The organism is Burkholderia sola (assembly GCF_905400185.1).
GTDB lineage: Bacteria > Pseudomonadota > Gammaproteobacteria > Burkholderiales > Burkholderiaceae > Burkholderia > Burkholderia sola.
This window is the reverse complement of record NZ_FR989675.1, coordinates 3,303,223-3,359,696: the sequence shown is the minus strand read 5'-3', so window position 1 is coordinate 3,359,696 and position 56,474 is coordinate 3,303,223. Positions and strand designations below refer to the sequence as shown.

The window sequence follows — 56,474 nt, the reverse complement described above, 5'->3', positions numbered from 1 at the left end:
AATACCTGATCGTCGACCTGTCCGGCGAGCTGCGCGAACGGCAGCGCGACACGATCGAAGCCGCGGTGCCGGCGCTGACCGCGAAGGTGCGCTGGCTCGACGCGCTGCCCGAGCGGTTCGACGGGGTCGTGGTCGGCAACGAGGTGCTCGATGCGATGCCGGTGCGCCTCTTCGCGAAGGTGGACGGCGCGTGGCGCGAGCGCGGCGTCGCGCTCGACGCGCGGCACGCGTTCGTGTTCGCCGACCGGCCGGTCGGCGCCGCCGGCCTGCCGGCGGTGCTCGCGACGCTCGACGTCGGCGACGGCTACGTGACCGAAACGCACGAGGCCGCGCTCGCGTTCACGCGCACCGTCTGCACGATGCTTGCGCGCGGTGCGGTGCTGCTGGTCGACTACGGTTTTCCCGCGCACGAGTACTACCACCCGCAGCGCGACCGCGGCACGCTGATGTGCCACTACCGTCACCACGCGCACGACGACCCGTTCGTGTACCCGGGCCTGCAGGACATTACCGCGCACGTCGAATTCACCGGCATCTACGACGCGGGCGTCGCGACCGGCGCCGATCTGCTCGGCTACACGTCGCAGGCGCGCTTCCTGTTGAACGCAGGCGTCACCGACGCGCTGGCCGCGATCGATCCGTCCGACGTCCGTGCGTTCCTGCCGGCCGCGAACGCGGTGCAGAAGCTGATCTCGGAAGCCGAGATGGGCGAGTTGTTCAAGGTGATCGCGTTTTCGCGCGGGATCGACGGCACGCTCGACGCGTTCGCGCGCGGCGACCGCTCGCACGCGCTTTGATTGGAACCCGACATGCTCCGCTGGCTATTGACGACGTTCGTCGCGGTGATGATCCTGACGCGCTGCTGGCCGTGGCTCGGCAAGCTCGGGATCGGGCGGATGCCGGGCGACGTCACGCTGACGCTCGGCGGGCGGCGCTACCCGTTCCCGTTCATGTCGACGCTGGTGCTGACGATGCTGGTATCGATGGTGGCGCGGCTGCTCTGAGCCGCGCCGAAAAAGGGGCGCGTCACAGCTCGATCTCGCCGAGGATCCGGTGCGCGAGCGCCTTCGCCTCGTCGAACGCTTCTTCCTCGCTGGGGCTCGTCGAGTGGACGTCGTAGCGCATGTTCTCGGTGTCGTCCCCGTCGTCGCGCGCGAGGATCACGTAACCCTGGAACTGCCCGTTGCCCGCATGCTGGGTATGCGCCTTGGCCGTGTAGATGCCTTTCGTGAACGTGTTCGTGTCCATCGTGCTCTCCCGCAAAAAGGACGCTTCATCGTAGCACTGCGGCGCAGCATGGTGAACGCGGTTTATTGGTGACCGATCAGCGACCGGTCACCTGCCTGCGCGTCCCTTCAACGCCTGTTCAACCTTCGAGCAGCGCGACGACCTCGTCGAGCGTCGGCGCGTGCGCGCCGGTGTGCCGGCACGCGGCGGCGCCGGCCGCGAGCGCGAACGCGAGATGCTCGCGCCAGCCGCGCTGCGGCGCGGCCATCAGGCTGAACAGCAGGCCGCCGATCGACGCGTCGCCCGCGCCGACGGTATCGGCCACCTCGACGCGCGGCGGGCTGGCCTCGTGCACGTCGCCGTCCGCGTAGAGCGTCGCCGCCTGCGCGCCGCGCGTGACGAGCACGGCCGCCCGCGGGTTCAGCGCGCGCACCGCCGCGATCGCGTCGGGGCCGTCGCCGCCGAAGAGGTGCCGCAGGTCTTCGTCGGACACCTTGATCAGGTCGGCGAGCGCGGCCATCTTCTCCAGCGTCGGCCGGAACGCGGCCGTCATCAGGTTCCGGTAGTTCGGATCGAAGCTGATCTTCACGCCGCGTGCGTGCAGGTCGGCTGCGAGTGCGGCCAGCGTGCCCGCGAGCGGTTCGCGCACGAGGCTGATGCAGCCGAAATGCGCCCATTGCACGTGCTCGGTCCAGCCGGCCGGCAGCCGCGCCGGATCGAACGCGAGATCGGCGCTCGCTTCGCCGATGAAGAAGTATGCGGGCGGCCGCGTCTCGTGGACGATCGCGAGCAGCGGCGGCCGCGCGACGCGCTGCAGGAAGCGCAGGTCGAGCCCGGCCGCTTCGCTCGTGCGCCACAGCACGTCGGAGAAGCAGTCTTCGCCGATCGACCCGGCGAGCGCGCTCGGTATGCCGAGCCGCGCGACCGCGCGCGCGACGTTCCAGCCGGCGCCGCCCGGCACCGACGTCCACTGCGCGTCGCCCGCGCGCACCATGTCGGTCAGGATGTCGCCCGCCGACACGAAAGCCGGAAACGTGGCGCCGTTCATTGCGTCGGCTCGCTGCGTTGCCGGCGCGCGAGGGTCGCGAGCACGTCGTAGCAGGCGCCCATCGTGTGATAGTCGGTCTTGCCGGCCGGACTCTTCTCGTCGCTGTACTTGCGGTTGTCGCAGGTGAGGATCCGGTACCACGCGCCGTAGCGGTGATCGACGAAATGCGCCCAGCTGTAGCGCCAGATCTCGTCGTACCAGTCCCAGAAGCGCTCGCTGCCGGTGCGCGCGCCGAGCATCGCGGCCGCCGCGAAGGTTTCCGCCTGCACCCAGAAATACTTGTTGTGGTCGCAGATCGTGAAGTCGGGGCCGAAGCCGTAGCAGAGGCCGCCGTGATCGGTGTCCCACGCGTGCGTGAGCGCCGCGTCGAACAGCTCGGCCGCGCGCGGCGCGAGCCAGTCGAGCGGACGGTGCCGCTCGAGGATCAGCAGCAGCTTCGCCCATTCGGTCTGGTGCCCGGGCTGGAAGCCCCACGGACGGAAGATGTTCGAGCTGTCTTCCTTGTTGTAGTCCCAGTCGATCGACCAGTCCGCATGGTAGTGCTCCCACACGAGCCCGCCCGACAGCGCGGCCTGGCGCTGCGTGATGTGGGATGCGACCTTTTCCGCGCGATCGAGGTACGTCAGGTGGCCGGTCGCCTCGTACGCGGCGAGCAGCGCTTCCGTCATATGCATGTTCGCGTTCTGGCCGCGATACGTCGACACGTTCCAGTTCGGCGTCGCGTCGTCAGCGTACAGGCCCGCGGCCGCATCCCAGAAGCGGTGCTCGGCGAGCTCGTAGGTCGACGCGATCAGCGCCCGCGCTTCGTCGATGCCGGCCATCGTCGCGTGCGCGGCCGCGAGCAGCACGAACGCGAGCCCGTAGCAGTGGCGCGTGCCGTCGAGCGTCGCGTGCTTCGCGCCGTCGCGCCAGTCGAGTTCCCAGTCGTAGCCCTGCAGCGCGTCGTCCCAGTGCGCGTCGCGCAGGAAACGCAGCCCGTGGCGCGCGTAGTCGAGATGCCGCGGATCGCCGAAATGGCGGTACGCCATCGCGTAGTTGAAGACGAACCGGCAGGTGCTGACGAGGTGGCGCGACGTGCGGTTGTAGACGCTGCCGTCGTCGCGGAAGTAATGGTAGAAGCCGCCCGTCGGGTCGAATGCGTTCGTCGCGTAGAAGCGCAGCGTGTCTTCGATGTGCGACAGCAGGAACGACGGGTCGCGAAAGCTCGCGACGAACGGTGCCGCTTGCGCGTGGCTGGCCGGCGCGGCGGCGCGGGAGTGGACCGGGGGCATGTTCATGATTCTTGGACCGTGGCGGTATCGAATGCCGGGGAGCCGGCGGGCTGGCTGCTGGCCCGCACGATCAGCTCGACGGGCAGGGAGATCTCGGTGCGCTCGGGCGATTCCGCGAGCAGCAGTTCGACGCCGCGGCGGCCGAGCGCTTCCTTGTCGACCGCGAGCGTCGTGAGCGGCGGGTTCGCGTGCGCGGCGGCCGGGATGTCGTCGAAGCCGACGATCGCGATGTCGTCCGGAATCCGCAGGCCGCGCGCGATGCACACGCGCTGCGCGGCCAGCGCGGCCGCGTCGTTGTACGCGAACACGGCGTCGGGGCGCGGGCCGGGCGCGTCGAGCAGTTGCTCCATCGCACGCGAGGCACCCGTGTCGGGGTCGAGCCCCGCGTCGATCGTCACTTCGTACGCGGGATCGAACAGCCGCCCGGCTTCGAAGAACGCGCGCCGGTAGCCGATCGCACGCTGCGCGATGCTGTAGTGCGCGGCCGAGCCGCCGATGAAGGCGATCCGCGAGCGGCCGGTGGCGAGCAGGTGGCGCATCGCGAGCGCCGCGCCCGTCGCGTTGTCGATGTTGACCGAGCGTAAGCCGGGCGCCCACAGGTCGATCAGCACGAGCGGCCGGCCGGTGGCGGCGAGCGCCTCGATCGTCTCGGGCTCGATGAAGCCGGCGACCGCGATCGCGTCGGGCGCATGCGGGCGCATCTGGCGCAGCACGTCGTCGTTCGGGCCGACCGTGAGCAACGTCGGCACGATGCCGCGCTCGCGGCACGCGTCCTCGACGCCGTGCAGCACATGCGAGAAGAACGGGCTCGCGGGAAAGCGGTTGTGCTGGCGGTGCAGCAGGAAGGTGAGCCGGCGGATGCGCGGCCGCAGCTGGGCGGGATCGTAGCCGAGCTGTCGCGCGATCTCGACGATGCGCGCGCGCGTGGCTTCGGACAGGCCGGGCTGGTTTTTCAGCGCGCGGGAGACGGTGCCGATCGAGACCTCAGCCGCCCGCGCCACGTCGCGAATGGTCGTACCCATCGTTCGGGGTCCGGTTTGTTTAGGGTGGAAGCGATTGTATAGTAAAAAATCTCGCGGAATTCGGGCCGGATAACCGGGGAATACCCGCAAATAACGGGTTTTTAGGCGCTAATCTGCGAAAACATCGTTACTAAAAATACTAAACAAAACGAGAAAAAGGCAAGGTGGGTGTGCGGGCGTGGGTCGGCGCCGACGGCGCGCCGAAAAGGGGTAGCCGGGGGCAGCCGGGGGCCGCCGGGGGCCCCCGGACTACGGGCCGAGGCGAGCGTCACGGCGCGCCGCGCCGTGGCAGCAGCCTGCGACCAACGGCGCGGTTGCGCAACAGCTGAACCTTGCGCCGGCCGGGCATCGGCGCCGCCGCACGTTGCGCGAGCGTTTCCCGTGCGCCCGCGACGCCTGCCCGCCGTTCAGCCCGCCCCGATCGCCACGGCCGGCGGTTCGCCGCGATCGCGCAGCGCGGCGCGGCCGGCATCGAGATCGACGACCGCGAGCCCGTCCGGCTGCTGCTTCGCCCGCCGCTTCGCGAGCGCCGCGACCGACGCGATCTCGTCGCTGCCGTAGCGCTTTGCGCCGTGCGCGCCGGCCGGCACGCCGACCGCGCCGATCGCCATCGTCACGAACCCGAAGAACGCCGGATTGCCGTGGCGGTCCTCGCCGCGCAGCCCGCCCGCCTGGCGGTCGGCCTGCGTATAGAAGAGCTGCGCGCCGTCGTTGAAGCGCGCGATCGCGTCGGCGGCGCGCTCGCGCCAGTCGTCGCGCTGGAACAGCACGAGGAAATCGTCGCCGCCGACGTGGCCCAGAAAGTCGCGCTGCGGATCGCACACGCCGGCCAGCACCGTCGCGGCGAACTTCAGCACTTCGTCGCCCTGCCAGTAGCCGTACTGGTCGTTGAACGGCTTGAACTGGTTCAGGTCGACGTAGCACGCGTGAAAGCCGGCGTCGCGCTGGAGCAGGCGGTCGATGTGCGCGCTGATCGGGATGTTGCCGGGCAGGAACGTCAGCGGATTCGCGTAGCGCGCGGCCTCGATGCGCATCTCGGTCACCGTGCGCACGAGGCTCTCGCCGGTGCCGAGGCCGACATAGCGGCCGTGTTCGGTGATCACGAAGCCGTCCGCGAGATAGCGCTGGTCGTGACGCGCGAGCAGCGTCGCGAGCTGCTCGAACGTGGTTGCGTTGTCGATCATCAGCGGCGCATCGTTCGCGAACTGCAGGCACGGCTTTTTCCCGAACACCTCGCGGTGATACGGCAGCGCGAAACGGTCGATGAAGCCGCGGCGATTGACGAGCGCGACGGGCCGCCCGCGCTCGACGAGCGCGACCGCGTGCAGGTCGGGCATCCGGTTGAACAGGTCGAGCACGTCGTTGCTGGTCGCGTCGCGCGGCAGCGCCGGCGCGGGCACGAGCATCTTCCCGGCGATCGTGCCGGCCGGCCGCACCGCGCGCGTCACGCCGGGAAACACCGCGATGTGCGGCGCGCGGATCGCGTCGCGCGCGGCCGGCGCGACCACCCGCGACGGCTGCGCGTGCGGCCGGCCGAGCAGGAAGCCCTGCACGCAGCAGATGCCCATGTCGCGCACGACGATCAGGTCGCATTCGTTCTCGATGCCTTCCGCGATCAGCTTCGCGCCGCTCGCCTGCGCGAAGTGCTGCATCGCCTTCACGGCCTCGAACTTGAGCGGGTCGCGCGCGATGTCGTGGATGAAGAAGCGGTCGATCTTCACGACGTCCGGGTGCAGGCGCAGCCACAGGTTCATGCTCGCGTTCGCGGTGCCGTAGTCGTCGAGCGCGAACTGGATGCCGGCGTCGCGCAGCGTCGCGACCGCCGGCCCGATGTCCGCGAGATCGGGAATCGCGTTCTGCTCGGTGAGCTCGATCACGATGCGTTCGGCGCCGATCCGCGCGCGGCCGAGGAACTGGCGTGCGCGCTCGCGTTCGCTGGCGAGCGTGAGGATCGTGCCCGCGCTGAAATTGAGGAACAGCTTGCCGTCGCAGCCGAGCGCCGCGAACGCGTCGAGGCAGGTGAGCGCGGCGGCCCGTTCGAGCGCGATGGTTTCGCCTTCGCGCGCGGCCTGCGCGAACAGCGCGGCGGGCGGCTCGAGGTCGGTGCCGCGCGGGCCGCGGATCAGCCCTTCGTAACCGACGACCGTTCCCGATCCGAGGTCGACGATCGGCTGGAACACGGCGGCGAGCGCGCGCTCCGCGATCAGGCGCGTGGTGCGGGGGGCGGCGGAATCGGAGGAGGGCGCGGGCATGGGCGAGGGCAGCCGAATCGACGGGACGATCGGCTTAACGGCACCGCTCGCGGAGAATTGAATGAAGATTTCGTGACACGACGGGCGTTGCCGGTGCATCGAGCCGGACGCGCATCGGGGTGGGGGGCTGGAACGGGAAGCGGAAGGCGGAAGGCGGAAGGCGGCCAGCGACAGCCATCGCCCCCCGCGCGCGTCAGCGCTTGCCCGCGCTCAGCGCGCCGGACCTGGCTGCCGTGTCGCCTTCGTCGTGCTCGCCGCTCGTGTCGCGCGCGCCCCAGCGCTGCGCGAGCGCCGCGCACGCCATCAGCTGGATCTGGTGGAACAGCATCAGCGGCAGCACGATCGCGCCGACCGCGTTCGCCGAGAAGATCACCTTCGCCATCGGCACGCCGGCCGCGAGGCTCTTCTTCGATCCGCAGAAGATGATCGTGATCCGGTCGGCGCGGTTGAAGCCGAGCCGCTTGCTGACGAACGCGGTCAGCAGCAGCGCGATCGCGAGCAGCACGAGGTTGACGACCAGCAGGCCGCCGAGCGCGCGCGGCGGAATCTGGTGCCACAGCCCCTCGTTGACGGCCTCGCTGAACGCGACGTAGACGACCAGCAGGATCGAGCCCTGGTCGACGAAGCGCAGCACGCCGCGATTGCGGTCGATCCAGCCGCCGATCGCGGGCCGCAGCAACTGGCCGGCGATGAACGGTACGAGCAGCTGCATCACGATGCTGCCGACCGTGCTCCACGGCGACGCGGTCGCGGCCGACTGCGACGTGATCATCAGCCCGACGAGCGCCGGCGTGACGAAGATCCCGAGCAGGCTCGACGCCGATGCCGCGCACACGGCGGCCGGCACGTTGCCCTTCGCGATCGACGTGAACGCGATCGACGACTGGACCGTCGACGGCAGCGTGCACAGGAACAGCACGCCCGCATACAGCGTCGGCGTGACGAGCGGCTGCAGCACCGGTTTCAGCGCGAAGCCGAGCAGCGGGAACAGCGCGAACGTGCTGAGCAGCACGACCGCGTGCAGCCGCCAGTGGGTCGCGCCGGCGATCACGGCTTCGCGCGACAGTTTCGCGCCGTGCAGGAAAAACAGCAGGCCGACGGCGATGTTGGTTGCCCAGTTGAACGCATGGGCGGCCGGGCCGCGGCAGGGCAGCAGGCTCGCGAGCACGACGGTGCCGACGAGCGCGAGCGTGAAGTTGTCGGGGAGAAAACGGGGACGGGCCATCGGGAACTCGATTCGGAAACGGCGAAGCGCGCGTCGCGCGCGCGGATCGCGTTATTGTCCCGGTTGGCGATTCACCAAACAAATTCATTGTGCGAATCGATTGATGAATCGATTGCATGCAATGAGGGCCGCCGCGTCGACCCGGCCACGCGCGAAACCGCAGAAGAATGTTCTGCCGCGATCGCGTGCCGAAGCGAAAAAACCTAGCAGTAACATGGTGTTACACCGATGCCGGCGACATAACACTTTTTGGCTCGACACACTTTCCGCCCGCTCATAAATTACTGCTGAAAGCCTTGGGTCGGCCGAAAGGAACCGACGGCGGGCGTCGATGGGCACGGAACGATGACGGAACGGGTGAAACGGAAGATCGGACGATGGGTGGCAGGCGTGCTCGGCGCGCTGCTGATGCCGCTCGCGCTGGCCCAGCCGCCCCATGGCGGTCACGGGTTCGGTGGCCACGGCTTCGGCGGCGGCGACATGCGCGCGTACGCTCGGCCGGCGGGCGGCCCCGGCGGCGGTCCGGTCTGGCGTCGCGTTGCGCCGCCCGCCGGCGTGCGTCCCGGCGGCGTGAGCGGCGCCGGCTCCCGCTGGGGGCTGCGCCCGACGCCGTCCTACGGCCATTACGCCGCGCAAAGCCCGTATCGGCCGATCAGCGCCGAGGTCCGCCAGATGCCGCGCCCGCCGGGCGGCGGCAACGTCCCGCTGCGGGCCGGCTCGATCCGCGCCGACGTCGCCCGCTACAACGAGGAGCGCGGCGGTCGCCCGATGCCGCCGCCCCGCTCGCAGGAAGAGCCTGCGCACTCGCCTTCTTTCTCCCCGTTCTACCGAAACTGAGCGCCCCCGCGCACGTCCCCTTGCCGGCTGATGCGAATTTGCCACAGTCGCGCGCAGATTTCCGCTGATTTTCCCGCCGCATTGCGCTATCTTTCGCGCCCGGTACGCGCATGCCGCGCCGCCGCCCGCCGGTGCGACCGCATTCGCGCCGGGCCGCCGCCGTGCATCCGGCCATGGATACATCCCGCGAAGTTAATGCCGGCGCTATACCCGCAATAAGTGTGCGCAATTTTGACCGGACGAATGATCCGTAAAGATGGCTGCGCCCCATACGACGCAAGCACTCGGCTCCAAACAACAACGCTCGCGCCACTTATCGACTATCCGACAAAACCTGGAGATCCCATGAAAGCATTCGCCCGTCGCGCGTCGCGCACGTCCGTCAAGCTGATCGCCGCAGCCGCCTGCGTGGCGGCCGCCGCACCCGTCCATGCGCAGTCGAGCGTCTCGCTCTACGGGCAGGTTGACGAATGGGTCGGCGCCACCAAGTTCCCGGGCGGCGATCGTGCGTGGAACGTGTCGGGCGGCGGGATGTCGACGTCGTACTGGGGCCTGCACGGCGCCGAGGATCTCGGCGACGGCTACAAGGCGATCTTCACGCTGGAGAGCTTCTTCCGCGCGCAGAACGGCCAGTACGGCCGCTTCCAGGGCGACACGTTCTTCGCGCGCAACGCGTACGTCGGCATCAGCTCGCCGTACGGCACGGTGACGGCAGGCCGCCTGACGACGCATCTGTTCCTGTCGACGATCCTGTTCAACCCGTTCTACGACTCGTACACCTTCTCGCCGATGGTGTACCACGTGTTCCTCGGCCTCGGCACGTTCCCGACCTATCCGAGCGACCAGGGCGCCGTCGGCGATTCGGGCTGGAACAACGCGGTGGGATACACGTCGCCTTCGTTCGGTGGGCTGAATTTCGGCGCGATGTACGCACTTGGCAACCAGGCCGGCGACAACCGCTCGAAGAAGTGGAGCGCGCAGTTCAACTACGCGAACGGCCCGTTCGCGGCGACCGCCGTGTATCAGTACGTGAACTTCAACAACGGCCCGCAGGACCTGAGCGCGCTCGTGACCGGCATGAAGAGCCAGGGCATCGCGCTGGTCGGCGCGACCTACGACCTGAAGCTCGTGAAGCTGTTCGGCCAGTACATGTATACGAAGAACGACCAGGTCGCGGGCAGCTGGCACGTGAACACCGCGCAGGGCGGCGTGTCGGTGCCGATCGGCGTGGGCAACGCGATGGCGTCGTATGCATACTCGCGCGACGCGGGCGGCCTCGACCAGACGCGCCAGACCTGGGCCGTCGGCTACGACTATCCGCTGTCCAAGCGCACCGACGTCTACGCGGCCTACATGAACGACCACATCAGCGGCCTGTCGACCGGCAACACGTTCGGCGCAGGCATTCGCGCGAAATTCTGACGCACGCGCGCGACCGGTGCGCCGGCCGCGCGCGCGAATTGCGCGTGCCGGCTGCATGTTTTCCCGTCCGTCCTTTCCGGCCCGAAGCGGCGCCGCCACCCGCGGCGCCGTTTTGCCTTTCTTGACCTTTATGTCTGCCCGCCTTTGTTACCCTATCTCGTAATTGGTTGACTCCCCGGGATTGCGAGCTAGTTCGATGGATACCCTCGTCAGCATGAATGTGTTTCGCTACGTCGTCGAAGTGGGCAGCTTCGTCGGCGCGGCGGAGCGCATGCAGATGTCGGCGGCGATGGCGAGCAAGCACGTGATGCACCTCGAGCAGCAGCTCGGCGCGCGGTTGCTGCATCGCACGACACGACGCGTCGCGCCGACCGAGGCGGGACGCGAATACTATGAGCGCCTCGTGCAGGCGCTGTCCGAACTCGACGAAGCCGGCCAGGCCGTCGGCGCCGCGAGCGTGGTGCCGCAAGGCAGGCTGCGCGTGACGTCGCTGTCCGCGTTCGGGCTGCGGCACGTGATGCAGGCCGTCACCGATTATGCGGGCCGGTTCCCCGACGTGACCGTCGACATGACGCTGTCCGATCGCGTGGTCGACCTGATCGAGGAAGGCTATGACGTCGCGGTGCGCGCGGCGCCGAACGGATTGAAATCGTCGTCGCTGGTCGCACGCCAGATCGCGACCGCGCACATCCTGCTGGTCGCGTCGCCCGAGTATCTCGACAAGCGCGGCACGCCGCAGACGATCGCCGATCTCGCGAACCACAACTACCTGCGGCGCGATTCGAATTCGACGATGCTCGATTCGCTGGTGATCGACGCGGCCGCCGCGTCGCGCGTGAGCCTGAACGGCAACCTGATCGTGAACCATCTCGAAGGGCTGCGCGCGGCCGTGCTCGCCGGCGCGGGCATCGCGCTGCTCGGCACCGAAGTGGTCGGCGACGACATCGAATCGGGCCGGCTCGTGCCGGTGCTGCTCGATTCGGTGCCGCCGCACGAGGCACCGATCTATGCGGTGTACGCGAGCCGTCGCCACGTGTCCGCGAAGGTGCGCTCTTTCGTCGATTTCCTGGCCGCGCGTTTCGAAGGGCAGTCGTTGTGCCCGTCGATCGAATCGCACCTGCGCGTGCTGCCGATCACGCGGATGAAGCGCGCGGTCTGAGCCGCGTCGTCCGCCGCGGCGGGGCAATGAAAAAGCGCGAACCGGTTGCCGGTTCGCGCTTTTCGTTTGGCTCGACGACGCTCGCGTCGAGGGCGGCCGCGACGGCCGCCGCATCCGTCAGCGCGGGATGCCGAGCCGCGCCTTCGCGTCGTCGTACTCGCGCTTGAGCCGCTCGACGAGCGCACCCACGCTCGGCAGGTCGTCCATCAGGCCGACGCCCTGGCCGGCGCCCCAGATGTCCTTCCACGCCTTCGTCTTGTCGCTGCCGAAATTCATCTTGGTCTTGTCCGATTCCGGCAGCGCGTCCGGATCGAGGCCGGCCTTCTCGATGCTCTCGCGGATGTAGTTGCCGTGCACGCCCGTGAAGAGGTTCGTGTAGATGATGTCCGACGATTTCGCGTTCAGGATCGCGTGCTTGTAGTCGTCGATCGCGTGCGCTTCCTGCGTCGCGATGAAACGCGTGCCCATGTACGCGAAGTCCGCGCCCATCGCCTGCGCGGCGAGGATCGAGCCGCCGTTCGCGATCGAGCCGGACAGCACGATCGGGCCGTCGAAGATCTTGCGGACTTCGCCGACCAGCGCGAACGGCGACGTCGTGCCCGCGTGGCCGCCGGCGCCGGCCGCGACGAGGATCAGCCCGTCGACGCCCGCTTCGAGCGCCTTCTGCGCGTGGCGCAGGTTGATCACGTCGTGCAGCACGATGCCGCCGTAGCCGTGCACCGCGTCGACGATCTCGCGCGCCGGCGCGCGCAGGCTCGTGATGAAGATCGGCACCTTGTGCTCGACGCACACGCGCACGTCGTGCTCGAGCCGCGCGTTCGACTGGTGGACGATCTGGTTGACCGCGATCGGGCCGATCACCGCATCGGGATGTTTCGCCTTGTGGTCGGCGAGTTCCGCCTGGATCTGCGTGAGCCACTCGTCCAGTCGTTCGGCCGGACGCGCATTGAGCGCGGGGAACGAACCGACGATGCCCGCCTTGCATTGCGCTAGCACGAGTTCGGGGTAGCTGACGATGAACATCGGCGACGCGATGACGGGCAGCGTCAGGTTTTGCAGGACGGTGGGCAATGCCATGTGATGTCTCCAGTCTCCGGGGGCGTTGCGGTCGGACGATGATTCGAGTGTAGCGGCGGAACGCGTTCGTTCATATTAATACGAACGGTCGTGCGATTCTACGCGAGCTTAACAAACTCCGCGGTGTGCCGGCAATCGAGTGAGTGTTCTCTTTCTACGCTTTCGCGTGCTTACGCCGCTGTGAAGATGCGCCGGCGCTCATAAAATAGCCGCCATAACAAACCAACGAGAAACAAACCATGTCGTTTGAGGCGTTTGCACCGTTTCGCGTGACGGTGCAGGACACCGACATTTTCGGTGTCAAAGGAGGCGCGGGTCCGCCGCTGTTGTTGCTGCACGGCCATCCGCAGACCCACATGATCTGGCATCGCGTCGCCGCGACGCTCGCGAATCACTTCACGGTGATCGCCACCGACCTGCGCGGCTACGGCGCATCGGGCCGGCCGCCGAGCGACGCGCGGCACGCGCCGTATTCGAAACGCGCGATGGCGGCGGACCAGGTCGCCGTGATGCGGCATTTCGGCTTCGCGCAGTTCCACGTGTGCGCGCACGATCGCGGCGCGCGGGTCGCGCACCGGCTCGCGCTCGATCACGCGGAGGCCGTCGAGCGGATGATGCTGCTCGACATCGCGCCGACGCTCGCGATGTACGAGAAAACCGATCGCGCGTTCGCGACCGCGTATTTCCACTGGTTCTTCCTGATCCAGCCCGAGCCGCTGCCCGAGACGCTGATCGGCGCGCACACCGATGCGTACGTCGAGCGCGTGATGGGCAACCGGTCGGCCGGGCTGGCGCCATTCGCGCCCGAGGCGCTCGACGCGTACCGGGCGGCGCTCGCGCAGCCGGGCGCCGTGCATGCGATGTGCGAGGACTATCGCGCATCGGCGACGATCGATCTCGAGCACGATCGTGCGGACCTCGAACGCGGCAACAAGATCGCGTGCCCGCTGCGCGTGCTGTGGGGCGAGCACGGCGTCGTCGGCCGCTGCTTCGATCCGCTCGACGAGTGGCGTCGCGTCGCGCGCGACGTCAGCGGCCGCGCGCTCGACTGCGGGCACTACATTCCGGAAGAGGCGCCCGTCGCGCTGATCGACGAACTGCTCGCGTTCTTCGACGCGCGGGACGCGGCCGCGTGACGGGCTGGGCGGCGCGCGCCGCCGGCGGCCCGATGGTGCGCGCCGCGGCTCAGCGGTGCGCGTGGTCGTCCTCGACGAGCGGCGGCAGGCGGCGCGGCACGGGCGTCGATTTCACGATCGCGGTGCTCGTCTCCGCGCGCTCCGTCACCTTCGACAGGATGTCGTCGAGGTGCTCGATCGTGCGCAGGTAGAGCCGGCAGATGAAGCAGTCGTCGCCGGTCACCTTGTCGCATTCGACGAATTCGGGAATCCGCCGCAGCAATTCCTCGACCAGATGCAGTTGGCCCGGCAGCGGCTTCACGCGGACGATCGCCTGCAGCGTGTAGCCGAGCGCACGCGGGTCGAGCTCGACGGTGAACGCGGCGATCACGCCTTGCGCTTCCAGCCGGCGCACGCGGTCGGCCGTCGCGGGCGCCGACAGCCCGATCTGCCGCGCGAGTTCGCTGGTCGCGATGCGGGCGTCGTCGGCCAGCGCGGCGACGATTGCACGGTCGGTCGCGTCGAGCGACGCGACGGCGGGCGGGGAAAGGCGTTTCGGCATGATCGCTTTGCTTTCGAAGGTCAATCGGCTGATTCGCTTCAGTTTAGCCGTGGTTTCAGCGAAAGCAAGTTTCTAGAATCGAACTCATCCAAGCTCTTCAACGGAGTTCCTGATGGCCTCGAATGAAATTCGCCGCGGCGCCGCCGAGATGATCGTCGCGATGCTGATGTCCGGCACGATCGGCTGGCTCGTGATGTCGTCGCAGCAGCCGCTGACCAATGTCGTGTTCTTCCGCTGCGTGTTCGGCACGGCGACGCTCGCGATCGTCTGTGCGGCGTTCGGCTTCCTGCGCCGCTCGCTGTTCTCGCCGCGGATGCTCGTGCTCACGACGCTCGGCAGTCTCGCGATCGTCGCGAACTGGCTGCTGCTGTTCGCCGCGTATTCGCGCGCGTCGATCTCGATGGCGACCGCCGTCTACAACACGCAGCCGTTCATGCTCGTCGCGCTCGGCGCCATCGTGTTCCGCGAGCGGATCACCGCGTCGACGCTCGCGTGGCTCGCGCTCGCATTCGCCGGGCTCGTGTTCGTGGTGCGCGTCGAACCGGCCGTGCTCGCGGTGCCCGGCGAATACCTGGAAGGGGTCGCGCTGTCGCTCGGCGCGGCGTTCCTGTACGCGATCTCGTCGATCATCACGAAGCACCTGAAGGGCACGCCGCCGCATCTGCTCGCGCTGCTGCAGGTCGGCCTCGGCATCCTGCTGCTCGCGCCGTTCGCGCACTTCGACACGTTGCCGGCGACGGCCGGGCAATGGGCCGACCTGATCGTGCTCGGCATCGTCAACACGGGGCTGATGTACGTGCTGCTGTACGGCGCGGTCCAGAAGCTGCCGACCGCGATGACGGGCGCGCTGTCGTTCGTCTATCCGGTCGTCGCGATCGCCGTCGATCGCATCGCGTTCGGGCAGACGCTCGCGTGGACGCAGGTATTCGGCGCGCTCTTGATCCTGCTCGCGGCGGCCGGCGTGAACCTCGGCTGGCGCATCGTGCCGGCCCGTCGCACCGCGGTCGGCAACTGAAACGGTCAGAGGATTCGGCGCGGCGGCGCGCTCACGCCGCCGCGCGTCGAATGCGCGTGTCGCGAGTGAGGCGTGCCTGCGGAATGACGTCGCGCGGACGCCGTGCGCGTGCGCGAAAAGCGCTGTAAGAAGTTGTAGGGAAACACCCGATGCGATGCGCCCGCGTCGCTCGTATGATGCGGGCTGTGACGTTGATCACGTTCACAGGATTCCGATCTCGATGCCGTTCGCCCGTGAGGCTGAACGGCTTTTTTTTATGTCTCGCTGCCCGCGATCAGCCGCCGCCGCGCGTCGAGCCGCGCAAGCAGCGCGCGCCGCGCGTCGTCGTCCGACTCACGCCATCCCTTGATCTCGCCGCGCGTGCGCAGGCAGCCCGCGCACCAGTCGGTGCGCGGATCGATCCGGCAGACGTCGGTGCACGGCGACGCGACCGTGGCGACCGGCATCGTCACGTCGCTCATGCGGGCTCCCGCAACGCGACGTCCGCGACCGGCGCGCCCGTCAGCGACACGAGTTCGTGCGGCGACAGGTTGAACACCGCGTGCGGATGGCCGGCGGCGGCCCACAGGCTGTCGAGCGCGAGCAGGTCGGCGTCGATCAGCGTGACGGGTTCGACCAGATGGCCGATCGGGCAGACGCCGCCGATCGCATAGCCGGTGTTGTCGCGCACGAACTTCGCGTCCGCGCGGCCGACCGGGCCGACCTGCGCGGCGACCTTCTTTTCATCGACGCGGTTCACGCCGCTCGCGACGACCAGCACGGGCGCGCCGTCGGCCTGCCGGCGAAACAGGATCGACTTCGCGATCTGCGCGACCGAGCAGCCGAGCCCGGCCGCGGCCTCGGCCGACGTCTTGCCGGTTTCGGCGAGCATCACGATGCCTTTCGCATGGCCGCGCTCGCGCAGCAGCAGCGCGACGCGTCGCGCGGAATCGGGGAGGGAATCGAATGAAGCGGGTGTCGTCATGGGGAGGCGTCCGTGGGAGGGCGTGATCAGACGCAGTTCGCGGCGTCGGCCGCGCCCTGCGCCCTGGCAAGCAGTGCACGACCGGCGCGCGACACGTTCGCGCGGCCGATCGCGTTCGAGATGAAGTCGCCGGCCGCGACGACCTGCGCGAGATCGATGCCGGTCTCGATGCCGAGGCCTTGCATCAGGTACAGCACGTCCTCGGTCGCGACGTTGCCGGTCGCGCCCTTCGCGTACGGGCAGCCGCCGAGGCCCGCGACCGACGCATGGAAGATCTCGATCCCTTCGAACAGCGCCGCGTAGATGTTCGCGAGCGCCTGGCCGTAGGTGTCGTGGAAATGGCCCGACAGCCGTTCACGCGGGAACACGCGCGTGACCGCGGAGAGCACCTCCCGCGTGCGCTTCGGCGTGCCGACGCCGATCGTGTCGGCGATGTCGATCTCGTCGCAGCCGAGCGCGGCGAAGCGTTCGACGACGTCGACGACCGACGCGACCGGCACCTCGCCTTGATACGGGCAGCCGAGCGAGCACGACACGCTGCCGCGCAGTCGCAGACCCGCGTCCTTCGCGGCCTTCGCGACGGGCTCGAAGCGCGCGATGCTCTCGGCGATGCTGCAGTTGATGTTCCGCTGCGAGAACGCTTCGCTCGCCGCGCCGAAGATCACGACCTCGTCGGCGCGCGCGGCGACCGCGTTCTCGAAACCCTTCAGGTTCGGCGTGAGCACCGAGTACACGGTGCCCGCGCGGCGCTCGATGCCGGCCATCACGTCGGCGCCGTCGGCCATCTGCGGCACCCATTTCGGCGACACGAACGATGCGGCCTCGACGTTGCGGAAGCCGGCGCGCGACAGCCGGTCGACGAGTGCGATCTTCACGTCGGTCGGCACGAAGGTCTTCTCGTTCTGCAGGCCGTCGCGCGGGCCGACTTCGACGATCTTGACGGCGGTGGGGAACGTCATGGTTGTCTCCGGTTTCGTGTAGGGCGGAATTCAGTAGCCGCGTGCGTAGTCGACGATCCCGCTGACGGGCGCGCCGCGCTCGAACGCGCGGATCTTGCCGGCGATCTGCTCGACGGCTTCCGCGCGCAGCGTCTCGGCCGAGCTGTGCGGCGTGATCGTGATGCGCGGCGCGCGCCAGAACGGATGGTCGTCAGGCAGCGGCTCGTGCTGGAACACGTCGAGCGTGGCCGCGGCGACCTGGCCGCTCGCGAGCGCGTCGAGCAGGTCGGCTTCGACGAGATGCGCGCCGCGCGCGACGTTGACGACGTACGCGCCGCGCGCGAGCCGCGCGAACGCGCGCGCCGACAGGATGCCGTCGGTGTCGCGCGTGCTCGGCAGCAGGTTGACGAGCACCTTCGCGCCGTCGATGCACGCGTCGAACGCGCCGTCGCCGGCGAAGGTCGCGATGCCGTCGAGCTGCTTCGCACTGCGGCTGTAGCCGCGCACCGGCAGGCCGAGCGCGGCGAGCGCGCGGGCGACCTCGGCGCCGAGCACGCCGAGGCCGAGGACCGCGACGGTGAAGCTCGCGCGCGCATGCGGTTCGAGCGGCTGCCAGCGGCGTTCGCGCTGTTGCAGGTCGTATTCGTCGAAGCGGCGCAGGTAGCGCAGCACCGCGTGCGTCACGTATTCGACCATCTGCTGCGCCATGCCCGAATCCTCGAGCCGCACCAGCGGCACGTGTGCGGGCAGCGTGCCCGGATGCGCGCGGTCGAGCGCGAGCAGCGCATCGACGCCCGCGCCGAGGTTGAAGATCGCGCGCAGGCCGTCGCGCGGCGCGAAGAACTCGCGCGGTGCGCGCCACACGAGCGCGTAGTCGGCGGCGGCCGTATCGCCCGGCTGCCACGCGCGCAGTTCGGCTTCCGGCAGCGCCCGCGCGATCTCGTCGCGCCATGCGCCGGCTTCCTGATGCGGTGAATGGAACAGGATCTTCATTGCGTGACGGCGCGCGCGCCGGCGAGGCGCGTCACGGGAACGGCGAGCGAAGCCGGGCGCGGCGCGCCGGCGGACGTAGCGGACATTGGACGACTCCTGACGAACGGCCCGGCGCGTCGGCGCGGGGACCGGTTCCGTGTGACGCTGACGGGAAGCCCACATTCTACGGTTTCGCCGCACATTGCGCCGTCGGTGCGGGCCATGCGGCCCATGCGGCTGGCTTGGGCCGCCGTCGCGCAGTCGCCGGGCCGCCGCCGGTCACCGCGCCGCGCAAAAGCAAAGCACAAAATATTGGTTCGGCTGCCGCGTACGCGACGCCACAATCGAACCTCGTCTTCAAGCAAGCGAGGGCAATCATGCGCGCATGCAGCAAATCGGCGTGGCCGCCGCGGCTCGTCACCGTCCCGGGCCTGCACGGCAGCGAAGGCGCCCACTGGCAGACCTGGCTCGAGCGGCAGTTCCCGCGCGCGTTGCGGGTCGAGCAGCACGACTGGGATGCGCCCGATCTCGCGGGGTGGGCGCAAGCGGTGCGCGCGCTGCTCGATCGCGAGCGCGGCCCGTTCGTGCTCGCCGCGCACAGCTTCGGCTGCCTTGCGACCGCGCATGCGCTCGCGCAGTGGCCGCACGTCGGCGATGTCGCGGGCGTGCTGTTCGTCGCGCCGGCGAGCCCGAAGAAATTCACGTTTGCCGGGCCGTTCGACGCACGCCGGCTCGCGGTGCCGTCGATCGTGATCGGCAGCGAGACCGATCCGTGGATGCCGCTCGGCGATGCGCGCACGCTCGCGCAGCGCCTGGGTAGCGCGTTCGTGAACCTCGGCGATGCCGGGCACATCAACACGGCGGCCGGCTACGGGCCGTGGCCGCGCGCGAAATACTTCATCGACACGCTGGTGCATTGCGCGGCGCCGCTGCGTTTTCGCGACGCGGACGACGGCTTCGAGGCCGCGCTCGTCGATCGCGCGCTCGCGCACGCGGTCTGACGGGCCGGTTGCGCGGCGCATGCCGCGCGGTGGCTGTCGCGGTAGGGCGGGCCGTCGCGCTTGCAATGCGCAGGCGGGCCTCATGGCCCTGACGGCCGCGGCCGGGTCCGAATCGCTCGGCCGGCCGTACCCGACGTGGCCCGCGAAGCGGCGCGACACCGTGCCGTTCGCGCCGTCGCCGACCGTTACGTCATGTCAGTGGCGGCTCGACGCGCGCGCCCACTGCGCTGCCTGAACAGTACCGACTCCTATCACGTGGCAGCGGGATCAGCCCGGCGACGACGCGGCGGCGCTTGAAGCGGCTGCGTTCCCAGTGGGCGTCGCATCGTCGTCGTCATCGGGCGGGTAATGCACGACGGGCGGCGCGAGCGGCGCGGCCTCGGATGCGACGGTATTCGCGGTCGCGTCGCTGTTGAACGCGCTGGCGGCGCCGCTCGATGCGCCGGCCTGCGGCACGGTGTCGGTCGCGTGGGCGTCGTGCGGTGCGTCGTCGCTGCACGCGGCGACGAACACGGCGGTACACAGAACGACGGCGACGGAAACGCGACGCATGACTTCTCTCCTGGCAGGCTGATCGGGAAACGTTTTCGAGTATGCGGGCGCGATGCGACGTTTCGGTGAATCGTTTGCGATTCCGGCGCGATCGCGAAATGGTTTCGTCCGGCTGACCGAATGCCGTCGCGGCGATCCACCGGCACGCATGGCGGAATTTTCCAGCAGAGGCGGATGCTGCGCGCATTTACACGGCGCGCCACGCCGCGACCCGGCCACGGCGACGCGGGCGCCATGCGCGGCATCGCAAACGCGATCGGCAACTTGCGACCGATGCGCGGCCGGCCGCGCCCAAAAATCGGGCGTTATTGCCGCTTCGTCAGCGAACGGCCAGCCGCGCGCCAGCGTGGCGTCATGGAAGCGTTCTCACCGCCAACTCGGTCCGTCTGCCGCCCGGTGCGCGCCGCGCACGATGGCCGGCGCTGCACCTGTATGCGGCCCCCCCGCAGTTTCGCGGCACCCGAATTGCTCGTTGCCGATGCGCGTGCCGACCGCGCTGCCATCCGGGCACGCGGCGCACACCCGCGTCCATCAACCACGGAGCGAGCAGAAGCCATGTCCAGCGATCGATCCGATTCTCCGTCCGCCGAACCGGCGCGCGACGCTGCCCCGTCGCCGCTCGGGCCCGGCCGTTCAGCGCCGCTGCCGTTGCCGCACGATACGCCGTCCAGCGCCGCGCGGCGCCGTTTCCTGCAATCCGCGGCGGCTGCCGCGACCGTCAGCGCCGCATCGCACGTTCATCCGCAGTCGCCGCACGCGGCGTCCACGCCGGCCGCGCCCCGCCGCGATACGGTGCCGGCGCGGCCCGTGCATCTCGACATCAACGGGCGCGCATACACGCTGCAGCTCGAACCGCGCGTCACGCTGCTCGACGCACTGCGCGAATACGCGGGCCTCACGGGTACGAAGAAGGGCTGCGATCGCGGGCAGTGCGGCGCGTGCACGGTGCTCGTCGACGGCCGGCGCATCAACGCGTGCCTGACGCTCGCGGTGATGCACCAGGGCGAGCGGATCACGACCGTCGAAGGGCTGGCGCGCGGCGGCGTGTTGAGCCCGGTGCAGCGTGCGTTCGTCGAATGCGATGCGTTCCAGTGCGGCTACTGCACGTCCGGCCAGCTCTGCTCGGCGACCGCGCTGCTCGACGAGTTCGCGGCGGGGGCCGGGAGCGCCGCCACGGATGACGTGCGGCGCCGTCCCGCGCAGCTGTCGGACGACGAGATCCGCGAGCGCATGAGCGGCAACCTGTGCCGCTGCGGCGCGTACCCGAACATCGTCGCCGCCGTGCGCGCCGCGCATGCGGCGCACGGCTAGGCGGGGAGGGCACCGCAATGGAAGCAATCTCCTACGAACGCGCGACCGACGTCGCCGGCGCCGTGCGCGCGGCGCAGCGGCCCGGCGCGGCCTTCATCGGCGGCGGCACGAACCTGCTGGACCTGATGAAGGGCGGCGTCGCGCGGCCCGTCACGCTCATCGACATCACGCGGATCGCGGGCCTCGATACGGTCGATGCGCTGCCCGGCGGCGGCGTGCGCATCGGTGCGCTCGTGCGCAACAGCGATGCGGCCGATCATCCGCGCGTGCGCGCCGACTATCCGCTGCTGTCGCAGGCGCTGCTCGCTGGCGCGTCCGCGCAATTGCGCAACATGGCGACCGTCGGCGGCAACCTGATGCAGCGCACGCGCTGCCCGTATTTCTACGACCCCGCGTTCGCGCAATGCAACAAGCGCGAGCCGGGCAGCGGCTGCGCGGCGATCGGCGGCCACAACCGGATGCACGCGATCCTCGGTGCGAGCCCGCAGTGCGTGGCGGTGAACCCGTCGGACATGAGCGTCGCGCTCGCCGCGCTCGATGCGGTCGTGCAGGTGAGCGGCCCGCGCGGTGCACGGCAGATTCCGATCGCCTCGTTTCACCGCTTGCCGGGCGATCGTCCCGATCTCGACACGACGCTCGAACCGGGCGAGCTGATCACCGCGGTGGACTTGCCGCCGCCGCGCTTTGCCGACCATGCGCACTATCTGAAGGTGCGCGATCGCGCGAGCTACGCGTTCGCGCTGGTGTCGGTCGCGGCCGCCCTGCGGATGGAGGGCCCGCGCGTCGCCGACGCGCGAATCGCGCTCGGCGGCGTCGCGCACAAGCCGTTGCGTGCAACGGAAGCGGAAGCGCATCTCGTTGGCCGCACGCCGACCGACGCGACGCTGCGCGAGGCGGCCGCGCTGGCATTGCGCGATGCGCGTCCGCTCGACGGCAATGGCTTCAAGGTCGCGCTCGCGCAGCGGGCGATCGTCCGTGCGGTCGAAACGGCAGCCGCCATGACGGGAGGTGCCGCATGAACACGATGACGGGACAGCCGCTCGACCGTGTCGACGGTGTACTGAAGGTGACGGGCGGCGCGCACTACGCGGCCGAATTCTCCGATACGCGGCTCGCGCACGCGGTGCTCGTCACGAGCACGATCGCATCCGGCAGGATCGAGTCGATCGATGCGGCGCGCGCCCGCGCGATGCCGGGCGTGCTGATCGTGATCACGCACGAGAACGCGATGCGGCTGCCCAACGGCGGCCGGCCGCCGCTGTCGCCGCCGGCCGGGCGCCGCCTCACGTTGCTGCAGGACGACACGGTGCGCTACAGCAACGAACCCGTCGCGGTCGTCGTCGCCGAAACGCTCGAGCAGGCGACCGACGCCGCCCATGCCGTGCAGGTGCGCTATCGCGCGACCGATGCCGTCGCGGATTTCGCGCACGCGAAGCGCGGCGCGCGCATGCCGCCGAAGCAGCAGGGCCGCGCGATGGATACGCAGCGCGGGGACGTCGATGCAGGCCTGCGCGAAGGCGCGGTGCACATCGACGCGACCTATACGACGCCGATGCAGCACCACAACCCGATCGAGCCGCACGCGACGATGGCGCGCTGGGACGGCCCGACGCTCACGCTGCACGATGCGACGCAGGGCGTGTCGGGCGCGAGCACGGCGGTGGCCGCCGTGTTCGGCATCGCACCGGAACACGTGCGCGTGATTTCGCCGTTTCTCGGCGGCGGCTTCGGCTGCAAGGGCTCGTCGTGGTCGCACGTGTCGTTGTGCGGGATGGCCGCGAAGCAGGTCGGGCGCCCGGTTCGCCTCGCATTGACGCGGCCGCAGATGTTCGGCTCGGTCGGCGGGCGGCCGTTCACCGAACAGCGCATCGTGCTGGCCGCTCGCCAGGACGGCACGTTGACGGCGATGCGCCACGACACGATCGCCACCACGTCGACGTTCGAGGACTGGATGGAAATGTGCGGGATGCCGTCGCGGATCATGTACGCGGTGCCGAACCACGCGACCACGCACCGGATCGTGCCGCTGAACGTCGGCACGCCGACGTTCATGCGCGCGCCCGGCGAGGCGTCGGGCTCGTTCGCGCTCGAATCGGCGATGGACGAGCTCGCGTGGCAACTCGGCATGGACCCGGTCGCGCTGCGGCTCGCGAATTACGCGGAAGTCGATCCGCAGGACGGCAAGCCGTGGTCGAGCAACAAGCTGCGCGAATGCTACGAGGTCGGCGCGCGGCGCTTCGGCTGGTCGCGCCGCACCGGCGCGCCGCGCACGCTGCGCGACGGCGACACGCTGATCGGCCTCGGGATGGCGGCCGCCACGTATCCGGCGAACCGCAGCGAAGCGTCGGCGCGGGCGCGCATCCTGCCGGACGGCACGGCCGAGGTCGCGTCGGGCACGCAGGACATCGGCACCGGCACCTATACGGTGATGACGCAAGTCGCGGCCGACGCGCTCGGTTTCGCGCCGCAGAACGTGCGCTTCGCGCTCGGCGACTCGAGCCTGCCGCGCGCGCCGGTATCGGGCGGCTCGCAGTCGGCGGCGAGCGTGGCGCCCGCCGTGCGCGAGGCCGCGCTGCAGGCGCGCGCGAAGCTGATCGCGCTGGCGATCGCCGATCCGGGTTCGCCGCTGCACGGCGCCGCGGCCGATGACGTGACGGTCGACAACGGCTGGGTCGTGCATCGCGGCGAGCCGTCGCGGCGCGATCCGGCCGCGGCGGTGATCGCGCGTGCGGGCGGCCGGCCGATCGACGCGCAGGCGACGACGAAGCCGGGCGACGAGAAGTCGCGTTATGCATCCCATTCGTTCGGCGCGGTGTTTGCCGAAGTGCGCGTCGATGCCGAACTCGGCACGATTCGCGTACCGCGCATCGTCGGCGTCTACAGCGTCGGCCGCCTGCTCAACGCGAAAACGGCACGCAGCCAGCTGATCGGCGGGATGGTGTGGGGGCTCGGCACCGCGCTCGAGGAGGGTTCGCATCTCGACGTGCGGTACGGCCGCTTCACGAACGCGAATCTCGCCGAATATCACGTGCCCGTGAACGCGGACATCGGCGAGCTCGACGTGAGTTTCGTCGACGAAAACGACACGCATTTCAATCCGCTCGGCATTCGCGGCATCGGCGAGATCGGCATCACCGGCGTGCCGGCCGCGATCGCCAATGCGGTCTATCACGCGACCGGCGTGCGGGTGCGCGATCTGCCGATCACGCTCGACAAGGTGGCGATGCCGATGCGCGCGTGAGCGTCGCCGTCGGCGTCAGCGCCGCGGCGTCCTGCGCCGCACTTCGCCGCGCAGCCAGTCGAGCCACGTGCGGATCACCGCTTCCTGAGGATGGCCGGGGCGCCACACGACGTAGTGCGCGTACACGTCGGCGATGCGCACCGTCGACACGCGCACGAGCGTGCCGTCAGCGAGTTCGGGCTCGATCAGCGAGCGGCGCGCGAGGGCGACGCCGCGGCCTTGCAGCGCGGCGTCGATCAGCGCGTTCGCATCGGTGAAGCGCGGTGCGCGCGCAGATTCGGTGAGGTCGAGCCGCGCGGCCTGGAACCACGGTTCCCACGGCTGCGCGGGATGGCGCAGCAGCGTCGCGCGCACGAGGTCGGCCGGCGTGCGCGGGGCGACGCCGTCGCGATTGCGGTACGCGGGGCTCGCGACCGGAAAGATCGTCTCGTTCATCAGCTTCTCGGCGACGACGCCGGGCCACGTGCCGGGCCCGTAGCGCAGCGCGACGTCGATGCGGTCGCGCTTGCGCAGCGGCGCGAGCGCGACGTTCGGATGCAGCACGATCGCGATGTGCGGGTGTGCCGCCGAGAAGCGCGGCAGGCGCGGCGCGAGCCAGCGCTCGGCGACGCTCGGCAGCACGCTCACGTTCAGCGTCACGTCGCAGGTGCGCGGGCGGCTGCGCACCGTCAGCGCGGGTTCGAACGCGCGTTCGAGCACGCTCAGGCCCTGGCGCACCTGCAATGCGAGCGCGTGCGCGGCATGCGTCGGCGTCGCGCCGTTGCGTTCGCGCGTGAACAGCGGATAGCCGAGCTGCGCCTCGAGCGCGCGGATGTGCTGGCTGACCGCGCCTTGCGTGAGCGCGAGCTCGTCGGCCGCGCGCGTGAAGCTCTGCAGCCGCACGGCGGCTTCGAACGCGCGCAGCGTCTGCAGCGGAGGGAGGTGGATGCGTCGCATGCGGGTATTAGTAACACTAATGTCCGAGCACGACAATTCATCGTTTGTCGCGCATCGGCATGCGTTCCTACACTCGGTTCCGTCTTCCACAGCCCGTCACGCCAAGCCGCCATGAACGCCTATCGTCTCTATCTTTCGCCGGGCGCCTGCTCGCTCGCCGCCCACATCGCGCTGGAGGAAACCGGCGCGCCGTTCGACGTCGAAATCGTCTCGGTGAAGGAGCGGCAGAACCTCGACGCGCGCTATCTCGCGATCAACCCGAAGGCGCGCGTACCCGTGCTCGCGATTCCGGGCGAGCCGCGCGTGCTGACCGAAACGCCGGCGATCCTCACGTATCTCGCACGCCGCTATCCAGACGCGCAATTGCTGCCGCTCGTCGATCCGCTGCGCGAGGCGCGGTGCCACGAATGGCTCGCCTGGCTGGTCGGCTGGGTGCACGGCGTCGGCTACGGCGCGCTGTGGCGGCCCGGTCGCTTCATCGACGATCCGGCGCTGCACGGCGCGGTCAGCGCGCACGGACGCAGCACGATCGACGCCGCGAACGCGTCGATCGAAGCTCTGCTGGCCGACGGCCGCACGTGGGCCGAGCCGGGTGCGCATTCGATCGTCGATCCGTTCCTGCTCGTGCTGTATCGCTGGGGCGTCGCGATCGGGCTCGACATGACGCGGCATCCCGCATGGACCGTGCATGCACAGCGCGAGGCCGAACGGCCGGCCGCGCGGCGTGCGCTGGCGCGCGAGGCGGTTTGACACGGCGGCGCGCGGGCAGCCGGCGGCGCGGCCGTTCCGTGCGGCGGTTCGTTCGGACCGCGAAGTTCGGACGTGTCCAATTGTCATGTCGCGCTCAATTCTATTGAATGAGAAGCATTCTCATCAATGGAATGGAGTGAACATGAGCCGTTGTATCCAGTCGAGCGCGACGCCGCCGCGCCGCGCGACCGCATCCGTCGCGTTCGCGATGATGACCTGTGCGGCCGCGCCGGCCTGCGCGGAGGAAGGCGAGCCGCGCCGCGCGCCGCATCTGGACCCGATCGTCGTGCACGGCGCGCGCGACGCCGGGTCGCGCGTCGACCGGTCGGGTTCCGCCAAATATGCGACGCCGCTGCTCGACGTGCCGCAGACGATCACCGTCGTCCCGCGCGCGGTGCTCGACGAACAGCAGGCGCTGAGCTTGCGCGAGGCGCTGTCGAACGTCGCGGGCATCACGTTCAACGCCGGCGAGGGCGGCGGCGGGTCGGGCGATATGTTCAATATCCGTGGTTTCGGCGCGAACGCGAACCTGCAGCTCGACGGGCTGCGCGACAGCGCGCAGAACAATCGCAGCGACCTGTTCAACGTCGAGGCGGTCGAGGTGATCAAGGGGCCGAATTCGGTGTTCGGCGGCGCGGGCACGACGGGCGGCTCGGTGAACCTGGTCAGCAAGACACCGAAGGCCGGCGCGTTCACCGAGGCCGGCACGATGCTCGGCACGTCGGACTACCGCCGCGTGACGCTCGATGCGAACCGGCCGCTGGCCGGCACCGACGGCCGCGCGGCGTTCCGCCTGAATGCGATGGCGCACGTCAACGACGTGCCCGGCCGCGACGACATCCGCAAGCGGCGCTGGGGCATCGCGCCGTCGCTCGCGTTCGGTCTCGGCACGCCGACCCGCGTCACGCTCGGCTATTTCCACCAGTACGACAACAACCTGCCCGACTACGGGCTGCCGGCGCACAACGGCCAGGTGCTGGCCGGCGTGTCGCGCGACCGCTATTTCGGCTGGCGCAATCTCGACCGCGAACGCATCACGTCGGATACGTTCACCGTGAAGGCCGAACACGACGTGTCGTCCGGCCTGAAGGTGCAGAACCTGAGCCGCTATGCGCACCTGAATCGCGACACGGTGATTTCGGCGTCGCACGTGAACCTGCAGGGCCTGCCGCCGGGGCGCTACAAGCCGGCCGGGCCGCAGGGCTATGGCCGCGATGCGTCGACCGCGATGTGGGCGAACCAGACGAACGTCACCAGCGCGTTCTCGACGTTCGGCATCGGGCATACGCTGGTCACGGGCTTCGAGATCTCGCGCGAGACGTACGGCCGCACGACCTATTCGTACGGGCTCAACCGCTTCTACCCGGCCGACGGCTTCGCGCTCGCCGCGCCGCCCGGCGTGTGGCGCGGCCCGGCGCAGCGCCAGGACAGCGCGCGCAACGACACAGCGCTGGTCGTGAAGGCGCTGTACGCGTTCGACACGATCTCGGTGGGCCGCTACTGGGACATCGACGTCGGGCTGCGGCACGACTGGATCGACGGCCGGTCGGAAGGCACCGCGGCCGGCAAGCCCACCGAGCGCGCGGATACGGCCGATCGGCATCTGAGCACGCGCGCGGGGCTCGTGTTCAAGCCGACCGACAACGGTCGCGCGTATTTCGCGTACGGGACGTCGTTCAACCCGTCCGCCGAATTCCTCGTGACCACCGGCTCCGGCGTGAGCGCGGCGACCGGCGCGCTCGCGCCCGAGAAAAACGAGAGCTTCGAACTCGGTGCGAAATGGGAGGGGCTCGCGGGCATCGCGCTGAACGGCGCGCTGTTCCAGACCGAAAAGAAGAACGCGCGCGAACGAATGGCCGACGGCAGCTATGCGCTCGTGGGCCGGCAACGCGTGCGCGGCGTCGAGCTCGGCGCCGCCGGCAAGGTGACGCCGCGCTGGGACGTGTTCGCGAACTACACGTACCTCGCGAGCGTGACGCTCAGCTCGCCGTCGTCGCCGCGGCGCGACGGGCAGGCGCTCGGCAACACGCCGCGGCACGCGTTCAACGTGTGGACGACCTATCGGTTGCCGGCGGGCTGGACGCTCGGCTACGGTTCGCACTTCGTCGGCCGGCGCAACGTGACGTCGCAGGGCGACGGCAAGCTCGGCGCGTACTGGGTGCACAACCTGATGGCGAGCTACGACGTGAGCCGCCGGCTGCGCATCCAGCTGAACGTCGTCAATCTGTTCGATCGCGCGTACGTCGAACGCGTGCGGCAGGTGTCGGGCAGCGAATCGCGGTCATCGGCGGTCGAGTTCGGCGACGGCCGTTCGGCGATGCTGTCGGCCGTGTACAAGTTCTGACCGCACCGCGCGCCGTCGGCCGCCGCGCGCGCCCGTCAGCGCGCGAACAGCGGGTAGGTCGCGGCGGCGATCAACGCCGCGGCGAGCCACACCACGCTCCAAGAAGTCGCGGCGAGCAGCGGCGGAATCGCGAGCGGCGTCGCGAACAGGCCGAGGTAGACGACCGTGTTGGCCATCCCGAGCGCGGTGCCCGCGTGGTTCGCACCCGCGAGCGTCGCGAGCTCGGTGTACGCGACGCCGTGCCATGCCGACACGCACACGCCGGCGAACACGAGAATCGCGACGATCGCGGCGAGCGGCACATGCGGGCTGCCGGCCGTCGCGGCCGCGAGCAACGTGAACGACCCGGCCGCGACGAACACGGAACCGCGCAGGTACGCGCGCCGGTTGCCGTGCCGGTCGGTATGGCGGCCGCTCCAGACGCGCATCACCATCGCGCCGAGCTGCAGTGCGACCATCGCCGTGCTGATACCGGCGAGGCCGAGCCGGCCGAAGTCGTGCAAGAACACCGTCGCGAACGTGAGCACCGCGAACTGCGGCGCGCACAGCAGGCCGATGCCGAGCACGATGCGCCACACCGGGCCGCTCGCGAGCGGGTTGCGCGCGTGGCCGGCGGGCTGCGGCTGTGGCACGGCGAGCGGCGTGGCTAGGGACGTGGCGACGTGCGCCGGGGCTGGCGCGGCGGGCGGCTCGTGCAGCCAGCGCCAGGTGAGCGCCGCCGATCCCGCGCACAGCAGCATCAGCGCACCGAACACCGCGGCGAAGCCGGCATGCGACGCGAGCGACGGCAGCAGCGCCGCACCGAGGCCGCCGCCGAGCGGCACGGCCGTCTGGCGGATACTCATCGCGAGCCCGCGTTCGCGCTCGCCGAACCAGCGCATCACCGCGCGCCCGCTCGACCCGTTCACGCTGCCGCCGAGCAGCCCGACGCAGCCCATGGCCGCGACGACCCGCATCAGCGGCGGCACCGCGTGCGCGGTCGGGGCGATCGTGCACATCATCAGCGCGAGCATCGCGGCCGTCGCGACGAGCCCGGTCAGCAGCACGCGGCGATCGCCGAAGCGGTCGGCGGCGATGCCCCACGGCAGCTCGGACAGCGCGACGCCGAAGCCGAGCGCGCCAAGCACGAGGCCGAGTGCGCCGTTGTCGAGGTGGTAGGCCGAGCGCATCCAGACGGCCGTGGTCGGAATGCCGGCCGCGGCAGCCGAAAAGCTCAGGTTCGCGGCGACGCCGGCGCCCAGCACGCGCCAGCGATGGGCCGGCCCGCGCACGTCGCGGGCAGTCGAAGAGGGGGAAGCGATGCACGAGGTATCCATGACGGAGGCCCGATTCGAAGTTGACGTCCACAGTCTGGCGGCCTACATTCATCCTGAAAATCGGAAAGTTTTTGATGAATCGTTCGATAAATCAGGATGATTGAGATGCCCGAACACGACATTGCGCGCGACGGCGGCGAGCCGCTCGCGGGCGCCGACGCGGCGCTGGCGCGGCCCAACTTCGACGTCGCGGCGTTGCGCAGCCTCGTCGCGGGCGTGGATCTCGGCAGTTTCGCGAAGGCGGCCGACCGCGTCGCGCGCTCGTCGTCGGCGGTGAGTGCGCAGATCCGCAAGCTCGAGGAGCAGGCCGGCACGCCGCTGTTCGTGAAAGCCGGGCGCGGGCTCGCGCTGACCGACGCCGGCGACGCGATGCTGCGCTACGCGCGGCGGATGATCGAGCTGAACGACGAGGCGGCCGCGGCCGTGCGCGGCGTGAAGCTCGACGGCTGGGTACGGGTGGGGCTGCAGGAGGATTTCGGCGAGGCGATCCTGCCGGACGTGCTCGGGCGGTTCGCGCGCGCGCATCCGAAGGTGAAGATCGAGGCGCGCGTGGCGCGCAATGCCGACCTGCTCGACCGGCTCGATGCGAACCAGCTCGATCTGGCGCTCGTGTGGGGCGATCCGGCGTCGGCGGCGCTCGTGTCGCGGGCGGGGATCGACGGCGAAGCGATCGCGCACGTGCCGATGCAATGGATCGGCGCGGTGGCGGGCGGGGGTGTCGGGATGCCGGATGGCGGCGGGGATGCGGGTGGGGAGGGCGGTGTCGGCGAAGCGGGCGGTCGTGCGGTGCGGGGGACGGACGAGCCGTTGCCGCTCGTCGTGTTCGACCGGCCGTGCCGGTTCTTCGGCGCGGCGACCGATGCGCTCGACCGCACCGGCGTGCCGTGGCGCGTCGCGTTCACGACGCCGAGCCTGGCCGGGCTATGGGCGGCCGCGGCGGCCGGCCTCGGGCTGACGGTGCGCTCGCATTACGGGCTGCCCGCGTCGGTGCGCGTGCTGGATGCCGCGTCGTGCGGGCTGCCGGCGCTGCCGAGCTTGCCGCTGATCCTGCTGCGACGCACGTCGGCGGCGACGCCGACGGTCGAGCGGCTCGCGCGGATCGTGACGCAGGCGGTGCGGGGAGCGACGGAGCAGGCGCTTGCCGCGTGATTCCTATGCCGCGGCGGCGTCCGGCTCGATCGCCTCGAGCCCCGCACAGAGCTTCTCCAACCGCGCCCGCAACGCGTCGCTCGCCGGCACGAACGGCAGCCGCAACCCGTCCTCGCACCATCCTTGCGCGGCGAGCACGGCCTTCACCGGCGCCGGGTTCGGTTCCGCGAACAGCGCCGCGACGAGCGGCTGCAGCGCGACCGACAGGCGCCGCGCGTCGGCGAGCCGCCCGTCGCGCAGCCACGCGTGAATCCGCACATGCCATTCGGGCAGCACGTGCGCGCTGCTCGCGATCGCGCCGTGCGCGCCCGCGCACATCGCCGCGAAGTTCTGGTTGTCGTCGCCGGACAGGATCGCGAGCGGCGTGTCGTGTACCAGCCGGCTCATCCGGTCGAGCGTGCCGCCGCATTCCTTGATGCCCGCGACGCGCGGATCGCGGGCGAGCGCCTGCAGCGTGTCCAGTTCGACGTTCACGCCGGTGCGGTACGGGATGTTGTAGACGAGCACCGGCAGGTCGGCCGCGTCGACGATCGCTTCGACATGGCGGCGGATGCCGTCCTGCGTCGGCCGCACGTAGACGGGTGGCGTGACGAGCAGCCCGTCGGGCCGCAACGCCGCGAGTTCGCGCGCGCGGGCGGCCGCGAAATGCGTCGCGCTCGCGGTCAGCCCGACGACGATCGGCAGCCCGGGCGCCGCGTCGCGCAGCGTCGCGAACACCGCGTCCTGTTCGCGCGCGTCGAGCAGCACGCCTTCACCGGTCGTCGCACCCGCGACGAAGCCCGCGATGCCTGCGGCCGCATAGTGGCGCGCGAGTCGCGCGAGCGCGGCATGGTCGACTTCGCCGTGGTGGAACGGCGTGATGATCGGCAGCCAGATACCTTCGAAACGTGTGTTCATGCAAAGCCTCATGGTGGAAACGGAGTGGGAAGGAACCGTTCCGCCGGCGGAGTGCCGGAGCGAGGCGTGCGAGCAAGGAGAAAGAAACGACCTGCGGGCATCCCGTCCGGCATTCGCCTGACGGGACGCGACGTCCCCGTCAGTCGAGGAGTCGTTTTTTCAGTTTCAGCCCGGCCGCGCGCGCACCTGCCGCGACGGCGGCGAGGATCGAGGGCGAGCGCAGGAAAGCGGACATGGATGAACCGTGAGTGGGCTGAGCGGCGATCTTAACACCGGGGCGGCGGCGCGCGCGAGCCCCGGCCGTCGTTTAGCATGTTTCGAGATTTGCTTTCCACGACTGATTGGAAGGCGCGCCGCGGCCGGCCGCTAGAATGCCCGCTTACGTTTCGATGACAGCGCGTACGCGGGCGGTCACGCACATTCACCACCACTGGAAACGGGGCATATCACGATGGCAAGCATCAAGGGGATCGGTCGCTGGCTGCACACGGGCGCGGCGGCGGCGCTGGTCGTGGCGGCGACGGCCGCGCACGCGGACACGTCGATCCTGAACGTGTCGTACGACGTGACGCGCGAGCTGTACAAGGACATCAACGCGAGCTTTGCCGCGGCCTACAAGCAGAAGACCGGCGAGACGGTCACGATCAAGCAGTCGCACGGCGCGTCGAGCGCGCAGGCGCTGTCGGTACTGCAGGGGCTGCAGGCCGACGTCGTGACGATGAACCAGCCGAACGACATCGACCTGCTCGCCGAGCGCGGCCAGCTGCTGCCGAAGGACTGGCGCGCGCGTTTCCCGGACAACAGCTCGCCGTACTCGACGACGATGGTGTTCCTCGTGCGCAAGGGCAACCCGAAGGCGATCAAGGACTGGAGCGATCTCGCGAAGCCGGGCGTGCAGGTGATCATCGCGAACCCGAAGACGTCGGGCAACGGCCGCTATGCGTATCTCGCCGCGTGGGGCTTCCAGAAGCAGAAGGGCGCGACCGACCCGCAGGCGCTCGACTTCGAGAAGGCGATCTTCCGCAACGTGCCGGTGCTCGATTCGGGCGGCCGCGGCGCGACGACGACGTTCACGCAGCGCGGCATCGGCGACGTGCTCGTCACGTTCGAGAACGAAGTCGCGCTGATGGACACGGGCGCATCGGGCGCGCAGTTCGACGCCGTGTATCCGTCGGCGAGCATCCTCGCGGAGCCGCCCGTCGCGGTCGTCGACAAGGTGGTCGACAAGAAAGGCACGCGCAAGGTCGCGCAGGCGTATCTCGACTACCTGTACACGCCGGAAGCGCAGGAGATCATCGCGCAGCACCATCTGCGCCCGCGCGACGCGGCCGTGCTGAAGAAGCATGCGGCCGAGTTCAAGGCGCTGAAGACGTTCAGCGTCGAGCAGGTCTTCGGCAGCTGGGCGAACGCGCAGAAGACCCATTTCGCCGACGGCGGCACGTTCGACCAGGTGATCGTCGACCGGAAGTGATCGCGGCGCGCGCCACGCGCGACCCCGCATGACGATTTAGCCGGCCGCTCGTGCGGCCGGCTTTTTTTGCGGCTGCGCGGCGGCTTCCGGTTCCGAAGCGGCCTGCATTCCCGGCCACCGCCGCGCGTGCTACGCTCATCGCCTTCCTGCAACCGGCGCCGCGCGATGAACGTCGATTCGTCTTCCCCAGCCTCCCGCGGCCGTGGCCGCAAGATCTGGTCGGGCACCCGCCCGGTGATCGCGTACGGGATGCCGCCGCTCGGCTGGCGCGACTTCTATCACCGCGCGCTGACGGTGAGCTGGCCCGTGTTCTTCCTGTCGCTCGCGGTGCTGTTCCTGCTGCTCAACAGCGGCTTCGCGATGCTCTATCTGCTCGGCCATGAGCCGATCGCGAACCAGGCGCCGCCCGGCTTCGGCGGTGCATTCTTCTTCAGCGTCGAGACGCTCGCGACCGTCGGCTACGGCGACATGCATCCGCAGACGGTCTATGCGCACCTCGTCGCGACGTTCGAGATCTTCGTCGGGATGTCGAGCATCGCGCTGGCCACGGGGCTCGTGTTCGCGCGGTTTTCGCGGCCGCAGGCGAAGATCCTGTTCGCGCGCAACGCGATCGTGCGGCCGCTGAACGGCCGGATGACGCTGATGGTGCGCGCCGCGAATGCCCGCCAGAACGTGATTGCCGAGGCGCAGGCGAAACTGCGGCTGATGCGCGTCGAAGGCACGCACGAGGGCTACGCGCTGCGCAAGATTCACGACCTGCCGCTCGTGCGCAACGAGCATCCGATCTTCCTGCTCGGCTGGAACCTGATGCACGTGATCGACGAGTCGAGCGCGCTGTTCGGCGAGACGCCCGAATCGCTCGCCGCGCGCGACGCGCAATTGCTGATCACGATCGAGGGTTCGGACGAGACCACCGCGCAGGTCATGCAGGCGCGTCATGCGTGGGCGCATGGCGAGATCCGCTGGCGCCACCGCTATGTCGACCTGATGCACGACGAGGACGGCATCACGCACATCGATTACACGCATTTTCATGAAGTCGTGCCGATCGACGACGACACCGACGAACGCGGTTCGCCGGGCGTGGTGATCGACGCGGACACGTCGGCGCCGGGGCCCGTCGGGCAGGCGTGATCGAGGGCGGCGGGTGCGGCCCCGCTGCGCGTCACGCGTGCAGCAGGCGCGCCGCTTCGCGCTGTTCGATCGCGACCGCGCGGCGGAACGCGTCGCGATCCTCGGCGCGCGCGACGTAGTCGCCGAGCACGCCTTCGTGCGGCAGCAGATGCGCGTCGAACGCGATCTTCAGCGTGCTCGCGAGCAGCAGGTCGGCGGCGGTGAAGCGTTCGCCGACGAGCCAGCGGCTATGGGCGAGCGCTTGCGCGAGGGCGCGCTGCACGCGCGCGATGTTGCCCCAGCCGAACGCGACGGGGTTGCCCGACGCGCCGGTGAATTTCTCGGCCATCGCCGGTTCGAGGCAGGTCGGCGTGAAGAACATCCACTGGAGGAACCGGCCGCGCAGCGGATCGTCGGGCGCGACACCGAGCCCGGCAGCCGAGCAGCGGTCGGCGAGATAGAGCAGCACGGCGCCCGATTCGGCGAACGGCGCGCTGCCGTCGTCGAGCGCGGGCAGCTTGGCCATCGGGTTGACCTGCACGAACGCATCGCTGCCCTGTTCGTGCGAGCGCAGGTCGATCGGCACGAGTTCGTACACCACGCCGATTTCCTCGAGCATCCACAGCGCCCGGAATGCCCGGGTCTTCGGCCAGTAGTAGAGCTTCATCATGCCTCCGCGTTTGGGTGCAGGTGTCGATCCGGTGGATGCTCAAGCGTACCCGAGCGCAGGAGGTTGGGACAGGGGCGCGCGGCGGGGGGCGTCCGGTTCGATTGCATCCGGTGAATCGGGCGAAATACCGCGTAGCGCCTTGCACAATGGGCGTTCAGTGGGTAACTAGTTATATAAAAACTAGTGATGAAAATTCATCGAAATCCCCGGCGTAAATCCGCATGACTACGCTATGCCCGACCCGTTCGGTCGTACCCGCACAGAGGAACGCAATCGCCGTCCGCGATCGCCGACGCATCACCCAACGCCGCACTCACCGGAGCCCCTCTCACGCATGGCAAACGACGACCGCATCACGATCATTCCGCGCAGAACGCCCGAATCGGCGGCCATGGTGGCCGAGGTTCAACGAGCAATGGCGATCACTGCGCGGCTCAACCGCCTGACGTTCGACGATGCGGCGGACGTACGCGCATTGTTCGGTGAACTGATCGGCACGCAGGTTGACGACGGTTTCACGTTGATCCCGCCGTTCTACGCAACGGGCGGCACCGGCATGAAGGTCGGGCGCAACGTGTTCGTCAACCAGAACTGCACGTTCTACGACCTGGGCGGGCTCGAGATCGGCGACGACGTGATGATCGGCCCGAACGTCAGCCTGATCACGTCCGGCCATCCGGTCGAGCCTTCGCGGCGGCGCGATTGCGTGGTCGCGAAGCCGATCGTGATCGGCCGCAACGTATGGATCGGCGCGGGCGCGACGATCATCGGCGGCGTGACGATCGGCGAGAACGCGGTCGTCGCGGCCGCAGCCGTCGTCACCCGGAACGTTCCGCCGAATACGCTGGTCGGCGGCAATCCGGCGAAGATCATTCGAGCGATTGCGGAATAAAGTCGCCCGGGCCCGCGTGCCGGCGTGATGAAGCGTCGACGGAGGGATGTGGACAACCCTCCGCCAGAGCGAGTCGAAACGCTGTGCATTTGAACGGTGAGTGTGCCGCTGAGGCCGTCCGGACAAGCCATTGCGGCATTTCGCGGTTGTCGCGCGCCGGGTCGTCCGTCGATCGGCAGATGAAGATCTGGTCGTGCGCCCGGTTGTGGATATCCGGGCATCGAAACGAGTCGGCGACCTGTGGTTTTCACAGGTGAGGAGACCGGACGGTGCGCGAGACATCAAGCGGGTTGTGGACAACTCGCGGCAAGACGAAGCGAAATGCTGTGAAATTCAACGGTGAGTGTCGCGCCCGATCTGGCGGTGCGCCCGCACTGGCGTGGGTTTCCAGCCGTTGCCGTGGCTCGGGGCGACGCGCATTCTAGCCGAATGGCGTGAATGCGTGACCATCACCTCCGGGCCGCGCGACGTCGATATCCGGCTCCGGCCCCCAATCGAAGGGCTGTGCATTCTAACGGTGAGCGCAGGCGCGCGGTTCGCAACGTGCGGATTTCGATGCGCCGGTCGCCTTCTCCAGCGACTCGGCACGCTGTGTAATTCAATGGTGAGCGTCAGCTCGCGATCGGCGTGCAGCCCGTCAGGATGCGGCCGTTGGACCGCCGATGCCGCGCGAAACGGTGTTTCTGTCAGGTTCGAGCGCAAGAGCGGGAGCAACGACGATGTGCATGCTCGTGTGGATATCCGTCCGCCGAAACGACTCGCGGCACTGTGTATTTCGACGGTGAGCATCGGCGCCCGATCGGGTGATGAGCCGCTTCCGGCATGGATTGCCCGTCGTCGGTACCCTTCGAAGCGTGCCTTTGCCATACATCGGGGAGCGCCCGTCCATGTGGATATCCAGCCCACTCAAACACTCGAAGCGCTGTGGTTTTCAACGGTGAGGGTGCGCGGATGGTCACGAGGCAATGCAGATCCGGACGTGGACAACTGCCACCGCAGCCAGTCGAAGCCCAGGGTATTCGAACGGTGAGTGCGAAAGTCGGACCGACGAAACGCGCGATTTCCCATGTGGATATCCACCGCCGCAACCCACTTGCCGCGCTGTGAATTTCAACGGTGAGCGTCGCTGCCCCGAGTGCCCTGCATGCCGATTCCGGATGTGGACATCCCGCCCCCGACGCCACTCGAAACGCTGTGCAATCGAACGGTGAGCGCGCGAGCCCGGTCGGCCGAAGGGCGCGACATTGTGGACATCCGTCGCCGCCGATCAATCGGAACCCTGTGCATTTCAATGGTGAGAGTGATGGTCCGATGCCGCTGAAACCCTTGTCGCACGGGCGTCGAGCGGCATTCTCCGGCCAAGCTGCGCGCCTGACGGCCCGCGCCGCCTTTTCCGCCAGACTGCCCGACCGCTGCGAAGCACCGACCCATCCCACTCCGGCACCCCGCGCGAAAACTCTCTCAAATCCCGCTAAAAAGCTGCACAGTTTTTCTCACCGCACGCCGGTCCGAGCAAGATGAGAAAAAACATTCTCGGCGGCGCGCGAAAAAATAGAGCTATTCGCTGCCGCACTCATGCGTCACCCGGCGCCCGCCGCGCACGGCCGAGAACAGCACAACAGCACAATCCGGAGACTTCCCCACATGACCGCCCGCCTGCCCGTCGACGGCCCGCCCGCCCTGTCCGACTACCGCCTGACCGACAACCTGACCGCGACGCGCGGCCGGATCTTCCTGACCGGCACGCAGGCGTTGATCCGCCTGCTGCTGATGCAGCGCACGGTCGATACCGAGCAAGGTCTCAACACGGCCGGCTTCGTCAGCGGCTACCGCGGCTCGCCGCTCGGGATGGTCGACCAGCAGCTGTGGAAGGCGAAGAAACTCCTCGACACGAGCGGCGTGCACTTCCTGCCCGCGATCAACGAGGAACTCGGCGGCACGGCCGTGCTCGGCACGCAGCGGGTCGAGGCCGACCCCGAACGCACGGTCGAGGGCGTGTATGCGATGTGGTACGGCAAGGGCCCGGGCGTCGATCGCGCGGGCGACGCGCTGAAGCACGGCAACGCGTACGGCTCGTCGCCGCATGGCGGCGTGCTGGTCGTCGCCGGCGACGATCACGGCTGCGTGTCGTCGTCGATGCCGCACCAGAGCGACTTCGCGATGATGGCGTGGCACATGCCGGTCGTGAACCCGTCGAACATCGCCGACATGCTCGAATTCGGCCTGTACGGCTGGGCACTGTCGCGCTACTCGGGCGCATGGGTCGGCTTCAAGGCGATCTCGGAAACGGTCGAGTCCGGCTCCACCGTCGACCTCGATGCGTTGCAGACGCGCTGGCCGGCGCCGGCAGGCTTCACGCCGCCGGCGGGCGGCCTGCACAACCGCTGGCCCGACCTGCCGAGCCTCACGATCGAGGCGCGCCTCGCGGCGAAGCTCGACGCGGTCCGCCATTTCGCGCGTGCCAACAGCATCGACAAGTGGATCGCGCCGAGCACGCACGCGAACGTCGGCATCGTCACCTGCGGCAAGGCGCACCTCGACCTGATGGAAGCGCTGCGCCGCCTCGACCTGACGGTCGCCGATCTCGACGCGGCCGGCGTGCGAATCTACAAGGTTGGCCTGTCGTATCCGCTCGAAATGACACGGATCGAAACCTTCGTCGACGGTCTGTCGGAAGTGCTCGTCATCGAGGAAAAGGGGCCGGTGATCGAGCAGCAGATCAAGGATTACCTGTACAACCGCACCGAAGGCGCGCGCCCGCGCGTGCTCGGCAAGCACGATGCGGCGGGCGCGTGCCTGCTGTCCGAACTCGGCGAACTGCGTCCGTCGCGCATCCTGCCGGTGTTCGCCGACTGGCTCGCGCGGCACAAGCCGGCGCTCGACCGCCGCGAGCGCGTCGTCGATCTCGTCGCGCCGCAGATCCTGTCGAACGAGGCCGATGCGGTGAAGCGCACGCCGTACTTCTGCTCGGGCTGCCCGCACAACACGTCGACGAAGGTGCCCGAAGGCTCGATCGCGCAGGCCGGCATCGGCTGCCACTTCATGGCGTCGTGGATGGAGCGCGACACCACCGGCCTGATCCAGATGGGCGGCGAAGGCGTCGACTGGGCCGCGCACGCGATGTTCACGAACACGAAGCACGTGTTCCAGAACCTCGGCGATGGCACCTACTTCCACTCGGGCATCCTCGCGATCCGCCAGGCGGTCGCCGCGAAAGCGAACATCACGTACAAGATCCTCTACAACGACGCGGTCGCGATGACGGGCGGCCAGCCGGTCGACGGCAGCATCTCGGTGCCGCAGATCGCGCGGCAGGTCGAGGCGGAAGGCGTGTCGCGCTTCGTCGTCGTGTCCGACGAACCGGAGAAGTACGACGGCCATCACGGGCAGTTCCCGACCGGCACGACGTTCCATCACCGCAGCGAACTCGATGCGGTGCAGCGCGAATTGCGCGAGACGCCGGGCGTCACCGTGCTGATCTACGACCAGACCTGCGCGGCCGAGAAGCGCCGCCGCCGCAAGAAGGGCGAATTCCCCGACCCGGACAAGCGTCTGTTCATCAACGACGCGGTGTGCGAAGGCTGCGGCGACTGCGGCGTGCAGTCGAACTGCCTGTCGGTCGAGCCGCTCGAGACGCCGCTCGGCCGCAAGCGCCGCATCGACCAGTCGTCGTGCAACAAGGACTATTCGTGCGTGAACGGCTTCTGCCCGAGCTTCGTGACGGTCGAAGGCGCGGCGCTGAAGAAGGCCGCTGGCGCGGCGTTCGACGAAGCGGCGCTCGCCGCGCGCGTCGACGCGCTGCCGGTGCCGGCCACGCACCTCGACGCGGCGCCGTTCGACATGCTCGTGACGGGCGTCGGCGGCACGGGCGTCGTGACGGTCGGCGCGCTGATCAGCATGGCCGCGCACCTCGAAGGCAAGAGCGCGTCGGTGCTCGACTTCATGGGCTTCGCGCAGAAGGGCGGCTCGGTGCTGTCGTTCGTGCGGATCGCGTCGAGCGACCGCTGGCTGAACCAGGTGCGCATCGATACGCAGCAGGCCGACGTGCTGCTCGCGTGCGACATGGTGGTCGGGGCGAGCGCCGAGGCGCTGCAGACGGTGCGTCACGCGCGCACGCGGATCGTCGTCAACACGCACCGGATCCCGAACGCGTCATTCGTGCAGAACCCCGACGCGAACCTGCATGCGGATGCGCTGCTCGAGAAGATGCGCCACGCGGCCGGCGACGGCTACCTGTCGAGCTGCGACGCGCAGGCGCTCGCCGCGAAGTTCCTCGGCGATTCGATCGGCGCGAACATCCTGATGCTCGGCTACGCGTGGCAGCTCGGCCTCGTGCCGGTGTCGCTCGCCGCGATGATGCGCGCGATCGAGCTGAACAACGTCGCGGTGCCGATGAACAAGCTCGCGTTCTCGATCGGCCGGATGGCGGCCGGCGACGCGGCGGGCCTCGATGCGTTGTGGAACGCACGTCACGCGGTGGCCGCCCACGTGGCGCCGGAGACGCTCGCCGAGCTGATCGCCGATCGCGAGGCGCGTCTCGACGCGTACGGCGGTGCGCGCTACGTCGAGCGCTATCGGGCACTGGTGAACGTGGCGCGCGCGAAGGGCGACGACGCGCTGACGCGCGCGGTTGCGACGACGTTCTACCGGCTGCTCGCGGTGAAGGACGAATACGAAGTCGCGCGGCTGTACACGGACGACGCATTCCGCACGGCGCTCGAAGCGCAGTTCGAAGGCGTGCCGGGGCAGACGTACCGCGTGAAGTTCAACCTGGCGCCGCCGACGGTCGCGAAGGCCGGCAGCGACGGCAGCACGCCGAAGAAGCGCGTGTTCGGCCAGTGGATGTGGCCGGTGCTCGGCATGCTCGCGCGCGTGCGCAGCCTGCGCGGCACGTGGCTCGATCCGTTCGGCCGCACGGTCGAGCGGAAGATGGAGCGCGCGCTGGCCGACGACTACGAGACCACGCTCACGCGTGCGCTCGCCGTGCTGACCGCCGGCAATGCGGCGCAGGTCGTGCAACTGGCCGACCTGCACGCGCGCGTACGCGGCTTCGGCCACGTGAAGGTGCGCAACCTGGCCGGCGTGAAGCGCACGGAACGCGAGCTCGCGCTGCAGCTCGGCATCGACGCGGCGACGAGCGCGGCCGTTCAGCACGCGCTCGACGAGATGAAGGGCGCGGGGATGCTGAAGGGGATTCCGGTCGTCGTCGCGAAGTAACGCGAACGCGCGGCGCGGCAATCGGGTGCCGCGCCACGCGACGGCTGGCGGGCGCGTCGGCTCGCGGCATCCTCGCCCGCGTCGCTCTTGCCGCCTACGCGACGCGATTGCCGGCGATGCAGCGCGAGTAGTACGCGAGACTGCGTTTCGGCAGGCGTTCCTGCGTTGCCGGGTCGACGTGGACCAGCCCGAATTTCTTCGCGAAGCCGCTCGACCATTCCCAGCTGTCCATGCCGGCCCAGCAGAACAGTCCGCCCAGGCGGACGCCCTGCCGATACGCATCGTGCGCGGCGTTCAGATAGCGCGCGAGATAGTCGATGCGCGGGCCGTCGTCGACGAAACCGCCGCTTGGCGCGGGTTCGGCGATCGCGAACCCGGTCTCGGTGACGAGGATGCGCGGTGCGCCATAGTCGCGGTGGACGCGCAGCAGCATCTCGGACATCCCGTACGGCTCGACCGGGTAGCCCATCGTCTGGATTTCGTTTGCCGGGCTGGCGGCCAGCGTGAAACCCGTGCCGCCGGCGTTGGCCTTCACGTAGAAGCAGTTGTAATACTGCACGCCGAGAAAATCCGGGTTCGCGGCGATCGTCGTCATGTCGCCCGGCCGGACGAGCGGCGCCAGCGCCGTCTGCAGCTCTGCCGGATAGCCCTTGCCGTACAGCGGATCGAGAAACGCGCGATGCCAGATCGCATCGAACTGCGCGGCGGCGGCCTGGTCGGCGGCCGAATTCGTCACCGCGAGGACGGGCCGCCCGCTGATCGTCGTGCCGATCTGCGCGGCGCCCCGCACGTTCGCGCGCACGGCCTGGAACATCAATCCCTGCGCGAGATTCTGATGGTGGATCGCGGCGAACATCGCCCCCATCGACTGCGCACGCGGCGGCGATGCGCCGTACGCGTAGCCCGACAGCGCGACGCCGTTCGGTTCGTTCAGCATCATCCAGTGCTTGACGCGATCGCCGACGCGGCGCGCCACGATCTGCGCGTAGTCGGCTAGCCGGTACGCGATGTCGCGGTCGCGGAAATCGCCGGCCCATACGGGGATGTCCCAGTGAAACAACGTCAGGTACGGCGTGAGGTTGCGCGCCAGCATCGCATCGACCATGCGGTCATAGGTGGCAAGCCCCGCTTCGCTCGGCGTGCCGGCGCCGTCCGGCTGCACGCGCGGCCATGCGGTCGAGAAACGGAACGCCCGGACGCCCGCGTTCGCGAGCAGCGACAAGTCGCCCGGGTAGCGTTGCTCGAATTCGATGCAGCGTGCGTTCGTCGAGCCGTCGGCGATCGTGCCGGGCTGGTCGGCGAACACATCCCAGTTGCTTCGGCCTCGGCCGTCTCGGCTTTCGATTTGCGGCGCGGCGGTGGCGACGCCCCACACGAAATCGTTGGCGAAGCGGGCCGATGCGTCCGCGGAGTCGATCGAATCGCCGCCGCAGGCGGACAGCATGCCGCTGCCGAGGGCGGCGGCGCCTTGTGCGAGAAAGCGTCGCCGGCTCTGGAGCGAGAGGGGTTTGATCATGGGTTCGGTCGTTTCGCGCGGAATGACGTGCGCATTTTGATTAGGAGAGCAATTAAATGGGCATGGAGCCGGGGACACTTCGCATGCATCGCATCAACGATTCCGCGCGGCCCCGGTTAGCGATGACGCGTGACGAGACCGATTTGCATGGCGTCGATCGTCTCGACGCACGAGCGGGAATCGGTATCGCGTCGGCGTGCAGAAAATAATAAGGATGTATTGTTTAATTTTTTTGAAAGCTGCTGAAGACCGCGCCGCGCATGCATCGGCCAAAACAACGAGGCCGAGCGCCGTATGACACGGGGCTCGGCCTCGGGCTGCCGGCAGGCAGGGGCTTCACACGCGGCTGCACGGTCGGCGCACCGCGCTGCCTTACTGTCAGACGATCCCTTTCTTGCGCGTCGACAGCGCGGTTTCCGACAGGTCGATCTCGCGAATCAGCTTCGTCAGCGTCTCGTCGGAAATCTTGCTGTCGCCGCGCAGCCGGTACAGCGCCGAGCGTTCCGCGCGCACGGCCGCGATCCGCATCTGCAGCTCCATCGTTTCGGCCTGCTTCGCTTCCGCGCGCGGCGTGGGGCCATCGTCGGCCAGCGCGGCGAGCCGTCGGCGGTATTGATCCATCACGCGTGCGGAGATGTCCGCGCAGCGCGCCGCGCCCGATTCGTCGAGATCGGTCGAGATCGCGTCGTGCGACGCATCGATCGCGCGGATCGCGGCCTGCGCGGCGGCCGAGCGTGCGATGCGCTCCTCGTCGCCGAGCGGGTTGCGCGACGAGCGCACGCCGCGCAGCAGCAGCGGCAGGCCGATCACCGCGACGATCAGCGAGCCGAGGATCACGGCCGACGCGATGAAGACCGCGGTGTCGCGGCCCGGCAGCGGCGCGCCGTCGGACAGCGCGACCGGGATCGACAGCACGCCGGCGAGCGTGACCGCGCCGCGCACGCCGCCGACCGTCATCACCGCGATCGTGCGCACGCCGGCCATCGTGCCGGCGAGGCCATGGCGCGCGGCGCGGCGGCTCGCGAACCAGCGCAGCAGCCACACCCATAGGAAGCGGATCGCATACAGCGCGAGCATCATCGCGCACACGTTGAAGATCATCCGGCCGACCAGCGCGTCGCTCGTATGGTGCGCGTCGACGAGCGCACGGCCGATGATGTGCGGCAGCTGCAGCCCGAGCATGATGAACACCATGCCGTTGAACACGAACTCGATCAGCGCCCACGTGCTTTCGGCGCGCACGCGCGACGCGACGGTGCTTTTGCGCGAGAAGCTCGTGTAGTTCATCATCATCCCGGCCGACACGGCCGCGAGCACGCCCGACAGGTCGAGGTGCTCGGCGAACAGGTAGGCCGCGAACGGCACCAGCAGCGTCATCACGATGCCGGGCGCCGGGTCGCCTTCCTGCTCGGCATTCAGGAAGCGCGTCGACAGCGCGCTGAACAGCCACGCGACGATCGCGCCTGTCGCGAGCCCGCCGGCCGCGACGATCACGAACGTGACCGACGCGGCGCGCAGCGAGAATACGCCCGTCAGCGCGGCCGCGATCGCGAATTTCAGCGCGACGAGGCCCGACGCGTCGTTCATCAGCGCCTCGCCTTCGAGGATGTGCATCAGTTGCGGCGGAATGCGACCCTTGCCGGCGATCCCGGACAGCGCGACCGCGTCGGTCGGCGACAGCACCGCCGCGAGCGCGAACGCGATCGGCAGCGGCAACTCGGGAATCAGCCAATGCGCGAAGTAGCCGACTGCGAGTACCGTCATGAACACGAGCCCGAACGCGAGCATCAGGATCGCGCGGCGCTGCAGGTAAAGCTCGCGTTTCGGAATCCGCCAGCCGTCCGCGAACAGCAGCGGCGGAATGAACAGCAGCATGAAGATCTCGGGGTCGAACGTGACGTGCAGGTTCAGCTTCGGCCACGCGAGCATCGCGCCGAACGCGATCTGCATCAGCGGCAGCGGCAGTTGCAACGGCAGGAGACGCGTGACGGCGCCGGACAGCGCGACGGTCAGCAGCAGGATGAGGACTGTGAAAACGATTTCCATCGAGACGGCGAATAACGCGGAATGAAACGATCGTACGGAGTGTAGCGTGTCGGCGTAACGGGTGCGCTCGAGTGGCCGGTGCGTGCGCACGGGAATGGTGCGTCGAACACGCGCCACGGTGGTGCGGCCGCCCGGCACAGCCGCATGGCGCACGGGTTGTCGGCACCTCGCACGGAGCTTGCTTGAGGGAGAGCAGCCGCCCGGCTTGCGCCGGGTCACCGAGGGTCCAACCAATGACATGGCGCGCCGTCCCGTTCGTCGTTTTCGCCGGACGCCGGACGTCGCGTTCGACTGCATCACCAGGAGGAAGGTATGACGATCGTGCAACAGGAGCGTCCGGCCGCCGCGTCGCCGTACCGGTTCGAGCGGGAGATGAGCTCGGGCTTGGAACGGCTGGCGACGCAGCACCGCGACCTGACGCTCACGACCGTGTTCCAGCCGATATTCAGCCTGTCGCACCAGCGTGCGGTGGGCTACGAGGCGCTGCTGCGCGCGCACGATGCGCTCGACCGCGCCGTGTCGCCGCTCGACGTGTTCGGCGAAGCCGCGCGCCGGGACGAACTGCTGCAGCTCGACCGGCTCGCGCAGGCGCTGCATCTGGAGAACTTCGCGCTGCTCGGCGCGGAGCGCGAGTGGCTGTTTCTCAACGTCCATCCGGGCGTGCTCACCGATCCGTTCCAGGCGGCCGCGCTGCTCGCGAACCTGAAACGGCTCGGCATGCCGCCGCGGCGCATCGTGCTCGAAGTGCTCGAACAGCGCGCGGAGGACGTCGAGCGGCTCGCGGAGGCCGTGCGCGAGTTCCGCACGCACGGCTTCCTGATCGCGCTCGACGATTTCGGCGCGGGTCACTCGAACCTCGAACGGATCTGGCAGCTGAACCCGGACATCGTGAAGCTCGACCGGATCATGCTGTCGCACGCGGCGCACCGCACGGGGCTCACCGCGATCCTGCACGGGCTCGTGACGCTGCTGCACGAGGCCGGCAAGCTGGTGCTCGTCGAAGGGATCGAGACCGAGCACGAAGCGCAGATCGCGCTGTCGTGCGAGGCCGATTTCGTGCAGGGCTACTACTTCGGCCGCCCGGCGCCGGGGCTGCCCGACAGCGCGGCCGCGACCGGCTGCATCGGCGAGCTGACCGAGCGCTTTCGTCAGCAGACCGAAGCGCGCGAGCGGCGCGACGCGCAGCGGCTCGCACCGTACCTGCGCGCGTTCGAACGGGCGGCCGAGCGCCTCGCGGGCGGCGAGCCGCTCGACGAGGTGTGCTGGAACTTCCTCGCGCTGGACGCGGCCGCACGCTGCTTCCTGCTCGACGCGCAGGGCCGGCAGTCGGGCCGCAACGTCGTGCTGCGCGCCGATCGCGCGCTCGCCGAGGCGCGCTTTTCGCCGCTGGCGGACGCGCAGGGCGCGAACTGGCTGCGCCGGCCGTATTTCCGCTCGGCGATCGCCGAACCGGGGCGCGTGCAGGTCACGCGGCCGTACCTGTCGATCAACGAGGCGCAGCCGTGCGTGACGCTGTCGGTGGCCGTGCGCGTCGGCGATGCGCAGCGCGTGCTGTGCGGCGATATCGACTGGATCGACGAGGACGCGCAAGCGGCGTAGCGGCACACGGTCGGGATGCGGCGACCCACGGCGCGGGGGCGGCCGTTGCGTTCGCCGCGCGCTTCCCCGACAATGGCGCGACCGCGGCCGTCGTGACCGCGCGCGCCGTCCCGGGGGCCACCATGGCGGCGAATATAAAAGGAAAACGCCATGAAGCGACCGATTTCGCTGACCATCCTCGCGTGGATCATCATCGTGACCAACGCGATCACCTGCGTCTATACGCCGTTCTCGATCGGCATGCCGACCACCCAGGCGCTGATGTCGCACTACCTGCTGCCCGTGTGGGCGACGTTCGGCATCAGCATGATCGTCGAGGCCGCGAATGTCGTGATCGGCATCGCGATCCTCAAGGGGCGCGAATGGTCGCGCAACGCCTATATCGTGACGTTCGTGTTCGGCATCGCGTTCTCGTTGATCAACATGCCGGCGTCGATGCTCGCAGTGCTGATCCCGGGCGTCCTGCTGTTCGCGGTGTTCGTCTACCTGCTGTTCCGGCGCCCGGCGACCGCGTATTTCCGGCAGGCCGTTGCGTGAGCGTCGTGCGCAACGCGCTGGCGATCGTGCTGTTCTCGATCGCCGGCTTCTGCGTGATCGCCGCGCAGATGGTCGCGTTCATGAAGGTCGGTCAGGCGGGCGCGACGACCGTATTCGTCGCCGTGCTGTTCGCGGTGTCGGCCGTGCTGCTCGCCGCGGGCATGTTTGCCGGCGCATTCCGGCCGCGTGCGCGCGGCGCGGGCATCGTGCTGCTCGTCGCGGCCGCGACCACCGCCTTCGGGATGATCGGCTGGGCGATGCTCGTGCTCACGCCGGCGATCGTCGACGTGATGCAGCAGCAGGGCGCGTACTTCAACGCGCGCATGTTCCGGTTCGTACCCGGCACCGCCGTCACGGCGTTGTCCGCGCTCGTCGGCGTCTGGCTCGTGCGGCGCGGCTGACGTACCGGGCTGAAATGCGCGGCTGAAGTCTGCGGCGGCCGGCACGCTGGCGTCCGTCGCGCGGCTCGGCTAGGATGCGCGAATTGTCCAGACGATTCGCGGGCCGCCCATGAACCGACATGCCGCTTCTCCCATTCTCCTCGAAGTGATCGCCACGACCGTCGGCGATGCGAAGGTCGCCGCCCGCGCGGGCGCCGACCGCCTAGAACTCGTGACCGCGATCACCGAAGGCGGGCTGACGCCGAGCGTCGGCCTGATCGAGGCCGTCGTGGCCGCCGTGCCGATTCCCGTCAACGTGATCGTGCGTCCGCACAGCCGCTCGTTCGTCTATGACGCCGACGACCTGCGCGTGATCGAGCGCGACGTGCGCGCGGCAGTCGCGGCCGGCGCGAACGGCGTCGTGTTCGGCGCGCTCGATCCGCGCGGCGACGTCGATCTCGGCGCGCTCGCCCGGATCGCGGCCGCCGCCGACGGGCGCGCGCTCACGTTCCACCGCGCGTTCGACGTCGCGCGCGATCTGAACGCCGCGTTCGACGCGCTGCTGCGCGTGCCGGCCGTCACGTCCGTGCTGACGTCGGGTGGCCATCCGTCGGTGCTCGACGCGGTCGCGACGATCACGCGGCTCGTGCGGCAGGCGGCGGGCACGACCTGCAGGGTGCTGGCCGGCTCCGGGCTCACGATCGACGCGGTCGGCGATTTCGTGCGCGCGACCGGCGTGCGCGCGGTGCATTTCGGTTCGGGCGTGCGGCCGCGCGGCGAGGTGCTCGCGCCCGTCGACGCGCTGCACGTCGAGCGCGTGCGCGCGGCGCTCGACGGCGCGGCGTCGCACGTGTGACGTACGTTCCAACACCGCACGACACAAACACGACACGACATCATCGGGGAGAGCGGGCCACATGACGGACGCCACGCACGACACGCACGACGGCGCGGACGACGATGCCGCGCCCGGCTGGGACGCGATCGACGCCGCGCTCGCGCGCCTTTATCCGGGGCAGGAGCCGAAGCACTACGGCACGCTGGTCAAGTGGCGGCTCGGCGGCCCCGATCCGCTCGACGGGATCAGCGTGTGGCGGCGCGCGGCGCCCGTGCCGCACTGGCATTTCGTCACGTACGGGCTGAGCGAGCTGTATGCGAAGGAGTCGGACGATCCGGCCGTCAGCGGCTTCGGCTTCGAGCTGACGATGCGCGTCGCGTGCGTGGCTGGCGACGACGAGCCGCCGCGCTGGGTGTTCAGCTTCCTGCAGAATCTCGCGCGCTACGTGTTCCAGAGCGGCAACGCGTTCGACGACGGCCACTGGATGACGGCCAACGGCCCGATCGCGCTCGATACCGATACGGCGCTCTGTTCGATGGGCTTCGCGTTCGATCCGGAGCTGCCGGCGATCGACACGCCGCACGGCCGTCTCGCGTTCCTGCAGGTCGTCGGGCTGACGCTCGACGAGGAACGCGCCGCGAAGCGCTGGCGCACGCGTGCGCTGCTCGACACGCTGCTGCCGCACATGCCGCTGTGGGTGACCGATCTCGTCCGCGCGTCGCTGCTCGAACGCGCGGACGTGCGCGAGCAGGTCGACGCGGGCACGCAGCGCGACGGCTCGGCGAGCGGTTACCTGTTCACCGACGTGCTCGGTTGGGGCACCCGCAAGCGGCTGCTGCGCGCGCCGGTGATCGAGATCACCGTCGGCGCGCGGCAGGTCGACGAACTCGTCACGCTACTGCCGCTGCGGCTGCCGTTCGACCGGCCGTTTCGCCTCGTCGGTCACGACGGCGCGGTGCGGTTCGTGCGCGGCGACGCGAACGGCGTGAGCGACGAAGACGGCACGCTGACGCTGCGGCTCACCGACGCGACGGTGCAGGCGCTGGCGCGCACGCTGAAGCCGCGCGCCGGCGAGTATGCGATCGACGGGCTCGACGGCGTGCGCTGGCGGGTCGAGCCGACGGTGATCCGCGACGCGCAGGGCCATCCGGTGCAGACGATCGGCTAGGGCCGGCGCCGAGCCGCGGCGCGTCACGTGTTGCGCACGAACCAGGTCCGCTTCGCGGTGCCGAGCAGCGCGCGATAGACGAGCCACGACACGACGAAGGTGGCCGGCGCCGACAGCGACGCGGCGAACCCGGTCGCCTGGTTCAGCGCGAGCCCCGCGAACGCGCCCGCGAACCACGCGGTCAGGCCGCCCGGATTGAACACCGGCACGTGCGCGTCGCGGCATTCGACGTCGTCGCCGACGAGCTGCCCGTAGCGCGCCGACAGGATGTGCGCGAGCGCGACGCCGACCCACGCGACGACGAAGATGCCCTGGTACGCGAGCGCTTGCAGGATCCGCGAGAAGATGTCGGCCATCATCAGCGCATAGACGACCGCGCCGACCACGACCGCCCACACGAATTTCGGCGCGCGCAGCCCCGCGACCTTCTGGAAGAACGCCTGCATGTTGACGGTCGCGAGGTAGTAGTTCGCGGTATTGATGCGCGACTGCGTGACCCACACGAACAGCAGCCCCCACACGCCCATCAGCTTCAGCAGCGCGAGCACGACCGACACTTCCGACAGCGTGCCGAGCCCGGGAATCGTGCTGACGAGATAGATGCCGGCCGCGCCGTTGACGAGGAACGTGACGAGGTAGAACGGCATCCCGAAGTTGAAGCGGCCGTGATAGCGGGCGTCGGCCTTGCGGCCGAAGCGCGCGTAGTCGAACGTGAACATCATCAGCACCCATACGCCCATGTAGTAGACGAAGCACTGCCACCAGCCGCCGGCCGGGGCGCCGCCCGCCGGCCCGAAATCGAGCCACGCGGCGTGATAGCCGTACTCGGCCGTCGCGAGCCCGACCGCTGCGAGCAACCCGAACAGGTAGAACGGCAGCAGCACGCCGTTGAACTTGTCGAGCCAGTGCTGCACGCTGCCGAACACGAGCGGCACGCTGTAGCAGACGACGATCAGCGCGGCCCACTTGTAGTCGAGCGCCGGAAACTGATGATGCGCGGCGACCGCGATCACCGAGCCCTCGAACACCGCGTAGTAGATCGCCGTCGCGAAGAAGATCAGCGTCGCGAGCGCCGCGCCCGCGCTGCCGAACAGCACGCGCGAGAACAGCGCGACCGACAGGCCGGTACGGATCGCGTAGCGGCTGATGATCGAATTGACGATGCCGTACGAGACGACCGACAGCGCCATCCCGATCAGCGCGTTGCGCGCGCCGTAGGTGAGCGCGAGCGTCGCACCGACGACGATGTAGAACACCGCGCTGCAGACGGCCCACCACGCCATCGTCAGCGCAAAGGGCGGCATGCGTGCGTGATCGGGAATGGCGAGCGTCGACAGGTCGAGATCCTCGTCGGTGCGGGCCTGAGCCAGGTTGGCCATGAGCGTGCTCCTCGATGAGCGAAACAGCGGACGACGTCTGGGCCGCGGCCCATGCGAGCCGCGGGGTTGCCCCGACGTCGGGGCGGGCAACCGGTCCGGCGAAAACGGCGCGCAGGCGTCCCCGCCGCGCCGCGCGCGGCCGCACGGACGGGAAACGGAAGCGAAGGATGAAAGCGGAGGGCGGCGCACGGCGCCCGGCGCGACGGCCGGGCGCGTGGCGCTCAGTCCTTCAGTACGGCGCGCAGCAGCGCGAGGCGCCGCTGGTACTCGCGGCGCGCGGCGAGCGCGTCGGCCATCGTCACGCGCACGAAGCGCGCGCGATGGTTCGGCTGCATCTGGCCGATCAGGTCCATGTCGGCGCTGATGACCGTGCCTATCGTCGCGTAGCCGCCGCCCGACACCGCATCGCGATGCAGGATGATCGGCTCGACCCCGGCCGGCACCTGGATCGAGCCGATCGGATAGCACGCGTCGACGATGTTCGACGGATCGGCCCCGGCGCCGAACGGCTGCTCGCGCGGCCGGAACTGCAGCGGCCGGCCGTTCTTGTAGCGGTAGCCGATGCGGTCCGCCTCGGGCGCGACCGTCCATTCGTCATCGAAGAACGTGTGCGCCGACGCGTCGGTGAGCCGGTAGTGGTACAGCCCCGGCAGCACGCGCAGTTCGACCTGGCTGTCCAGCGGCCGGCTGACCGACGCCGGCAGTTCGCGCCCTTCGCGAAGCGTGCCGCGCGCCGCGCCGATCGGCAAACGGTCGCCTTTCTGCAGGCGCCGGCCCGCGTGGCCGCCGATCGCGCCGAGCGTGTAGGTCGAGCGGCTGCCGAGCACGACCGGCACGTCGATGCCACCCGCGACGGCCAGGTACGCGCGGGCGCCGCCCTTCACGTAGGCGAACGACAGCACGCTGCCCGCGCGAATCCACAGCGCGACGTTGCAGCGCTGCCCGACGCCGTCGATCTTCGGGGTCATCTCGGCGCCCGTGACGGCGACCAGCGCGTCCGCATGGAACAGCAGCTCCGGGCCGAGCAGCGTGCATTCGAGCACGGCCGCCTGTTCCGGATTGCCGACCAGCAGGTTCGCCGCGCGCGACGCGTACTGGTCGAGCGAGCCCGACGGCGGGATGCCGACGTGGTAGTAGCCTTGCCGGCCCGTATCCTGGACCGACGTCGCGAGGCCGGGTTTCACGACCTCGATCAGGTTGTGCGCGTCAGCGGGCATGCAGCACCTCGACGAGAGAACGGTTGACCGCATCGGGATCGCGCCGGAACGCGTCGAGCGAGAATTTCACGGGGCGCACGCGCAGCGAGAAGGCACCCGCTTCGACGGCCGCCACCGCGGCGTCATAGGCGTCGCGATCGATCGGCTGGAACTTCACGATGTCGCCGGGCCGGAAGAACACCATGAAATCGCGCAGGTAGTCGAGCCGCTGCGCGGGATCGAAGATCGGCGCCGGCGTCACGCCGAACATCTGGTAGCCGCCCGCGCCGCGCACCGAGTAGATGCAACCGAAGCAGCCGCCGTGGCCGACCGTCAGCTTCGGCGTGTCGGTGCGCGGCCGCAGGTATTTCGGTACTTCGAGCTGGCGTGCGCGCTCGACCATCTGGTACATGAACGGCAGGCCCGCGACGAAGCCGACCATCGACACGAACCACGGCGAGCCCGAGTGCGCGGCGATGAAGTCGTCGACGTCGCGCTTGCCGTTGATCCGCGCCGCATATTCGAGGTCGGTCGACGACGGGTCCTGGTGACGCTCGCGAAACCGCATCAGCGTCTCGTGCGTCCACGGGTCGTTGTACAGCACCGGCACCTCGACGATGCGCGTATCGAGTTCGAGCGGCGCGTCGCCGACCTCGGCCTCGATCGCCTTGAGCAGCGCGACGAGCGTGTCGGGCTCGATCACGTCCGGGTCGTAGCGCACCTGGTAGGACGCGTTCGCCGGACAGATCTCGGTAATGCCCGGCACCGCGCGCCGCTGCAATTCGCGCGTGATCGCCGTGCCCTTGAAGAAGGCGTCGAGCGACATCGCCTCGCTGATCTCGACGAACACGAATTCGTCGCCGCCGAACGTATAACGGGTCGTCACAGGGCCTCCCCGACGCGCGCGGCGTCCGCAGTTTCGTGCTGCCGGGCGGCGGCCGTCGCGGCCTCGCGCCATGACGGCATCCACGCTTCGAGAAAATTCGTGTGATAGCGGCCCGCGCGCACGTCGTCGTCCGCGAGCAGCGCGACGTGCAGCGGCGCGGTGGTCTTCAGGCCGCCGACCTGCAGCTCGCCGAGCGCGCGAGACAGACGCCGCAATGCGGCCGCGCGGCTCTCGTCGTGCACGATCAGCTTCGCGAGCAGCGAATCATAGAACGGCGGCACGACGTAGCCCGGGTAGAGCAGCGAATCGACGCGCACGCCGGGCCCGGTCGGCCACACCAGTGCGTCGATCCGGCCCGGATTCGGGCGGAAATCCTGCAGCGGATCTTCCGCGTTGATCCGGCATTCGAGCGCGGCGCCGCGCATCGCGATGTCGGCCTGCGCGAACCGCAGCCGCTCGCCGTCGGCGATGCGCAGCGTTTCGCGCACGAGATCGATGCCGGTGATCGCCTCGGTCACCGGATGCTCGACCTGGATGCGCGTGTTCATCTCGATGAAGTAGAACTCGCCGCGCGCATCGTCGAACAGGTATTCGAGCGTGCCCGCGCTGCGGTAGCCGACCTCGCGCGCGAGCCGCGTGGCCGACGCGCACAGCGCGTCGCGCTGCGCCGGCGTGAGCGACGGCGACGGCGCTTCCTCGAGGATCTTCTGGCGGCGCCGCTGCAGCGAGCATTCGCGCTCGAACAGGTGGACGACGTCGCGGCCGTCGCCGAGCACCTGCACCTCGATGTGCCGCGCCCGCGCGATGAAGCGTTCGAGATAGACGCCGCCGTCGCCGAACGCGGCCTGCGCCTCGCGCTGCGCGAGCGGCAGTTCGGCGTCGAGCTGCGCGGCGTCGTGCGCGACGCGGATGCCGCGCCCGCCGCCGCCCGCGGCCGCCTTGATCATGATCGGATAGCCGATGCGCGCGGCGACCGCGCGGGCCGCGTCGAGCGACTGGACGACGCCGTCGCTGCCGGGCACGGTCGGCACGTTCGCGCGCCGCGCGGTGTCGCGGGCGCGCGCCTTGTCGCCCATCGTCGCGATCACCTGCGCGTCCGGGCCGACGAAGATCAGCCCGGCCGCCTCGACCTGCGCGGCGAAGGCCGCGTTCTCGGACAGGAAGCCGTAGCCCGGATGGATCGCGTCCGCGCCGCATTGCCGCGCGGCGTCGAGGATCGCGGCCGGATTCAGATAGCTCTTCGCCGCATGCGACGACCCGATGTGGATCGCTTCGTCGGCCATGCGCGCGGCGAGGCTGTCGCGGTCCGCGTCGCTGACCACGGCGACCGCACGCATGCCGAGCTCGCGTGCCGCGCGGATCACGCGCACCGCGATTTCGCCGCGGTTCGCGACCAGCACGGTCTTGATCCGCGACGGTCGATAGAAGGTGTCGGGGGCGTTTGCCGGCTTCATCGCATCACCCCTCGATCCGCATCAGCACCTGGCCGGCGTCGACCGGCTCGCCATCGTCGACGAGCAGCTCGACGACGCGGCCCGCCGCATCGGCTTCGATCTCGGTGAACTGCTTCATCACTTCGACGAGGCCGACCACCGCGCCGGCCGCGACCGTCGCATTCACCGCGACGTAGTAGTCCGCCTCGGGCGACGGGCGTCGGTAGAACGTGCCCGGCAGCGGGCTGACGATGTCGTGCAATGCCATCTTGCGTCTCCTTGAATCGGGTTCAGTGATGAGCGGCGAGCGGTTGCGGGCCGGCGGTCCGGATGCCTTCGCGGACCAGCGCGTCGCGCGTTTCGCGCACGAGTTCGAGCGCGCCGGGCGTGTCGCTGTGGATGCAGACCGAATCGAAATCGATGTCGATGTCGTCGCCGTCGATCGTGCGCACCTTGCCGTCGATGCACGCACGCAGCACCTTGTCGGCCACCTGCTGCGGGTCGGGGCGCCCGACGCGGCGCGTGAACACGATGGAGCCGCTGCGGTCGTAGTCGCGATCGGCGTAGAACTCGCGGATCACCGGCTGTTCGTACTCCCGCGCCACGCGATACGTGACCGACGCTTCCATGCAGTACAGCCACAGGCCGGGATCGACGCGCTGCAGCGTCTCGATCAGCAGCCGCGAGAACGCCTCGTTGGCCGCCGCGTGCATGTAGAGCGCGCCGTGCGGCTTGACGTGCTGCAGGCCCACGCCGTTGAGCCGCGCGAACTCGCGCAGCGCGCCGAGCTGATACAGGATGTCGTGGACGAGCGCCTGCGGCGTTTCGGTGATCGTGCGGCGACCGAAGCCCGCCAGATCGCGAAAGCCCGGATGCGCGCCGATCCCGACGCCGGCGTCGCGCGCGAGCTGCACCGTGCGCGCCATGATGTTCGGGTCGCCGGCATGAAAACCGGTGGCGATGTTCGCCGAGCTGATGAGCGGCATGATCTGCTCGTCGACGCCGTCGCCGATCGTCCACGGGCCGAAACCTTCGCCCATGTCCGAATTCAGGTCGACACTGTGCTTCCTCATACGGTTCGTTCCTCCAGGTTCTCCGGTTTCGCGTGCGCTGCAGCGCGTGTCGACACCGTGTTGAACGCAGGTTAGCCGTGCGGGGTGCGTCAAAATAGTTCTATTTTTATATGCGAGCGTATCGATTTTTCAGATATCGCCGAAAGCGGCCGCCCGGCGTCGCGGCAGGCGGATGCGCGCGGGTCGGGCGGGCCCGGATTGCCGCGAAACGGACGGTTGATATGATGGTTGCCATGCCCCCATCAGTTTTCCACCGCGCATGGCCCTGACGCTCAGACAGCTCAAGTACTTCGTCGCGACCGCCGAGCTCGGACAGATCTCGCAGGCCGCGATCCAGCTCACCATCTCGCAGTCGGCCGTGACGAGCGCGATCAAGGAACTGGAGGACAGTCTCGGCACGCAGCTGTTCGTGCGCACGTCGGCGGGCGTGACGCTGACCGATACCGGGCGGCGTTTTCTCAATCACGCGTACACGATCCTGTCGTCGGTCGACGAGGCGATGCGGATCCCGAATCTCGAAAGCACGCTGACCGGCACGCTCGCGATCGCCGCGAGCTACACGGTGCTCGGCTACTTCCTGCCGCATCACGTGCTGCGGCTCAATACGCTCTATCCGCGCCTGACGATCCACCTGCACGAGCTGAACCGCGAGTCGATCGAGGAAGGGCTGATCGCGGGCCGCTACGACATGGCCGTGCTGCTCACGTCGAACGTGTCGAATCCGGAGCTCGTGCTGGAGCCGGTGATCCATTCGGTGCGCAGGCTGTGGGTCGGCGCGCATCATCCGCTGCTGCGGCGCGAGAGCGTCACGTTCGCGGAGGTCGCGCACGAGCCGTTCGTGATGCTGACGGTGGACGAGGCCGGGCAGACCGCGCTGCGTTACTGGAACGAGACGCCGTACCGGCCGAACGTGATCCTGCGCACCTCGTCGGTCGAGGCGGTGCGCAGCATGGTCGCGAACGGCAGCGGCGTCGCGATCCTGTCCGACATGGTGTATCGCCCGTGGTCGCTCGAAGGGCGGCGCATCGAGACGATCGTGCTGCGCGACCCGGTGCCGCCGATGAGCGTCGGCCTCGCGTGGCGCAAGAACATCGAGCTGAGTCCCGCGATGCACGCGGTGCGCGACTATTTCCGGCACACGTTCATGGAGCCGCGCGCACTGGGTGGCGCGACCTGAACCGTGCGCGCGGGCGTGAAAAAGCCGGGGCGCGCCCCGGCTTTTCGTCGGCGGGCGCGGCGCGCCGGCCGTTGCCGCTTACGCGTTGTCCGCCAGCGCGTCGGCCTGGCTCGCGCGGATGCCGAGGCGCTCGAACAGCGCGCGGTCGCGCTGCGTCTGCGGGTTGCTCGTCGTCAGCAACTGGTCGCCGTAGAACATCGAGTTCGCGCCCGCGAGGAAGCACATCGCCTGCATCGCGTCGTCGAGCTGCTCGCGCCCGGCCGACAGGCGCACGACGGCC

At 69.4% G+C, this 56,474-nt stretch carries 51 protein-coding genes (2 of these 51 only partly in view); 25 read left to right on the top strand and 26 right to left on the bottom strand.

Translation table 11 applies throughout. The annotated features are described in order from the left end of the window. Together KR541_RS15500 and KR541_RS15495 are read left to right on the top strand one after the other, a co-directional pair. A protein-coding gene (locus KR541_RS15500; protein ID WP_089488883.1) for a class I SAM-dependent methyltransferase crosses the window boundary here: on the top strand, positions 1–797 show its 3' portion. 394 nt of this gene lie to the left of the window's left edge; 797 of the gene's 1,191 nt are visible here — the last part of the coding sequence; its start codon lies off the left edge, out of view; its stop codon occupies positions 795–797. A 12-nt stretch (positions 798–809) separates the two neighbouring features. Continuing rightward, positions 810–1,004 carry a DUF2905 domain-containing protein gene (locus KR541_RS15495; RefSeq protein ID WP_021163761.1) on the top strand — a complete coding sequence of 65 codons (195 nt, stop codon included), beginning with the start codon at positions 810–812 and terminating at the stop codon, positions 1,002–1,004. A gap of 22 nt (positions 1,005–1,026) precedes the next feature. Here KR541_RS15495 and KR541_RS15490 read toward each other — a convergent pair whose 3' ends face one another. The 6 genes from KR541_RS15490 to KR541_RS15465 all read right to left on the bottom strand — a co-directional run bounded on the left by KR541_RS15490 (position 1,027) and on the right by KR541_RS15465 (position 8,045). Then, the gene (locus tag KR541_RS15490) at positions 1,027–1,248 is read right to left on the bottom strand and encodes a hypothetical protein (RefSeq protein WP_027785622.1); all 222 of its coding nucleotides are present in this window, start codon (positions 1,246–1,248) and stop codon (positions 1,027–1,029) included. Between the two features lie 118 nt (positions 1,249–1,366). Beyond that, positions 1,367–2,275: a carbohydrate kinase family protein gene (locus tag KR541_RS15485; RefSeq protein WP_050014302.1), complete on the bottom strand. Its 909-nt coding sequence runs from the start codon at positions 2,273–2,275 to the stop codon at positions 1,367–1,369. Then, positions 2,272–3,552, bottom strand: a complete 1,281-nt coding sequence (locus KR541_RS15480) for an AGE family epimerase/isomerase (RefSeq protein WP_050014303.1) — start codon at positions 3,550–3,552, stop codon at positions 2,272–2,274. The genes KR541_RS15485 and KR541_RS15480 overlap by 4 nt, the downstream gene beginning before the upstream one ends. Further along, entirely contained in the window at positions 3,549–4,568 is a 1,020-nt protein-coding gene (locus KR541_RS15475) for a LacI family DNA-binding transcriptional regulator (RefSeq protein WP_050014304.1), read from the bottom strand. The genes KR541_RS15480 and KR541_RS15475 overlap by 4 nt, the downstream gene beginning before the upstream one ends. Positions 4,569–4,975: 407 nt before the next feature. Beyond that, positions 4,976–6,820, bottom strand: coding sequence for an EAL domain-containing protein (locus KR541_RS15470; RefSeq protein WP_089488880.1), 1,845 nt, complete (start codon positions 6,818–6,820; stop codon positions 4,976–4,978). Positions 6,821–7,013: 193 nt separating this feature from the next. Continuing rightward, positions 7,014–8,045, bottom strand: a complete 1,032-nt coding sequence (locus KR541_RS15465; protein ID WP_050014307.1) for a bile acid:sodium symporter family protein — start codon at positions 8,043–8,045, stop codon at positions 7,014–7,016. Positions 8,046–8,390: 345 nt separating this feature from the next. Between KR541_RS15465 and KR541_RS15460 the strand changes: the two genes are divergently transcribed. The 3 genes from KR541_RS15460 to KR541_RS15450 all read left to right on the top strand — a co-directional run bounded on the left by KR541_RS15460 (position 8,391) and on the right by KR541_RS15450 (position 11,463). Next, on the top strand, positions 8,391–8,882 hold the full coding sequence (locus tag KR541_RS15460) for a peptide-binding protein (protein ID WP_124557608.1): 492 nt from the start codon (positions 8,391–8,393) through the stop codon (positions 8,880–8,882). Between the two features lie 345 nt (positions 8,883–9,227). Then, positions 9,228–10,304, top strand: a complete 1,077-nt coding sequence (locus KR541_RS15455) for a porin (RefSeq protein WP_011546370.1) — start codon at positions 9,228–9,230, stop codon at positions 10,302–10,304. A 196-nt stretch (positions 10,305–10,500) separates the two neighbouring features. Then, the gene (locus KR541_RS15450) at positions 10,501–11,463 is read left to right on the top strand and encodes a LysR family transcriptional regulator (protein WP_050014309.1); all 963 of its coding nucleotides are present in this window, start codon (positions 10,501–10,503) and stop codon (positions 11,461–11,463) included. A 117-nt stretch (positions 11,464–11,580) separates the two neighbouring features. On the opposite strand, the gene KR541_RS15445 is transcribed toward KR541_RS15450, so the two are convergent. Further along, complete coding sequence (locus tag KR541_RS15445) at positions 11,581–12,540, bottom strand: NAD(P)H-dependent flavin oxidoreductase (RefSeq protein ID WP_050014310.1); 960 nt, start codon at positions 12,538–12,540, stop codon at positions 11,581–11,583. Positions 12,541–12,779: 239 nt separating this feature from the next. Between KR541_RS15445 and KR541_RS15440 the strand changes: the two genes are divergently transcribed. After that, entirely contained in the window at positions 12,780–13,676 is an 897-nt protein-coding gene (locus KR541_RS15440; RefSeq protein WP_050014311.1) for an alpha/beta fold hydrolase, read from the top strand. A 49-nt stretch (positions 13,677–13,725) separates the two neighbouring features. On the opposite strand, the gene KR541_RS15435 is transcribed toward KR541_RS15440, so the two are convergent. After that, positions 13,726–14,217, bottom strand: a complete 492-nt coding sequence (locus KR541_RS15435) for an Lrp/AsnC family transcriptional regulator (protein ID WP_050014344.1) — start codon at positions 14,215–14,217, stop codon at positions 13,726–13,728. A 112-nt stretch (positions 14,218–14,329) separates the two neighbouring features. Between KR541_RS15435 and KR541_RS15430 the strand changes: the two genes are divergently transcribed. Continuing rightward, positions 14,330–15,232, top strand: a complete 903-nt coding sequence (locus KR541_RS15430) for a DMT family transporter (RefSeq protein WP_176017032.1) — start codon at positions 14,330–14,332, stop codon at positions 15,230–15,232. 254 nt (positions 15,233–15,486) lie between these two features. Here KR541_RS15430 and KR541_RS15425 read toward each other — a convergent pair whose 3' ends face one another. The 4 genes from KR541_RS15425 to KR541_RS15410 are packed head-to-tail and all read right to left on the bottom strand — an operon-like array spanning position 15,487 to position 18,127. Further along, positions 15,487–15,693: a DUF1289 domain-containing protein gene (locus tag KR541_RS15425; RefSeq protein ID WP_006477621.1), complete on the bottom strand. Its 207-nt coding sequence runs from the start codon at positions 15,691–15,693 to the stop codon at positions 15,487–15,489. Further along, positions 15,690–16,196 carry a YbaK/EbsC family protein gene (locus KR541_RS15420; protein WP_089488878.1) on the bottom strand — a complete coding sequence of 169 codons (507 nt, stop codon included), beginning with the start codon at positions 16,194–16,196 and terminating at the stop codon, positions 15,690–15,692. The genes KR541_RS15425 and KR541_RS15420 overlap by 4 nt, the downstream gene beginning before the upstream one ends. A gap of 26 nt (positions 16,197–16,222) precedes the next feature. Further along, positions 16,223–17,155 (bottom strand): hydroxymethylglutaryl-CoA lyase, encoded by a 933-nt coding sequence (locus tag KR541_RS15415; protein WP_089488877.1) that lies wholly within the window; start codon positions 17,153–17,155, stop codon positions 16,223–16,225. 30 nt (positions 17,156–17,185) lie between these two features. Continuing rightward, positions 17,186–18,127, bottom strand: a complete 942-nt coding sequence (locus tag KR541_RS15410; RefSeq protein WP_050014316.1) for a 2-hydroxyacid dehydrogenase — start codon at positions 18,125–18,127, stop codon at positions 17,186–17,188. A gap of 356 nt (positions 18,128–18,483) precedes the next feature. On the opposite strand from KR541_RS15410, the gene KR541_RS15405 reads away from it, so the two are divergent. Together KR541_RS15405 and KR541_RS15400 are read left to right on the top strand one after the other, a co-directional pair. Then, the gene (locus KR541_RS15405; protein ID WP_050014317.1) at positions 18,484–19,107 is read left to right on the top strand and encodes an RBBP9/YdeN family alpha/beta hydrolase; all 624 of its coding nucleotides are present in this window, start codon (positions 18,484–18,486) and stop codon (positions 19,105–19,107) included. Positions 19,108–19,189: 82 nt separating this feature from the next. Further along, a complete protein-coding gene (locus tag KR541_RS15400; protein WP_160300514.1) occupies positions 19,190–19,342 on the top strand; it encodes a hypothetical protein in 153 nt (50 codons plus the stop codon). A 32-nt stretch (positions 19,343–19,374) separates the two neighbouring features. Here the strand turns inward: KR541_RS15400 and KR541_RS15395 are convergent, their stop codons facing one another. Continuing rightward, the gene (locus KR541_RS15395; protein WP_050014318.1) at positions 19,375–19,659 is read right to left on the bottom strand and encodes a hypothetical protein; all 285 of its coding nucleotides are present in this window, start codon (positions 19,657–19,659) and stop codon (positions 19,375–19,377) included. 555 nt (positions 19,660–20,214) lie between these two features. Here KR541_RS15395 and KR541_RS15390 point away from each other — a divergent pair. From KR541_RS15390 to KR541_RS15380, 3 genes are read left to right on the top strand one after another with little or no spacing between them, the layout of a single operon-like run. Then, positions 20,215–20,970, top strand: coding sequence for a (2Fe-2S)-binding protein (locus tag KR541_RS15390; protein ID WP_216089608.1), 756 nt, complete (start codon positions 20,215–20,217; stop codon positions 20,968–20,970). A 17-nt stretch (positions 20,971–20,987) separates the two neighbouring features. After that, positions 20,988–21,989, top strand: a complete 1,002-nt coding sequence (locus tag KR541_RS15385) for an FAD binding domain-containing protein (protein WP_176017100.1) — start codon at positions 20,988–20,990, stop codon at positions 21,987–21,989. Next, positions 21,986–24,211 (top strand): xanthine dehydrogenase family protein molybdopterin-binding subunit, encoded by a 2,226-nt coding sequence (locus KR541_RS15380; protein ID WP_050014321.1) that lies wholly within the window; start codon positions 21,986–21,988, stop codon positions 24,209–24,211. The genes KR541_RS15385 and KR541_RS15380 overlap by 4 nt, the downstream gene beginning before the upstream one ends. 15 nt (positions 24,212–24,226) lie before the next feature. On the opposite strand, the gene KR541_RS15375 is transcribed toward KR541_RS15380, so the two are convergent. After that, positions 24,227–25,147 carry a LysR substrate-binding domain-containing protein gene (locus KR541_RS15375; protein WP_050014322.1) on the bottom strand — a complete coding sequence of 307 codons (921 nt, stop codon included), beginning with the start codon at positions 25,145–25,147 and terminating at the stop codon, positions 24,227–24,229. Between the two features lie 111 nt (positions 25,148–25,258). Between KR541_RS15375 and KR541_RS15370 the strand changes: the two genes are divergently transcribed. Next, positions 25,259–25,897, top strand: coding sequence for a glutathione S-transferase family protein (locus tag KR541_RS15370; protein ID WP_050014323.1), 639 nt, complete (start codon positions 25,259–25,261; stop codon positions 25,895–25,897). Positions 25,898–26,039: 142 nt separating this feature from the next. Then, positions 26,040–28,241, top strand: a complete 2,202-nt coding sequence (locus tag KR541_RS15365; protein ID WP_216089607.1) for a TonB-dependent receptor — start codon at positions 26,040–26,042, stop codon at positions 28,239–28,241. Positions 28,242–28,276: 35 nt separating this feature from the next. Here the strand turns inward: KR541_RS15365 and KR541_RS15360 are convergent, their stop codons facing one another. After that, positions 28,277–29,557, bottom strand: coding sequence for an MFS transporter (locus tag KR541_RS15360; RefSeq protein ID WP_124630942.1), 1,281 nt, complete (start codon positions 29,555–29,557; stop codon positions 28,277–28,279). A gap of 105 nt (positions 29,558–29,662) precedes the next feature. On the opposite strand from KR541_RS15360, the gene KR541_RS15355 reads away from it, so the two are divergent. After that, entirely contained in the window at positions 29,663–30,706 is a 1,044-nt protein-coding gene (locus KR541_RS15355) for a LysR substrate-binding domain-containing protein (RefSeq protein WP_050014326.1), read from the top strand. A gap of 3 nt (positions 30,707–30,709) precedes the next feature. On the opposite strand, the gene dapA is transcribed toward KR541_RS15355, so the two are convergent. Further along, on the bottom strand, positions 30,710–31,603 hold the full coding sequence (gene dapA, locus KR541_RS15350) for a 4-hydroxy-tetrahydrodipicolinate synthase (protein WP_050014327.1): 894 nt from the start codon (positions 31,601–31,603) through the stop codon (positions 30,710–30,712). A gap of 451 nt (positions 31,604–32,054) precedes the next feature. Between dapA and KR541_RS15345 the strand changes: the two genes are divergently transcribed. Together KR541_RS15345 and KR541_RS15340 are read left to right on the top strand one after the other, a co-directional pair. Then, positions 32,055–33,074, top strand: coding sequence for a sulfate ABC transporter substrate-binding protein (locus tag KR541_RS15345; RefSeq protein ID WP_050014328.1), 1,020 nt, complete (start codon positions 32,055–32,057; stop codon positions 33,072–33,074). A gap of 165 nt (positions 33,075–33,239) precedes the next feature. Beyond that, complete coding sequence (locus KR541_RS15340) at positions 33,240–34,208, top strand: ion channel (protein ID WP_050014329.1); 969 nt, start codon at positions 33,240–33,242, stop codon at positions 34,206–34,208. Between the two features lie 31 nt (positions 34,209–34,239). Here KR541_RS15340 and KR541_RS15335 read toward each other — a convergent pair whose 3' ends face one another. Further along, positions 34,240–34,854, bottom strand: coding sequence for a glutathione S-transferase family protein (locus tag KR541_RS15335; protein ID WP_050014345.1), 615 nt, complete (start codon positions 34,852–34,854; stop codon positions 34,240–34,242). 337 nt (positions 34,855–35,191) lie between these two features. Here KR541_RS15335 and KR541_RS15330 point away from each other — a divergent pair, with 337 nt between their 5' ends. Both KR541_RS15330 and KR541_RS15325 read left to right on the top strand, forming a co-directional pair. Continuing rightward, positions 35,192–35,749 carry a DapH/DapD/GlmU-related protein gene (locus KR541_RS15330; protein WP_050014330.1) on the top strand — a complete coding sequence of 186 codons (558 nt, stop codon included), beginning with the start codon at positions 35,192–35,194 and terminating at the stop codon, positions 35,747–35,749. A gap of 1,644 nt (positions 35,750–37,393) precedes the next feature. Then, positions 37,394–40,966 carry an indolepyruvate ferredoxin oxidoreductase family protein gene (locus tag KR541_RS15325; protein WP_216089606.1) on the top strand — a complete coding sequence of 1,191 codons (3,573 nt, stop codon included), beginning with the start codon at positions 37,394–37,396 and terminating at the stop codon, positions 40,964–40,966. A gap of 94 nt (positions 40,967–41,060) precedes the next feature. On the opposite strand, the gene KR541_RS15320 is transcribed toward KR541_RS15325, so the two are convergent. Both KR541_RS15320 and KR541_RS15315 read right to left on the bottom strand, forming a co-directional pair. Beyond that, entirely contained in the window at positions 41,061–42,482 is a 1,422-nt protein-coding gene (locus KR541_RS15320; protein ID WP_089488869.1) for a glycoside hydrolase family 1 protein, read from the bottom strand. Between the two features lie 378 nt (positions 42,483–42,860). Next, positions 42,861–44,528, bottom strand: coding sequence for a Na+/H+ antiporter (locus KR541_RS15315; RefSeq protein ID WP_050014333.1), 1,668 nt, complete (start codon positions 44,526–44,528; stop codon positions 42,861–42,863). A 312-nt stretch (positions 44,529–44,840) separates the two neighbouring features. Here KR541_RS15315 and KR541_RS15310 point away from each other — a divergent pair, with 312 nt between their 5' ends. From KR541_RS15310 to KR541_RS15290, 5 genes are all read left to right on the top strand, one after another. After that, on the top strand, positions 44,841–46,127 hold the full coding sequence (locus tag KR541_RS15310; RefSeq protein ID WP_050014334.1) for a sensor domain-containing phosphodiesterase: 1,287 nt from the start codon (positions 44,841–44,843) through the stop codon (positions 46,125–46,127). 150 nt (positions 46,128–46,277) lie between these two features. After that, entirely contained in the window at positions 46,278–46,664 is a 387-nt protein-coding gene (locus KR541_RS15305; protein WP_050014335.1) for a hypothetical protein, read from the top strand. Next, positions 46,661–47,065, top strand: coding sequence for a hypothetical protein (locus KR541_RS15300; protein WP_213345800.1), 405 nt, complete (start codon positions 46,661–46,663; stop codon positions 47,063–47,065). Before KR541_RS15305 ends, KR541_RS15300 begins: the two co-directional genes overlap by 4 nt. A 109-nt stretch (positions 47,066–47,174) precedes the next feature. Further along, positions 47,175–47,900 (top strand): copper homeostasis protein CutC, encoded by a 726-nt coding sequence (locus tag KR541_RS15295; RefSeq protein WP_050014337.1) that lies wholly within the window; start codon positions 47,175–47,177, stop codon positions 47,898–47,900. 61 nt (positions 47,901–47,961) lie between these two features. Further along, positions 47,962–49,050 carry a suppressor of fused domain protein gene (locus KR541_RS15290; protein WP_089488866.1) on the top strand — a complete coding sequence of 363 codons (1,089 nt, stop codon included), beginning with the start codon at positions 47,962–47,964 and terminating at the stop codon, positions 49,048–49,050. Positions 49,051–49,073: 23 nt separating this feature from the next. Here the strand turns inward: KR541_RS15290 and KR541_RS15285 are convergent, their stop codons facing one another. The 6 genes from KR541_RS15285 to KR541_RS15260 form a co-directional block, all read right to left on the bottom strand. After that, positions 49,074–50,429 carry a purine-cytosine permease family protein gene (locus tag KR541_RS15285; RefSeq protein WP_006484074.1) on the bottom strand — a complete coding sequence of 452 codons (1,356 nt, stop codon included), beginning with the start codon at positions 50,427–50,429 and terminating at the stop codon, positions 49,074–49,076. Between the two features lie 221 nt (positions 50,430–50,650). Further along, a complete protein-coding gene (locus tag KR541_RS15280; protein ID WP_006483468.1) occupies positions 50,651–51,646 on the bottom strand; it encodes a 5-oxoprolinase subunit C family protein in 996 nt (331 codons plus the stop codon). Further along, entirely contained in the window at positions 51,636–52,511 is an 876-nt protein-coding gene (locus KR541_RS15275) for a 5-oxoprolinase subunit B family protein (protein ID WP_216089605.1), read from the bottom strand. The genes KR541_RS15280 and KR541_RS15275 overlap by 11 nt, the downstream gene beginning before the upstream one ends. Further along, positions 52,508–53,965 (bottom strand): acetyl-CoA carboxylase biotin carboxylase subunit, encoded by a 1,458-nt coding sequence (locus KR541_RS15270; RefSeq protein ID WP_050017777.1) that lies wholly within the window; start codon positions 53,963–53,965, stop codon positions 52,508–52,510. Before KR541_RS15270 ends, KR541_RS15275 begins: the two co-directional genes overlap by 4 nt. Before the next feature lie 4 nt (positions 53,966–53,969). After that, complete coding sequence (locus KR541_RS15265) at positions 53,970–54,212, bottom strand: acetyl-CoA carboxylase (RefSeq protein ID WP_006483474.1); 243 nt, start codon at positions 54,210–54,212, stop codon at positions 53,970–53,972. A gap of 22 nt (positions 54,213–54,234) precedes the next feature. Next, positions 54,235–55,017: a 5-oxoprolinase subunit PxpA gene (locus KR541_RS15260; protein WP_050017778.1), complete on the bottom strand. Its 783-nt coding sequence runs from the start codon at positions 55,015–55,017 to the stop codon at positions 54,235–54,237. A gap of 259 nt (positions 55,018–55,276) precedes the next feature. Between KR541_RS15260 and KR541_RS15255 the strand changes: the two genes are divergently transcribed. Continuing rightward, positions 55,277–56,194 carry a LysR family transcriptional regulator gene (locus KR541_RS15255; protein ID WP_006483476.1) on the top strand — a complete coding sequence of 306 codons (918 nt, stop codon included), beginning with the start codon at positions 55,277–55,279 and terminating at the stop codon, positions 56,192–56,194. A gap of 78 nt (positions 56,195–56,272) precedes the next feature. Here the strand turns inward: KR541_RS15255 and bioB are convergent, their stop codons facing one another. Then, a protein-coding gene (bioB, locus tag KR541_RS15250; RefSeq protein ID WP_089488864.1) for a biotin synthase BioB crosses the window boundary here: on the bottom strand, positions 56,273–56,474 show its final stretch. The gene runs 818 nt beyond the window's last position; only the last 202 of its 1,020 coding nucleotides appear in the window; the start codon falls outside the window, past its right edge — the gene reads right to left on this strand; it ends in the stop codon at positions 56,273–56,275.

Bases quoted from the DNA above. Each gene is read 5' to 3' on its own strand.
- KR541_RS15495 (WP_021163761.1), top strand. From the start codon at position 810: ATGCTCCGCTGGCTATTGACGACGTTCGTCGCGGTGATGATCCTGACG.
- KR541_RS15490 (WP_027785622.1), bottom strand. From the start codon at position 1,248: ATGGACACGAACACGTTCACGAAAGGCATCTACACGGCCAAGGCGCAT.
- KR541_RS15485 (WP_050014302.1), bottom strand. From the start codon at position 2,275: ATGAACGGCGCCACGTTTCCGGCTTTCGTGTCGGCGGGCGACATCCTG.
- KR541_RS15480 (WP_050014303.1), bottom strand. From the start codon at position 3,552: ATGAACATGCCCCCGGTCCACTCCCGCGCCGCCGCGCCGGCCAGCCAC.
- KR541_RS15475 (WP_050014304.1), bottom strand. From the start codon at position 4,568: ATGGGTACGACCATTCGCGACGTGGCGCGGGCGGCTGAGGTCTCGATC.
- KR541_RS15470 (WP_089488880.1), bottom strand. From the start codon at position 6,820: ATGCCCGCGCCCTCCTCCGATTCCGCCGCCCCCCGCACCACGCGCCTG.
- KR541_RS15465 (WP_050014307.1), bottom strand. From the start codon at position 8,045: ATGGCCCGTCCCCGTTTTCTCCCCGACAACTTCACGCTCGCGCTCGTC.
- KR541_RS15460 (WP_124557608.1), top strand. From the start codon at position 8,391: ATGACGGAACGGGTGAAACGGAAGATCGGACGATGGGTGGCAGGCGTG.
- KR541_RS15455 (WP_011546370.1), top strand. From the start codon at position 9,228: ATGAAAGCATTCGCCCGTCGCGCGTCGCGCACGTCCGTCAAGCTGATC.
- KR541_RS15450 (WP_050014309.1), top strand. From the start codon at position 10,501: ATGGATACCCTCGTCAGCATGAATGTGTTTCGCTACGTCGTCGAAGTG.
- KR541_RS15445 (WP_050014310.1), bottom strand. From the start codon at position 12,540: ATGGCATTGCCCACCGTCCTGCAAAACCTGACGCTGCCCGTCATCGCG.
- KR541_RS15440 (WP_050014311.1), top strand. From the start codon at position 12,780: ATGTCGTTTGAGGCGTTTGCACCGTTTCGCGTGACGGTGCAGGACACC.
- KR541_RS15435 (WP_050014344.1), bottom strand. From the start codon at position 14,217: ATGCCGAAACGCCTTTCCCCGCCCGCCGTCGCGTCGCTCGACGCGACC.
- KR541_RS15430 (WP_176017032.1), top strand. From the start codon at position 14,330: ATGGCCTCGAATGAAATTCGCCGCGGCGCCGCCGAGATGATCGTCGCG.
- KR541_RS15425 (WP_006477621.1), bottom strand. From the start codon at position 15,693: ATGAGCGACGTGACGATGCCGGTCGCCACGGTCGCGTCGCCGTGCACC.
- KR541_RS15420 (WP_089488878.1), bottom strand. From the start codon at position 16,196: ATGACGACACCCGCTTCATTCGATTCCCTCCCCGATTCCGCGCGACGC.
- KR541_RS15415 (WP_089488877.1), bottom strand. From the start codon at position 17,155: ATGACGTTCCCCACCGCCGTCAAGATCGTCGAAGTCGGCCCGCGCGAC.
- KR541_RS15410 (WP_050014316.1), bottom strand. From the start codon at position 18,127: ATGAAGATCCTGTTCCATTCACCGCATCAGGAAGCCGGCGCATGGCGC.
- KR541_RS15405 (WP_050014317.1), top strand. From the start codon at position 18,484: ATGCGCGCATGCAGCAAATCGGCGTGGCCGCCGCGGCTCGTCACCGTC.
- KR541_RS15400 (WP_160300514.1), top strand. From the start codon at position 19,190: ATGGCCCTGACGGCCGCGGCCGGGTCCGAATCGCTCGGCCGGCCGTAC.
- KR541_RS15395 (WP_050014318.1), bottom strand. From the start codon at position 19,659: ATGCGTCGCGTTTCCGTCGCCGTCGTTCTGTGTACCGCCGTGTTCGTC.
- KR541_RS15390 (WP_216089608.1), top strand. From the start codon at position 20,215: ATGTCCAGCGATCGATCCGATTCTCCGTCCGCCGAACCGGCGCGCGAC.
- KR541_RS15385 (WP_176017100.1), top strand. From the start codon at position 20,988: ATGGAAGCAATCTCCTACGAACGCGCGACCGACGTCGCCGGCGCCGTG.
- KR541_RS15380 (WP_050014321.1), top strand. From the start codon at position 21,986: ATGAACACGATGACGGGACAGCCGCTCGACCGTGTCGACGGTGTACTG.
- KR541_RS15375 (WP_050014322.1), bottom strand. From the start codon at position 25,147: ATGCGACGCATCCACCTCCCTCCGCTGCAGACGCTGCGCGCGTTCGAA.
- KR541_RS15370 (WP_050014323.1), top strand. From the start codon at position 25,259: ATGAACGCCTATCGTCTCTATCTTTCGCCGGGCGCCTGCTCGCTCGCC.
- KR541_RS15365 (WP_216089607.1), top strand. From the start codon at position 26,040: ATGAGCCGTTGTATCCAGTCGAGCGCGACGCCGCCGCGCCGCGCGACC.
- KR541_RS15360 (WP_124630942.1), bottom strand. From the start codon at position 29,557: ATGGATACCTCGTGCATCGCTTCCCCCTCTTCGACTGCCCGCGACGTG.
- KR541_RS15355 (WP_050014326.1), top strand. From the start codon at position 29,663: ATGCCCGAACACGACATTGCGCGCGACGGCGGCGAGCCGCTCGCGGGC.
- dapA (WP_050014327.1), bottom strand. From the start codon at position 31,603: ATGAACACACGTTTCGAAGGTATCTGGCTGCCGATCATCACGCCGTTC.
- KR541_RS15345 (WP_050014328.1), top strand. From the start codon at position 32,055: ATGGCAAGCATCAAGGGGATCGGTCGCTGGCTGCACACGGGCGCGGCG.
- KR541_RS15340 (WP_050014329.1), top strand. From the start codon at position 33,240: ATGAACGTCGATTCGTCTTCCCCAGCCTCCCGCGGCCGTGGCCGCAAG.
- KR541_RS15335 (WP_050014345.1), bottom strand. From the start codon at position 34,854: ATGAAGCTCTACTACTGGCCGAAGACCCGGGCATTCCGGGCGCTGTGG.
- KR541_RS15330 (WP_050014330.1), top strand. From the start codon at position 35,192: ATGGCAAACGACGACCGCATCACGATCATTCCGCGCAGAACGCCCGAA.
- KR541_RS15325 (WP_216089606.1), top strand. From the start codon at position 37,394: ATGACCGCCCGCCTGCCCGTCGACGGCCCGCCCGCCCTGTCCGACTAC.
- KR541_RS15320 (WP_089488869.1), bottom strand. From the start codon at position 42,482: ATGATCAAACCCCTCTCGCTCCAGAGCCGGCGACGCTTTCTCGCACAA.
- KR541_RS15315 (WP_050014333.1), bottom strand. From the start codon at position 44,528: ATGGAAATCGTTTTCACAGTCCTCATCCTGCTGCTGACCGTCGCGCTG.
- KR541_RS15310 (WP_050014334.1), top strand. From the start codon at position 44,841: ATGACGATCGTGCAACAGGAGCGTCCGGCCGCCGCGTCGCCGTACCGG.
- KR541_RS15305 (WP_050014335.1), top strand. From the start codon at position 46,278: ATGAAGCGACCGATTTCGCTGACCATCCTCGCGTGGATCATCATCGTG.
- KR541_RS15295 (WP_050014337.1), top strand. From the start codon at position 47,175: ATGAACCGACATGCCGCTTCTCCCATTCTCCTCGAAGTGATCGCCACG.
- KR541_RS15290 (WP_089488866.1), top strand. From the start codon at position 47,962: ATGACGGACGCCACGCACGACACGCACGACGGCGCGGACGACGATGCC.
- KR541_RS15285 (WP_006484074.1), bottom strand. From the start codon at position 50,429: ATGGCCAACCTGGCTCAGGCCCGCACCGACGAGGATCTCGACCTGTCG.
- KR541_RS15280 (WP_006483468.1), bottom strand. From the start codon at position 51,646: ATGCCCGCTGACGCGCACAACCTGATCGAGGTCGTGAAACCCGGCCTC.
- KR541_RS15270 (WP_050017777.1), bottom strand. From the start codon at position 53,965: ATGAAGCCGGCAAACGCCCCCGACACCTTCTATCGACCGTCGCGGATC.
- KR541_RS15265 (WP_006483474.1), bottom strand. From the start codon at position 54,212: ATGGCATTGCACGACATCGTCAGCCCGCTGCCGGGCACGTTCTACCGA.
- KR541_RS15260 (WP_050017778.1), bottom strand. From the start codon at position 55,017: ATGAGGAAGCACAGTGTCGACCTGAATTCGGACATGGGCGAAGGTTTC.
- KR541_RS15255 (WP_006483476.1), top strand. From the start codon at position 55,277: ATGGCCCTGACGCTCAGACAGCTCAAGTACTTCGTCGCGACCGCCGAG.